The sequence below is a fragment of the Reichenbachiella sp. genome (assembly GCF_965233835.1).
Lineage (GTDB): Bacteria > Bacteroidota > Bacteroidia > Cytophagales > Cyclobacteriaceae > Reichenbachiella.
Map to the genome: position 1 here is coordinate 776887 of NZ_OZ247585.1, position 57671 is coordinate 834557.

47 protein-coding genes (2 of these 47 only partly in view) are annotated in these 57671 nt (G+C 41.2%); 22 read left to right on the forward strand and 25 right to left on the reverse strand.

Features of this window, described 5'->3' with window-relative positions; all coding sequences use genetic code 11:
* Nucleotides 1-417: the start of a metallophosphoesterase gene (locus ACO6S2_RS03290; RefSeq protein ID WP_422361096.1), read on the reverse strand. The gene continues 3243 nt to the left of window position 1, outside the view; the window shows 417 of its 3660 coding nt (coding positions 1-417); the start codon lies at nt 415-417; its stop codon lies off the left edge, out of view.
* Nucleotides 417-1313, reverse strand: a complete 897-nt coding sequence (locus ACO6S2_RS03295; RefSeq protein ID WP_422361097.1) for an SdiA-regulated domain-containing protein — start codon at nt 1311-1313, stop codon at nt 417-419. The genes ACO6S2_RS03290 and ACO6S2_RS03295 overlap by 1 nt, the downstream gene beginning before the upstream one ends.
* 132 nt (nt 1314-1445) lie before the next feature.
* Here ACO6S2_RS03295 and ACO6S2_RS03300 point away from each other — a divergent pair, with 132 nt between their 5' ends.
* Nucleotides 1446-2669 (forward strand): Pycsar system effector family protein, encoded by a 1224-nt coding sequence (locus ACO6S2_RS03300; protein ID WP_422361098.1) that lies wholly within the window; start codon nt 1446-1448, stop codon nt 2667-2669.
* 4 nt (nt 2670-2673) lie between these two features.
* Here the strand turns inward: ACO6S2_RS03300 and ppk1 are convergent, their stop codons facing one another.
* Nucleotides 2674-4770 (reverse strand): polyphosphate kinase 1, encoded by a 2097-nt coding sequence (ppk1, locus tag ACO6S2_RS03305; protein WP_422361099.1) that lies wholly within the window; start codon nt 4768-4770, stop codon nt 2674-2676.
* A gap of 160 nt (nt 4771-4930) precedes the next feature.
* Here ppk1 and ACO6S2_RS03310 point away from each other — a divergent pair, with 160 nt between their 5' ends.
* Nucleotides 4931-7306: a GAF domain-containing protein gene (locus tag ACO6S2_RS03310; RefSeq protein ID WP_422361100.1), complete on the forward strand. Its 2376-nt coding sequence runs from the start codon at nt 4931-4933 to the stop codon at nt 7304-7306.
* A gap of 74 nt (nt 7307-7380) precedes the next feature.
* Here the strand turns inward: ACO6S2_RS03310 and ACO6S2_RS03315 are convergent, their stop codons facing one another.
* The gene (locus ACO6S2_RS03315; RefSeq protein ID WP_318169605.1) at nt 7381-7515 is read right to left on the reverse strand and encodes a hypothetical protein; all 135 of its coding nucleotides are present in this window, start codon (nt 7513-7515) and stop codon (nt 7381-7383) included.
* Nucleotides 7516-7563: 48 nt separating this feature from the next.
* Nucleotides 7564-8136 carry a DNA-3-methyladenine glycosylase I gene (locus ACO6S2_RS03320; protein ID WP_422361101.1) on the reverse strand — a complete coding sequence of 191 codons (573 nt, stop codon included), beginning with the start codon at nt 8134-8136 and terminating at the stop codon, nt 7564-7566.
* A gap of 202 nt (nt 8137-8338) precedes the next feature.
* Between ACO6S2_RS03320 and ACO6S2_RS03325 the strand changes: the two genes are divergently transcribed.
* The 3 genes from ACO6S2_RS03325 (at nt 8339) to ACO6S2_RS03335 (ending at nt 10607) form a co-directional block, all read left to right on the forward strand.
* On the forward strand, nt 8339-9358 hold the full coding sequence (locus tag ACO6S2_RS03325) for a hypothetical protein (RefSeq protein ID WP_422361102.1): 1020 nt from the start codon (nt 8339-8341) through the stop codon (nt 9356-9358).
* Between the two features lie 82 nt (nt 9359-9440).
* Nucleotides 9441-10037 carry a peroxiredoxin-like family protein gene (locus tag ACO6S2_RS03330; RefSeq protein WP_422361103.1) on the forward strand — a complete coding sequence of 199 codons (597 nt, stop codon included), beginning with the start codon at nt 9441-9443 and terminating at the stop codon, nt 10035-10037.
* A 12-nt stretch (nt 10038-10049) separates the two neighbouring features.
* Nucleotides 10050-10607 carry an EF-hand domain-containing protein gene (locus tag ACO6S2_RS03335; RefSeq protein ID WP_422361104.1) on the forward strand — a complete coding sequence of 186 codons (558 nt, stop codon included), beginning with the start codon at nt 10050-10052 and terminating at the stop codon, nt 10605-10607.
* Nucleotide 10608: 1 nt separating this feature from the next.
* Here ACO6S2_RS03335 and ACO6S2_RS03340 read toward each other — a convergent pair whose 3' ends face one another.
* The 4 genes from ACO6S2_RS03340 to tpiA all read right to left on the reverse strand — a co-directional run bounded on the left by ACO6S2_RS03340 (nt 10609) and on the right by tpiA (nt 17598).
* A complete protein-coding gene (locus ACO6S2_RS03340; RefSeq protein WP_422361105.1) occupies nt 10609-15579 on the reverse strand; it encodes a hypothetical protein in 4971 nt (1656 codons plus the stop codon).
* Between the two features lie 63 nt (nt 15580-15642).
* Entirely contained in the window at nt 15643-16476 is an 834-nt protein-coding gene (prmA, locus tag ACO6S2_RS03345; RefSeq protein ID WP_422361106.1) for a 50S ribosomal protein L11 methyltransferase, read from the reverse strand.
* On the reverse strand, nt 16477-16815 hold the full coding sequence (locus ACO6S2_RS03350) for a DUF6150 family protein (protein ID WP_422361107.1): 339 nt from the start codon (nt 16813-16815) through the stop codon (nt 16477-16479).
* 27 nt (nt 16816-16842) lie between these two features.
* Nucleotides 16843-17598 carry a triose-phosphate isomerase gene (gene tpiA, locus ACO6S2_RS03355; RefSeq protein WP_422361108.1) on the reverse strand — a complete coding sequence of 252 codons (756 nt, stop codon included), beginning with the start codon at nt 17596-17598 and terminating at the stop codon, nt 16843-16845.
* 171 nt (nt 17599-17769) lie between these two features.
* On the opposite strand from tpiA, the gene ACO6S2_RS03360 reads away from it, so the two are divergent.
* On the forward strand, nt 17770-19554 hold the full coding sequence (locus ACO6S2_RS03360) for a glycoside hydrolase family 15 protein (protein WP_422361109.1): 1785 nt from the start codon (nt 17770-17772) through the stop codon (nt 19552-19554).
* Nucleotides 19555-19601: 47 nt separating this feature from the next.
* Here ACO6S2_RS03360 and ACO6S2_RS03365 read toward each other — a convergent pair whose 3' ends face one another.
* The 5 genes from ACO6S2_RS03365 to ACO6S2_RS03385 all read right to left on the reverse strand — a co-directional run bounded on the left by ACO6S2_RS03365 (nt 19602) and on the right by ACO6S2_RS03385 (nt 26543).
* On the reverse strand, nt 19602-21425 hold the full coding sequence (locus ACO6S2_RS03365; RefSeq protein ID WP_422361110.1) for a tetratricopeptide repeat-containing sensor histidine kinase: 1824 nt from the start codon (nt 21423-21425) through the stop codon (nt 19602-19604).
* Nucleotides 21426-21532: 107 nt separating this feature from the next.
* Entirely contained in the window at nt 21533-21919 is a 387-nt protein-coding gene (locus ACO6S2_RS03370; protein WP_422361111.1) for a hypothetical protein, read from the reverse strand.
* Nucleotides 21920-22086: 167 nt separating this feature from the next.
* Entirely contained in the window at nt 22087-24870 is a 2784-nt protein-coding gene (locus tag ACO6S2_RS03375) for a response regulator (RefSeq protein WP_422361112.1), read from the reverse strand.
* Complete coding sequence (locus ACO6S2_RS03380; protein ID WP_422361113.1) at nt 24867-25259, reverse strand: hypothetical protein; 393 nt, start codon at nt 25257-25259, stop codon at nt 24867-24869. The genes ACO6S2_RS03375 and ACO6S2_RS03380 overlap by 4 nt, the downstream gene beginning before the upstream one ends.
* A 114-nt stretch (nt 25260-25373) precedes the next feature.
* Nucleotides 25374-26543 carry an AIR synthase related protein gene (locus tag ACO6S2_RS03385; RefSeq protein ID WP_422361114.1) on the reverse strand — a complete coding sequence of 390 codons (1170 nt, stop codon included), beginning with the start codon at nt 26541-26543 and terminating at the stop codon, nt 25374-25376.
* Nucleotides 26544-26742: 199 nt separating this feature from the next.
* Here ACO6S2_RS03385 and acs point away from each other — a divergent pair, with 199 nt between their 5' ends.
* Nucleotides 26743-28638: an acetate--CoA ligase gene (gene acs / locus ACO6S2_RS03390; RefSeq protein ID WP_422361115.1), complete on the forward strand. Its 1896-nt coding sequence runs from the start codon at nt 26743-26745 to the stop codon at nt 28636-28638.
* Nucleotides 28639-28779: 141 nt separating this feature from the next.
* Here acs and ACO6S2_RS03395 read toward each other — a convergent pair whose 3' ends face one another.
* Nucleotides 28780-30186, reverse strand: coding sequence for an MATE family efflux transporter (locus ACO6S2_RS03395; protein ID WP_422361116.1), 1407 nt, complete (start codon nt 30184-30186; stop codon nt 28780-28782).
* 210 nt (nt 30187-30396) lie between these two features.
* Between ACO6S2_RS03395 and ACO6S2_RS03400 the strand changes: the two genes are divergently transcribed.
* Nucleotides 30397-30813 carry a hypothetical protein gene (locus ACO6S2_RS03400; protein ID WP_422361117.1) on the forward strand — a complete coding sequence of 139 codons (417 nt, stop codon included), beginning with the start codon at nt 30397-30399 and terminating at the stop codon, nt 30811-30813.
* On the opposite strand, the gene ACO6S2_RS03405 is transcribed toward ACO6S2_RS03400, so the two are convergent.
* Nucleotides 30810-32858, reverse strand: coding sequence for a M3 family metallopeptidase (locus ACO6S2_RS03405; protein ID WP_422361118.1), 2049 nt, complete (start codon nt 32856-32858; stop codon nt 30810-30812). The genes ACO6S2_RS03400 and ACO6S2_RS03405 overlap by 4 nt on opposite strands.
* A 134-nt stretch (nt 32859-32992) precedes the next feature.
* Here ACO6S2_RS03405 and ACO6S2_RS03410 point away from each other — a divergent pair, with 134 nt between their 5' ends.
* A complete protein-coding gene (locus ACO6S2_RS03410) occupies nt 32993-33577 on the forward strand; it encodes an outer membrane beta-barrel protein (protein ID WP_422361119.1) in 585 nt (194 codons plus the stop codon).
* Between the two features lie 36 nt (nt 33578-33613).
* On the opposite strand, the gene queG is transcribed toward ACO6S2_RS03410, so the two are convergent.
* The gene (gene queG / locus ACO6S2_RS03415; protein WP_422361120.1) at nt 33614-34540 is read right to left on the reverse strand and encodes a tRNA epoxyqueuosine(34) reductase QueG; all 927 of its coding nucleotides are present in this window, start codon (nt 34538-34540) and stop codon (nt 33614-33616) included.
* 2 nt (nt 34541-34542) lie between these two features.
* A complete protein-coding gene (gene ruvB, locus ACO6S2_RS03420) occupies nt 34543-35571 on the reverse strand; it encodes a Holliday junction branch migration DNA helicase RuvB (protein ID WP_422361121.1) in 1029 nt (342 codons plus the stop codon).
* A 130-nt stretch (nt 35572-35701) separates the two neighbouring features.
* On the opposite strand from ruvB, the gene ACO6S2_RS03425 reads away from it, so the two are divergent.
* From ACO6S2_RS03425 to ACO6S2_RS03485, 13 genes are all read left to right on the forward strand, one after another.
* On the forward strand, nt 35702-36718 hold the full coding sequence (locus ACO6S2_RS03425) for an FAD:protein FMN transferase (RefSeq protein WP_422361122.1): 1017 nt from the start codon (nt 35702-35704) through the stop codon (nt 36716-36718).
* A gap of 44 nt (nt 36719-36762) precedes the next feature.
* Entirely contained in the window at nt 36763-37497 is a 735-nt protein-coding gene (locus ACO6S2_RS03430) for an SAM-dependent methyltransferase (protein ID WP_422361123.1), read from the forward strand.
* 1 nt (nt 37498) lies between these two features.
* Nucleotides 37499-38242 carry a ZIP family metal transporter gene (locus ACO6S2_RS03435; protein WP_422361124.1) on the forward strand — a complete coding sequence of 248 codons (744 nt, stop codon included), beginning with the start codon at nt 37499-37501 and terminating at the stop codon, nt 38240-38242.
* A gap of 310 nt (nt 38243-38552) precedes the next feature.
* The gene (hisG, locus tag ACO6S2_RS03440; protein WP_422361125.1) at nt 38553-39410 is read left to right on the forward strand and encodes an ATP phosphoribosyltransferase; all 858 of its coding nucleotides are present in this window, start codon (nt 38553-38555) and stop codon (nt 39408-39410) included.
* Nucleotides 39407-40687 (forward strand): histidinol dehydrogenase, encoded by a 1281-nt coding sequence (gene hisD, locus ACO6S2_RS03445; RefSeq protein ID WP_422361126.1) that lies wholly within the window; start codon nt 39407-39409, stop codon nt 40685-40687. The genes hisG and hisD overlap by 4 nt, the downstream gene beginning before the upstream one ends.
* A gap of 3 nt (nt 40688-40690) precedes the next feature.
* Nucleotides 40691-41725: a histidinol-phosphate transaminase gene (hisC, locus tag ACO6S2_RS03450; protein ID WP_422361127.1), complete on the forward strand. Its 1035-nt coding sequence runs from the start codon at nt 40691-40693 to the stop codon at nt 41723-41725.
* Between the two features lie 132 nt (nt 41726-41857).
* Nucleotides 41858-42991: a bifunctional histidinol-phosphatase/imidazoleglycerol-phosphate dehydratase HisB gene (gene hisB, locus ACO6S2_RS03455; protein ID WP_422361128.1), complete on the forward strand. Its 1134-nt coding sequence runs from the start codon at nt 41858-41860 to the stop codon at nt 42989-42991.
* Entirely contained in the window at nt 42988-43575 is a 588-nt protein-coding gene (gene hisH, locus ACO6S2_RS03460; protein ID WP_422361129.1) for an imidazole glycerol phosphate synthase subunit HisH, read from the forward strand. Before hisB ends, hisH begins: the two co-directional genes overlap by 4 nt.
* Before the next feature lie 69 nt (nt 43576-43644).
* A complete protein-coding gene (gene hisA / locus ACO6S2_RS03465; protein WP_422361130.1) occupies nt 43645-44364 on the forward strand; it encodes a 1-(5-phosphoribosyl)-5-[(5-phosphoribosylamino)methylideneamino]imidazole-4-carboxamide isomerase in 720 nt (239 codons plus the stop codon).
* The gene (gene hisF, locus ACO6S2_RS03470) at nt 44354-45109 is read left to right on the forward strand and encodes an imidazole glycerol phosphate synthase subunit HisF (protein WP_422361131.1); all 756 of its coding nucleotides are present in this window, start codon (nt 44354-44356) and stop codon (nt 45107-45109) included. Before hisA ends, hisF begins: the two co-directional genes overlap by 11 nt.
* A 1-nt stretch (nt 45110) precedes the next feature.
* Nucleotides 45111-45704 (forward strand): bifunctional phosphoribosyl-AMP cyclohydrolase/phosphoribosyl-ATP diphosphatase HisIE, encoded by a 594-nt coding sequence (hisIE, locus tag ACO6S2_RS03475; protein WP_422361132.1) that lies wholly within the window; start codon nt 45111-45113, stop codon nt 45702-45704.
* A 148-nt stretch (nt 45705-45852) separates the two neighbouring features.
* A complete protein-coding gene (locus tag ACO6S2_RS03480) occupies nt 45853-46851 on the forward strand; it encodes a VWA domain-containing protein (protein ID WP_422361133.1) in 999 nt (332 codons plus the stop codon).
* A gap of 390 nt (nt 46852-47241) precedes the next feature.
* Nucleotides 47242-47721: a nuclear transport factor 2 family protein gene (locus tag ACO6S2_RS03485; RefSeq protein WP_422361134.1), complete on the forward strand. Its 480-nt coding sequence runs from the start codon at nt 47242-47244 to the stop codon at nt 47719-47721.
* A gap of 3 nt (nt 47722-47724) precedes the next feature.
* Here ACO6S2_RS03485 and ACO6S2_RS03490 read toward each other — a convergent pair whose 3' ends face one another.
* The 7 genes from ACO6S2_RS03490 to ACO6S2_RS03520 form a co-directional block, all read right to left on the reverse strand.
* Nucleotides 47725-48174, reverse strand: coding sequence for a GreA/GreB family elongation factor (locus ACO6S2_RS03490; RefSeq protein ID WP_422361135.1), 450 nt, complete (start codon nt 48172-48174; stop codon nt 47725-47727).
* Complete coding sequence (locus ACO6S2_RS03495; RefSeq protein ID WP_422361136.1) at nt 48171-49196, reverse strand: WD40/YVTN/BNR-like repeat-containing protein; 1026 nt, start codon at nt 49194-49196, stop codon at nt 48171-48173. The genes ACO6S2_RS03490 and ACO6S2_RS03495 overlap by 4 nt, the downstream gene beginning before the upstream one ends.
* Nucleotides 49193-50593 (reverse strand): aminopeptidase P family protein, encoded by a 1401-nt coding sequence (locus ACO6S2_RS03500; RefSeq protein ID WP_422361137.1) that lies wholly within the window; start codon nt 50591-50593, stop codon nt 49193-49195. Before ACO6S2_RS03500 ends, ACO6S2_RS03495 begins: the two co-directional genes overlap by 4 nt.
* A 133-nt stretch (nt 50594-50726) precedes the next feature.
* On the reverse strand, nt 50727-52169 hold the full coding sequence (locus tag ACO6S2_RS03505; protein WP_422361138.1) for a SusD/RagB family nutrient-binding outer membrane lipoprotein: 1443 nt from the start codon (nt 52167-52169) through the stop codon (nt 50727-50729).
* A 21-nt stretch (nt 52170-52190) separates the two neighbouring features.
* Nucleotides 52191-55397 carry a SusC/RagA family TonB-linked outer membrane protein gene (locus ACO6S2_RS03510; protein ID WP_422361139.1) on the reverse strand — a complete coding sequence of 1069 codons (3207 nt, stop codon included), beginning with the start codon at nt 55395-55397 and terminating at the stop codon, nt 52191-52193.
* Nucleotides 55398-55739: 342 nt separating this feature from the next.
* Nucleotides 55740-56795 carry a proline racemase family protein gene (locus ACO6S2_RS03515; RefSeq protein ID WP_422361140.1) on the reverse strand — a complete coding sequence of 352 codons (1056 nt, stop codon included), beginning with the start codon at nt 56793-56795 and terminating at the stop codon, nt 55740-55742.
* Nucleotides 56796-56874: 79 nt separating this feature from the next.
* A protein-coding gene (locus tag ACO6S2_RS03520; protein ID WP_422361141.1) for an NAD(P)/FAD-dependent oxidoreductase crosses the window boundary here: on the reverse strand, nt 56875-57671 show its 3' portion. The gene runs 448 nt beyond the window's last position; only the last 797 of its 1245 coding nucleotides appear in the window; its start codon lies beyond the right edge, outside the window — the gene reads right to left on this strand; its stop codon occupies nt 56875-56877.

Below are 57671 nucleotides of genomic sequence, written 5' to 3' on the forward strand. Positions count from 1 at the left end.
AAACACTTTTTTGCTATCGAAGTATTTCTTTACAAACTTTTCCTGTTGGTTCACATGATTCCAACCCTCTTTTTGCCCTTTAGCCCAGTCATGGTTGCCTGGGATCACAATCGTTTTACCTTCAAAATTTTTTGTGATATCGAATTGTAACCTGAGTTTTTCTTCTGCTTCTTTTCTATGCGGGTGGTCTTTCGGTGGTAATCCTTTGGGATAGATATTGTCTCCTAAGAATACAAGGGTAGCTTCTTTTCCTGCGGAAGTAAGTTGATCTCTTAAAAGCGAGAGATTTGCTTTGGCTAAGGAGGGTTCTCCGGCATCTCCAATTAAAAAAACCCGATGATTGGTATGTGGAGATTGAGCTTTGGCAAAATGAAGGACAAGACCTAGGATTACAAATAATGTGATTGATCTAAGCATCAGTTCATGTTAAACTTTAAAATATAACCTTTGTCTCCCTGTCCTTCGCTGGAGATAAACAAGTCTCCATTTGGAGCGAAACAAATGCCTTCCGGTTGACCCAGCAATCGGGGATCCAATGGAACGGTGGCTTTAATTTTTCCTTTGCGATCCGTAATGATCATTAGTTTTCCGATCGAAGCGATCAAGTAAATGTGCCCATTGATAGGATGCACAGCAATTCCTGAAGGCTTGAAGTTGATTCTCTTTACCTCATATTCGAAGTCTTTGTATTTCTCCAGAAATTCTTTGACATCATTTTTAGAAATATTGAAAGCCGCGTTTTTCTTGATTTCCTTTTTGTCCAAATCAAAATAATAGACGGATTTTCCTTTTTTCTTTTTGTCCTTAAGACCAGCATCACCTTTACACGCCACAAGCAACTTGTTAGTATTGGGATCATAGGCTATTCCTTCTACATCATTGTTTTTCTTTAGGTCAGTTTTATATTTCTTTAGTTTCTTGACTTTTCCATCCGTTTTGGGTTCAAACTTGTAAATGTGTCCGTTGCTTTCTGCGACATAGATCTTCTCTCCGTCATTAGCGATACCCTCATAGTCGCCTGAGTCAGCGAATCTGACTGTATTTTCTACTTTCCTTGTTTTGTGATTGTAGAAAAAAACTTTGCCATCTTCGTCCTGAACGCACGCTATTACACCAGGCTTGTAATAGGTCATACCAGAAATCTCTTCCAAAACATACGGGAGAAAGTATTTGGCATCCGGTTTTTTTAAATTGTAATTGTCAAAGCCGTTGGGTGTTTGATGAAAAAGTGCTTCTGCTGTAGGGCGAGAGTTGTATTGACAGCCGAAAGTAAAGGTCCAGCAAACCAATAGGAAGAATTTTGCTTTTGGCATGAGTTCTCGATTATATTGAGTGCTTTTTTAGCTTAACACTAAAATTATGAAATGCGTTTGGTATGTTACACCATATGTAAGGAATTTGTTTCATCTCATTTTTGTTAATTTGTGGTTAAACCAAAAAAATTAATGGCAACTAGTACCTCAGTCTTATCACAGGTGGAAGCTTATGTCAGTTCTTCTTTGAAGAAAGACTTGCCTGAACACTTCGTATATCATGACCTGGTTCACACTAAGGAAGTGGTTAGAGCAGTGGGGTTAATTGCCAAAGGGGAAGGGTTAAGCACAGAAGAAAAAGAGACAGCAGAGATTGCGGCATGGTTTCATGACTTGGGCCATGTAGATGATTGTGATTGTCACGAAAAAAGAAGTGCTGAAATTGCTAGAGAATTTTTAGAAAAGCACGATTTCCCTTCCGATCGAATTGCTCAAGTAGAAGGCTGTATCATGGCTACGATGATGCCCCAGCGACCGTTGAATCATGTGGAGGCTGTATTGTGCGATGCAGATTTATATCACCTCTCCACAGATCAGTTTGAACCAAGGGCTAAGTTACTTCGAAAGGAGTGGGAGGACCTTAAGGAAGAGGAGTTTAAGAACTCATCTTGGAGAAAGATTAATGCTGATTTCTTGAGTGGACATAGCTACTTCACTGAGTATGCCCAAAAGAACTTTGAAGAAGGGAAGCAAAAGAATCTGGCGAGTCTAAAGGAGCAAATTGCAGCAGGGAAAAGGGAGCGTAATGCCGACCTAAAGAAAAAAATTGCCAGCCTCGAAAAGAAACTAGAAAAGGCCACCGCCAAAGACAACAAGCCGACTCGTGGAATAGAAACGATGTTTCGAACTACATCCAAAAACCATTTGGATCTGAGTGCTATGGCTGATAATAAGGCCAACATTATGATCTCAATCAATTCGATCATTTTGTCTATTATTATTTCAGTGCTGATCAGAAAGCTGGAAGAGTACCCTCACTTTATTATCCCAACATTGATCATGACGGTCATCTGTTTGGTGACCATTGTCCTGAGCATTTTAGCGACCAGACCAAACATTTCTAAAGGCAAGTTCACACAAAGTGATATTATGAATCAAAAGACAAATCTCCTGTTTTTTGGCAATTTTCATAACATGAGCCTAGAGGAGTATGAATGGGGCATGAATGAGCTGATGAAGGATAGTAAATATTTGTATGGTAGTTTGATTAAGGATATCTACTATCTGGGAGCTGTGCTTGGGAAAAAATACAAAAGACTACGAGTAGCCTATACCGTATTCATGTTTGGCTTTGTCGTTGCCGTACTCTCCTTTATTATCGCCGAGGTCTTCTTTAAGAATCAGTATATGTATTAAGGAATCAAGAAATCTGCTCCCATTTCTTCACCATGGCATAGGTATCTACCTGGGCGTTGTAAAGCTTCTCTCCCTTACTACGCTCGATTTTTATGTTTTTTAGATTTTCATCGAGCATGACAGCCTTGGTATTGTCTTGAAGCTGAAGGTTCAATATTTCCTTTACTTCTTGTTTCACATGTTCATCATAAATAGGGAAGGTTACTTCCACCCTGCTTTTTAGATTTCTTTTCATCCAGTCTGCAGAGCCCATAAACAACTCATCTTTACCTCCATTGTTGAACCAAAAAACTCGTGCGTGTTCCAGATATCGGCCAACTATTCTGCGAATGGTAATGTTTTCGCTCATGTCTTCAACTCCAGGAATCAAACAACAGATACTTCTCACAATCATTTCAACTTTGACACCGGCGCGACTGGCTTCATACAATTTATCAATCATACCGCGCTCTTCGATGTTGTTCAGCTTGATAATGATCTTTCCTTCCTTCCCTTTTTTGACATAATCCACTTCCCGTTGAATCAGTTTGTTAAATTCATCCACAATGTTGAATTGTGAAACCAGCAAATGTTTGAATGGCTTGGGTTGTTTTCTTTTGTAAAGGTATTTGAATAGCTCATCCAGTTCTTGACCCATTTTGCCATGGCAAGTAAGTAAACCATGGTCGCAGTAGATACTTGCAGTTTTTTCATTGAGGTTGCCAGTACCAAAGAAGCAATAGATTTTATTCGACCCGTCATCTGTTTTCTTTTTTACCAAAGCCACTTTGGCGTGTACCTTCAATCCTGGAATACTGTATATTATCCGTATACCTTCTTTTTGCATTTTTTCCGCCCAGAGCAAGTTATTTTCTTCATCGAAACGCGCTTTGAGTTCAATGAAAACAGTCACTTTTTTACCATTCTTGGCAGCCGATATCAGCGCATTCCCAATGAGCGAATCGGAAGCCATTCTGTAGAAGGCAACTTTGATTTCAGCGACATGAGGGTCTATAGCCGCCTGATTAAAAAACTGAAGAATATAATTGTAGCTGTGGTATGGAAAATGCAGCATTTGATCCGACTCGTCTATGGCCGTGAATATGGATCTGTGACGGTCGATTTTATGGTTTCTTAAAGGTTCCTGAGTTTCAAACTCCAAGGAGTGGCCCACAGGGTTTGGAAAATCCATAAAATCGAAAAGACTGTGATACCTGCCACCTGATACCAAGTCATCTTCAGACAGATGAAAAACATCCTGAAAATTCTCCAATAGTTCGGGAGACATGGTTCTGTCGTATAGAAAACGAGAAGGAACACCCAAATTTCTCTTCTGAATCTGCTTCTGAATTTTTTCTACCAGATCACCACTGAATTCATCCTCTATATTTAGATCTGCATCTTTATTCATTTTGATACTCTTGCATTCCAACACCTCATAGTCTGGGAAAACAAAGTCTAAATGCATGGCAACTATATCGTCTAGGAAGATGTAGTGAAATTGAAAGTTTGGAGAGGGCACCTTAAAGAACCGAGGTAATCTGTTCGATGGAATATTGAGAAATGCGAACTTAATTCCCTGTGAGTATTTGCTTCTCAACTTGAGCGCAAAATACAATTCCCTATTGTTTAAAAAAGGCTCTCTAATTGCTAATTCAAAAAGGTAGGGCTGCAAGAAAGAAAGCACTTTGGTTTTAAAATAATAGAGACAGGTCGCACGCTGATCTTCATTCAGTTGTTCTGGAGATAAAATGAATATACCGTTTTTTTCTAGCTCCTTCAGCACATGATTTCGAAGTGTGTTGCCATATTCATCCAGCTGAACTTGAATACGGTCATGTATCTTGTCTAGCAAAACAGTTGGGTGGATGTCCAGTGCTTTATTGATTTTCTTTTTATCAATTTCTACCAACCGACGAATATTGGCTACTCGCACTCTGAAAAACTCATCTTGATTTGAAGAATAGATGGCCAGAAAACGAAGTCTTTCAAAGAGAGGCACTTCACTACTCTGTGCTTCTTGTAGGACACGATAATTGAAAGTCAGCCAACTTAGATCCCTATTGAAATAGGTGTTTACTACTTCCTGTTTTTCTTGTTCGGTATTCTGATTTGCTTTCAATGCCTTTTTCCAATTGAGAAAGAAATATAAGTCATACGGGCTTCAATTCCCTTGAGATGCCTGTGATATCTCTGTTAAATATTTTTGAAATGTATTTTCATACAAATGAAACTAAAAAATAGGCGTCCACGTTCGCAAATAAAGGCTTTTAACAATAACTATGGACGCAGAACTTGACCAGTGTGATATGGGACTCGAATTCCCATTTGAATGTAAATTGAGTCTAGCCAATTTGATTGGCTATTGGGGGATGCGAATCAATGACTCGAATTCTCACTTGGCATCTACGGCCAAGGAGGTAATGGACCGAGTAAGTCAGGTGCCGGAGTTACTTGCCCCTATTGAAGATCTAGAGGTTCTTGATACCCATAGAGAAACAGTTGACCTCTTGATGACTGCTATTTTCTCTCCATTTACAGAAGAGGAGGAAATGGTGTCGGCCATGGCCCCGTTCAAAAAGCAAGATGTCCATTCAACCAAGGGCTATAAGGACTTGATGGCTCAAGCCGGCTCGTATGAGGCTTTATTGGATCCTGAGGAAATGGCGCAGATTATGCTGCACAAAACCATGGCTGCCTACTTTGCCATTATGCAGACATACTATGGGTTGACGATTGAACTAAATAAAGACATTATATATACCCTATCCGATCAGCGTACTGGGTTAAAACGATATTTTAAAATTGAAATCAATCCGAAATTCTGCGAGATTGTTCTGAATGGTGATTTGCCTGAGCTGACAGAAGAAGACCTGAAATACCTTACAGATCACATAGAAGATGTCGATGTATGGATGGAAAAACTGCCAACCGATCTTTTTGAATTTCAAGGATTGATCATATTCAAATTGACAGAGGTGACCAAGGATCAGGTACTTTCTAGAATGAAAGAAAATCTGCTTGAAAAAAATAGTATTACCGAGGAAAACAGCTTTGATGATTTAGAACAGAAGTTTAGATCCTTGCTTCAGCTCTCAGATCTGCGATTAGGTATATCAGCATATCAAAAAAGCAAAAACAGGTTTTTCAATTTTGGTAGGAATACGAGAAGAAGCATTTTAATTGGAAATCATGACAAGTTAGAATGCCCACATGCCACAGCAAATTTGCTTGATAGATTTGCTAATCAAGCAGAGCCAATGGTAGTAGAAGACATGTCGGAGTGTTGTATGCCATTGAAACCACAATCCGAAGCACTTCAGGACTGCGGAGTTCAAAACCTGATTCTCAATCCGTTGTTCTATAATGATGAATTTGTCGGGCTGTTGGAGTTGGCTTCGCCTAATAAAGGAGATTTGAATGCCTTGACATTGACCAAAATGAAAGAGGTGTTGCCACTATTTGCGATTGCGGTAAAACGAAGCTCGGAAGAGCTGGAGAACACGATTCAGAACCTGATCAAAGAAAAATATACTTCGATTCATCCTACAGTTGAATGGAAGTTTAACGATGCGGCTCATCAGATGCTGGATCAAATGGCCGAGAAGAAAAGCACAGTCGCGCCACAAATTGTTTTTAATGATGTGTACCCTCTATATGCAGCCTCAGACATTAGAAACTCTTCTGTCGAAAGACATCAGTGCATTTATAAAGACCTCAATCGTCAACTTCAGTTGGCGAGAGAAGTCCTTGGAAGAGCGATGGAGATGACCAATCTGCCAATTTTGGACGAGACGATTTTCCGTTTGGATAATTTCAGAAAAAAAATCAAGAGCAAACTAGTAACAGGGGATGAGTCTGTAATCTTGGAATTTTTACAGAAAGAGGTCGAGCCAATAATCAAAAATATGGAAGCCAATCATGTGGGTGATGGCGAGTTTTCTAAGGCTTATTGGGAGGCATTAGACCCTACTCTTGGTGTGGTTTACGAGCATAGAAAGCATTTTGAAGATAGTTTGACGGCCATCAATGATACCATTGGAAGTATTTTGGATGAGGAAGAGAAGTCAGCTCAGAAGATGTTTCCACATTACTTTGAAAAATATAAGACTGATGGCGTCGAGCACAATATTTACATAGGAGCCTCTATGGTTGAACACTTAAAGTTTGATGAGGTTTATCTTAGAAATTTAAGACTATGGCAGTTGGTAGTTACAGCAGAAATTGCCAATCGAACGGCAACTATGGTTAATGACTTATCCATGCCATTAGAAACTACACATCTCATTTTAGTACATTCCAATCCATTGTCTATTCGATTTAGACAAGAGGAAAAGAAGTTTGATGTGGATGGTGCTTACAACATTCGATATGAGATAACCAAGAAACGAATAGATAAAGCCTTAGTAAAAGATACAGAAGAGAGAATTACACAACCGGGTAAGATTGCTATCATTTATTCTCAAGACAAGGATGCCGAAGAATACTTGAAGTATATCGAATACTTGAAAAGTAAGGAGCTGCTCACTGAAAAGGTCGAGCAATTGGAATTGGAAGAACTGCAGGGTGTGAGTGGTTTGAAAGCACTCAGGATAGCAGTGAATACGGGTTCTGCGTCTATAATGGATGAGGTCAGGAAATTACTAGAAGTAGCATAAAAAATCCCACGCTTCGATCCAGATGAGCATCGGGAGCGAAGCGTGGGAAAATATCTTCTAGTAGGCCTCTTCTATTATTTGGCCTCTTTCTCTTCTTTCTTGTTTGTGTTTCTGAAGTCGATGAAAGAAACCGCTGCGGCAAAACTTGCCAACACGATCACAATATTTACAAACAAATCAACTCCTGAAGTAACTGCTGGATTAAACATAATCTTGGTTCTTTTTAATTAACATGGCGAAGTTAAGTAAGAATACAATCAACTCAAAAGTTCCTTGTATCTATAGCAGTCAGTTGTGTGGTCGTTGATGAGACCAGTTGCTTGCATGTGTGCATACATGATCGTACTACCTACAAATTTGAATCCTCTTTTTTTCAGATCTTTGCTCAGTGCATCAGACTCCGGGCTGGTAGCTGGTACTTGATCCTTGTTTGGCCAGTGGCCTACAATGGTCTTGTCGTTAACAAAAGACCAGATGTATTTTGAGAAGGAACCAAATTCTTTTTGAACTTCAAGAAACTTGACGGCATTATTTACTGCAGCTCGGATTTTCTGTTGGTTTCGGATAATGGCTGGATTGGATATAAGCGACTGAATATTTTCTTCATTGAATTTTGCTACTTTGTTGGCATCAAAATTCCCGAAAGCGGCTCGATATCCTTCTCTTTTTTTAAGAACGGTACTCCAGCTCAGCCCAGCTTGAGCACTTTCTAATATCATAAATTCGAAATGCACTTGGTCGTCATGGGTAGGGACTCCCCATTCTTCATCATGGTACTGTTCATAGGCTTCAAAATGCCCAAGAGCCCACTCACATTTGGTTTTGCTCATATCGTACGGATTAATTCAAATAAAAATACGGGGTTGTGCACCAATTTGGCTAATTTTCAACGTTGATTTTTCATTAGAAAAGTAAAATTGTCCATTGCAAACGCACGCCAAACCTCTGATTGTTTATCTTTTTTTTATGCTTATCCTGTTCACATTTGGCAGTGGTCTATGCGCGCAGCCTAGTGGCGAACAATGGCTAGATATGAAAAGCCTCGATATCCAGCCTCATTTGCCCAAATATTTACTTTCAAGAAAGTCTGTTGTATTGGTTTCTGTCCCCAGATCAAAAAAGAATCCAAATCTAAGAGCTGATTGGAAGGGGCTTTCTGAAAAAGTGCACCGGGCCTTTAAGAGAATGAAAATAGATGCGGTGGCTTACTATTATTTGGATGACATGTTTGCGAGTCCAGACGCCAATGAGTCTTTTGCTAAGGAAATGGAGCGTCGCGAGATAAAATACATCATCGTGCTCGAACAATCACCTTCCAATGATGCAGGTGTGGAGTCCTATCGTATATCCATTAGTGGTTTTAATGACAAGCCTTCATTTATATCCGAAAGACAAAAGGCCTGGCAGACTGAAGGCCCTGATTTGGATGTGCTTCTGACTGAAATGAGAAAGGACGTCATCAGAGCTGAAATGGAAAGAGAAAATTATTTGATTCCGGACATCCCAGAGTTTTTCACGGATGCAAAAATTCTCAAAGGTAAGAGAATACCTACTTATGCAATGGATCTAAAGGTTGACAAATTGGTTGTTCCCAAATTCCAAAAATATGAAATGGAGGATAGTACTTCACTTAATGCTGATGCACTGAGCAAAATATCAGCTTATAACACAGAAGTCGACCGCAAGAACAAAAGGTTGGAAGAAATCATGTTGGATTACCCGTTGAGTTATGAATTTTCGGAGACCTCTTCGGATGTGGATATTTACAATCAAGGGCATCAGTTTGTACTATTGACTGTGCATGGCTCAGGCAAAACCTTAAAAGAGATGCTGAACTATGAGATTGATCCTTATGAAACGGACTATGTAACTATTCGCGCTGGAAGTACGCTTAACACTTTGCCCGTGGATGCTGTGGTTTACAAATACTATGTCAAGCACGTATACACGCAGGATGCCTACTTGGGCTCTCGGTGGGATGCGGATCTGACCTGGGAACAGGCTTTGCAAAACTTCATCTTCCATATGAAAGATATTTTAAAGGTTCAGTAATCAGCCTCAAGCGTTCAATTCATCCTGAAATTTGCTAATGAAACGTATTAAAGGCTATATTAGCCTAAACAAATAAGTGTAGATGATTGGAAAGATATTTAGTTGGGCTGTATTGATATTTGCTTGTTGGCTTTCGCCGCAGGTGATGGCTCAAGAGGCACCGTTTCAACTCAATGAGGGTGAAGAAGCGCTCAACTTTAAGGGTGTTGATCAAAACGGAAAATCATTTGAACTTTATGAGGCTTTAGAAAAAGGACCAGTGGTTCTTATGTTCTACAGGGGTTTTTGGTGCCCTCATTGCAATAAGCAACTTTCTCAAATGGAAGACTCTCTCAACTTTATTGTTGAAAAAGGGGGGATAGTGGTAGCTGTTACACCAGAAAAACCTGAGAGCATTGCCAAGACAGTAGATAAAACCGGAGCTTCCTTCAAAATCATTCATGACAAGGATTTATCTATCATGAATACCTATCACGTGGCTTTCAAGATGGAAGAGGCGTTGCTGAAAAAGTATAAAAAATGGGGAATTGACTTGGATGCAGCTAACGGAGATAATGGCCCCAATTTACCTGTGCCTGCTACATACATCATAGGTCAAGACAAAAAAATATTATATGCTTTCTTCGATCCTGATTATAAGAAGAGAGCAACCGTAGGTAAAATCTTACAGAATCTATAAGTTTGAGGTATTATGCTAACACCACTACAAATAAAAAAACTAAGTCATTTTTTCAATATCCTTGATTTTGACAAAAATGGATCAATCGAAGCTGATGATTTTGAAGCCATTGGCGAAAACCTAGCTATCATTCGAGATATTGATCTGGATACTCCCGAATATGAAGTTGTTATGGCTATGACAAATGGTATCTGGGAAAAGTTAGTTCCCTATGTAGAAAATGGTCAGGGTACTGAACAGCAGTGGTTGCAGTTTATGACTGTGTTGCTAGACCCTAAGAATCTAGACACCTACAAACAGTACTTGAATAATTTTGTGACTACTATATTCAAGATGTTCGACATCAATGATGATGGTTACATATCTCAAACGGAATACATAGACCTTTTTATTGGCATGCGAATAGAGGTACGTTTCGCGCCAAAGGCCTTTAGAAACTTGGACACCAATCAAGATGGCCGCTTGTCAAAAGAAGAAATGATCCGATCTGTGGATCAATTTATGCGAAGCGATAATCCTAATGCTGCGGGCAACTGGTTGTTCGGAGGATGGGAGGAAAGCAGAGTTTAAATTAGAACCCGTCGTCTTCGTCCTCGTCTAATTCCTCAAACGTATTGTAATCCTCCTCGACAGGCTCTTCCTGTAGAGGATCTGTACCTTCTTCAATGGTTTCGTAGCTGTCTTCTTCCAGATGAGTTTCTTCTGGATATTCTAAGCTATAAGCTTCGTTGATGCCGTAATATCTATTTCTAAAGTCATTAACGAACTTTAGTACTTCAAATTCATCACCTAGTACTGTGGTGTATTCTCCCAATCCCGTACTAGCAACTGTTGAGTTTTCACTGACGAAGTTGTTGAAATCGGTGTTTGAAGAAAACATCATGAGACGACCGTGTTCATAGCTAAAGAAATACCAAGTTGATGGAGCTATTTGTAGAAATAGGTGTACAATATTGTCACCATCATCCGATTTTTTAATTTCCAAAAATCCATCAGATAGCGCATTGATGTCTGTTTGTAAAATATGAGACAGACCAAGTTTCGATGTGTTGTAAAAAGCACGATGTCTGTGAGACCAGGAAAGATTAACATTAGAAATGAAAAGTGTTTTGGTGACTCTTGGCGAACTTTCTGACAAGGCCGTATACTCGTTCATGGAATTGTTTTCGTAGTTTTTGGTTGCTGGGTCACCAATCATATCCGCCAATTTGTACATGACTTCGATGCTATTGCCATGTGCTGCTTCCGGGCCTACCTGAGCGACTACATCTGTAATGTCGGCTGTCATGGCTGTGATCACTGTAGGGTGCAATTTCATGTCGAAGGCCAACATAGCATCCATAAAATAAGTGTTGGAATCAGGCTTGGCAAAGCCTAAAGCAGTGGCTTCCAAGGCAAATTCGGGAATATTTTTGATCAGATTGACTGATCCTTCAAAAAGGAGTTCTTGTGTCTTGTCATTATATATAAAACTTCTACCAGCATAGGACTCGTTAGAGGTCTTGGCAGGGTCTTCAATCCTGAACTCAGACAGAGAGTCCGTATAAGTCAAAAGCCCACCTGCTTTAAAAATATATTCATCAGCCGGTCGAATCTTATCATGGACATAGGCCATGTAAACATCATAGGTAACGCTGTTATACAGAAGACCAGCTACTATAGGCTGTCCAGTGGTCGTGGTCGCTGTATCCACATCAATGATAACCTCATCTTGACCTTCAGGTACGTTGTAGTTGATCCAATAATCAAACTCACCTAAGCTGGTAATATTGGGTCGGACCTCACCTTCCATTTCTAAGTTTTTTCTGTCGGCATACATGGTGACATCACCTGTAAAGAAAAAACCAGGGGAGGGTTGTAGTTTTTGAGATTCTAAAACCGTTCCACCAGAAACGGTCATGCTATCATATTCATTTCTTCCTACCTGAAAGCCTTTGAGCTCGAAGCTGTCGAATTTGATAGCAAAAGTATCTTGCGCAGCATTAACCAATTCGTAAGTGGCATGACCTTCAAATTTTTTACTTGATATAATTGTGATATTGCCATCAAACAAATTGTGATAGCCATTGAGTGTATCGATCTTCAACTTGGCGTTTTCAAAAGTTCTAAGGACGGCATTTTCATAAATGGTCGTTTCATTGTTGTCCGGAGTAATTTCTGCGTCGGCTACTTTGATGTATGGAATGCCTTGAACGTTGAGCTCGTAAGTGTTGATGTCATAGATAGCGTTGGTAGCATTGAAGGCCAGAGAATCTAGCTCCTCACGTGTAGTGTAAAAGTAGGAGGACATGATATCTACTTCCTCCGGCTTTACCATCGCAATCCGGTCTGAATCCAAATACCAGGTAGCTTCTGTAATAGAGGTCTTCATTTGTGCATATGGGAAACTAATGGCAGCTACACCTTCCTGCTCGGGCCGAACGGTGGCTATGTTTTCGAACAAGTCGAAATTAAGGGCAATGTCATCACCTTTCATCGCAGGTTTTTCTGGGTTGTCTGTTAGAATTTCAAACTCTGCATGCCTTCCAGAATATTCGGTTTGACTAAAATGGAATTCATCAGAAATCGATTTTGATCCTCTAGACAGCATTGTACCAGAACCATAGACTCCTCCCGCTGTGATATTCGCCTTTCCATCCAATGAGGCAGTAGAGTTATAAAATTGGAAAGGCTCGTTTCTGTTGGCAATATACATGCTGTCCTTAAGCGGTTTCCATAGCATTTTATAATCCGTCAATACAGCCTCTGGGTAAGATGCTTGGTCCATTTTGCCTTCACGAATGACTCCTTCCTGGCCAACAGCAGATACAGAATCCATATAGAATATAAAATCATCGGAATTCACAGTAGTGGTTCGATAGTCAATACGTCCATCTGCTCGCAATCCATCTGCACTTAGAGTCAAGCTATCGTATAAAACACCTTCCCCTTTGTATAGTGGATACCCTTCTGCAGGAATGATGTGTTCAAAGCCTAAAGATCTATCGGGCATGATCACCAGATTTTCTTCGATAGGAGGTATAATTCCTCCTGTCATGAAAGTCCCTTTAAAAGCAATGCCATCCGGGTCATCTCTATTGATACTATCCATTTCAAATGGAGGAACCACAAAGTAGATGGACTTATCATAAGCTCCATCCAGAATATCCGGACCATCAAAGTACACAATAGCCTCAGAGTCTGACACAAAGAAAGGATACTGGGCAAAATTTCTTACCCCCGCTTTGTTCTTTGGGTGGTTGATGTACAGGGTGCCTGAAGTTTGGGTCAGGTGATTGCTCAATGAAGTTTTTTCTTGATCTTCCCCATCATGAAAATCCACCTGTATTCTCATAGAGTCGATCACTGGCATTTCAATGAGATACTCATCATAATTAAAGAAAAACTCTTTGCCCTGATAGCTAAAGTCACCAGCATTCACGCCTCCGCTAAATTTCATGTTTTTGTCTTGAAGCAACGTGATCCTGCTGGAGTCTGGTGTAATACGCACATCTTCATCGGGCGTGACTACAATTTTACTCACTCCCTGAACTTCCATTTCGCCCGTTTCAAAGTTCAATGTTGCATTTGCACCTGGAGGGTTAAGTGAAGAAATCAGAATGTTATCAAAGTCTTTCTGACGTGTATAGGCCATAACATAATGGAAAGCCTTTCTAAGCACTTGAATTTGTTGGTTTTCCTCATCAAATAAGATGTAATTGTTTTGCTTTAAGAAGATCATGGCTGATCTGGCAAGTTCTGGCTTAAGGCCAAAGTGTTCCTGCATTTCGAGCAAGTTATATTCGGAGCTCTGAACTAATCGGGCAAATTCCACAACTGCACGCAAAGGATGGAACTCATACATGCCGGTCATTTTTTTGTACCTGAGCGGGTTGAAATACTCCTCCGATTCGAATAAAGCAGGCACTCGATTTTTGGCATTTAAGATTGAAATGTTAATACTGTCCGACTCGAGCATCCATTGAAGCATGTCAGCTTTAAATTCTAACTTGAAGAATGAAGAGTAATAGTAGGTGTTTTTGTATGCACCCCGATCCTTGAGCAAAGTGAGTTTGGATATGGCTTGATCATAATCGAAACGAACCACATGGTGGTAAATGGAATCTTCACCGTGATGCAACACAAATGAGGCTTTGTTTGATAGAATGAGGGAGTCTTTAAAAGTGTATTCTTCGGCTTCTACCTTGAAGGACCTTCCTTTGCCTGTTCCTTCTACTACAGAAGGGTTTTTTGAAACCGAAGTACCGAACTTTCTCGCTCCCTTCATAGCAAAGCCACCTTTGTACTTTAAGTGTTTGTCTGGTAGGGTCAATTCTAAATCTGAGTAATGAGAAATGAATTGAGGGAATAGCTTTTCTTCATGCGCCAGTCGCTTTCCGCTTTTGAAAGAGAAGGCTCCTGGTGCTTCTCCACTGAACAATTCTGGGTACTTCAATTTTGCTCTGGATGTTCTGAGTCTTGGTATTCTGACATTGAAAGAATACCCCTCCAAACTCACCACAGCTCCATCAGTGCCTCGGAGATCATTTGGCCAATCTATCTCTCCGGACTTGCCTACAAAAACCTGATCCTTAATAAGGAAAGTACCTGATGCATTGGTGATGGATAAAGTATCGTAAGGTGTTGAGATTTTAAAATCAATCCCAGTTAACTCTAAAGCAGGGCCGGCCAGTATGGGGTCCACATCATTGTTCTGCATTTCGGCTACATGATCTACTTTTTCGAGGGAAAAAGTCTGACGCTCCAGCACTAGTGGTTTTTTTTCTTCTTCAAAGGATTCTTCTGCTACTTCTTCGCTCCCAAAACTATCATCACTTCCGAAACTGTCATCGCTGCCGAAACTATCATCACTTCCCCATCCATCATCAGAGCCCCAGCTGTCATCGCTTCCCCATCCGTCGTCTGAGCCCCAATCATCTGAACCTGTGTCTTCCTCCGCATATTCTTCTTCTTGAGTTTCTTCAATCTCTTCCTCAGAGATAAATTCCTCTTCAACTATTTCTTCTGACTCTTCAGGTTCCGGCTCTGGCAATGTTTCCTCGAGTAGGACCACTTTGTATGAGCCACCCGTAGTAGATAACTTGTTGTAATGAGAATGGTAAAGTGCACCTCGTGCGAAAAAGAAAGTGAGGGATTTGAAGAATTCTGAAACCTCGTCCTTGCCAAAGTGATCCACAGCGTAATGACAGATGTTTAAAATTTCAGACATCTGATCCGTACTGGTGCTTTCTTGCGTCAAAGCATAAGTGATCAGGCTGAAGAAGTATTCGTGATAAGGGCGAGTGCCAAATCTACGGTCTTCCATTTTACGACAGAGCTCAATGATTGAGGCTTTTTGATCGTCTGTCAGTTGTGAGGTCCAGACATTACGAAAGTCGTAAGACACTTTTTCTGCGGGCTCCGTACCGATGCCTGAAATATTACTCACTACATCTTCCACAAACTGGTCTGGCTCAGATGAAAATCTGAAGTATTGTGCTTGCGCTAATCCTGTAAAAAGGGTAAAAAAAAGTAGAAAATATATACGCCTATGCCAGACCATTCAATGCTATTCTGAATCAACGGCTAAAGATAGTAAACCGATGGCGATATGCTAAGGGCTTTATCAGTATTTACTGAACATCAGCGCCGTCCAGTTATCCTTAATAACTGATTTTTCTAGCAAAAGATTATAAGAATCTGTGCTATTTTTTACATCAGGGATGTCTTCTTCATAAAACCCACTGAGAAACAATTGGCCTCCCTTGTCAAGTAGACCAGCATAATAAGACATTTCTTCTAAAAGCACATTTTTGTTGATGTTGGCAATGACCACATCATATTTCGGCTTGTTGAGTTGGAGTGTGCTGATTGCACCTTTATGATAATCAATATTTTGAAGGCCGTTGAGCTGAAAATTTTCCAAGCCATTCTCTACACACCACTGGTCGATGTCTGTTGCCTCAACATAGTTGGCGCCGAGTTTAGCAGCCATGATGGCTAAAATGCCCGTACCAGAACCCACGTCGAGTACGGACTTATTTGCAAAGTCACTATCGAGTTGAAGCTCTAATATGCCCTGTGTAGTCGCATGGTGACCTGTACCAAAGGACATTTTGGGAGTGATTACAATTTCATGATCGTAAGAATCATCAGGTTCATGAAATGTTGCCCTTACTCTACACCTGGTATCTACAGCAATTGGATCGTAGTTTTTTTCCCACTCTTCATTCCAGTTTTCCTTTTCAATGGTTTCTACTTTGTACTCGATAGAGGCCAAAGATTTATACTTGTCAACCATTTCACTAATCGCTCGACTAGAGTATCGTTCGGTAAGAATATAGGCGTCAATCCCTTTTTCAGTTTCTTCAAAAGTATCAAAGCCCATTTCGGCTAATTCTGCAGTAAGGATTTCTGAGAATTCTTGGTTAGTTTGGAATATTATTTTGGTAAAGGTCATTTATCTATTGCAGCCGGCAAAGGAAGCATATTCGGTATAGTACACCGAAAAGTCCGCCATGTTTCGGTCTTTTTCAAAGTATATGTAAACATCAGCAAAATCTCGGTCTTCCACAAAAGACCAGTGACCTACCTCATCGGCAAACAAAGAATTTTCTTCTTCGAAGACGATGATGTCTGCAAAAGCTTCGGATTCATCCTCATAAACCCGAAAGTGTGCGAATCGGGGATTAGTTTCGATATAAACCTTACCGTAAATTTCACAAGGGTCAATTTGAGCTGTGGTAATAGGGATATCACTCCAGCTCCATATCAACAGCGAAACAATAAATGAAATCATAACGGGAAAATGTTGCTTAATTCACTTTTAGAATGAGTTGACGATGGCTAAGAAGTCATCTGCATTAAGAGATGCTCCACCGATTAGTCCACCATCTACATCTGCGCCTTCAAAGATTTCCTGAGCATTTGAAGGTTTACAGCTACCACCATAAAGGATAGGACAGGCATCTGCAGCTTCTTGTCCAAATTTACTGGCCAGGTGACTCCTTAGTTCTGCATGCATTTTTTGTGCTTGTGCTGATGTTGCGGTTTTACCGGTGCCAATCGCCCAAATTGGTTCGTAAGCGATTACAATTTTAGCAAAGTCTTCTGCTGACAAGTGAAACAAGCTTTCAGTTAGCTGCTGTTTTACGTAGTCATATTGTGTGTCAGCTTCTCTGATTTCCAAAGGCTCTCCACAGCAGAAGATGGGCGTCAATCCATTGGCCAAAGCCAAATCCAATTTTGCCGCTAGTTGTGCGTTGGTTTCATTGAAATATTCTCTTCTTTCGCTATGCCCTAGGATCACATAGTTGACGCCGGTAGATTTGATCATCTCGGCTGAAGTTTCTCCTGTATAGGCACCTGATGCTTTGTCACTACAGTTTTGTGCAGCTACTTCAATTCCTTTCTTTCCAACTACAGATTCCGCCAAGCTGGTCAAATGAATAAATGGAGTACCCAGAACGATTTGAGCTTCTTCGTTTCCTGTGGCTTTGTCGAGCACTTCCTGTGCTAATTTTTTGCCGGCCGCCAGGTCATTGTTCATCTTCCAGTTTCCCGCTACTATTTTCTTTCTCATTGTGTGTTTATTAATAAATGTGAATTTTCGCTGAACAAAGTTGCAATAATTATGGCATTAATTGATAATATTTCATCATTTTAGCGTATTGATTGAATTGGCCAGAATAATATTCAATCTTTACAACGCACGATCCAAAACAACTTTCTTGAATCCTTAATTTCTGATCCAATGGAAAAAAGACATACCTATGACTATGGTGTAATTGGTAATTGTGCATATACCGCCCACATCAAAACAGATACCAACATCGCTTGGATGTGTTGGCCTAGATTCGACAGCAGTTTCATTTTTGGCAATATGCTTGATGATGAAAAGGGTGGGGAGTTTTCTGCGCTGCCTGCCGAAGGCAATTATGATTCGAGACAGTACTATTTAGAAAACACCAATGTGCTTTGTACGGAAATTACCAGTGCTAGTGGTAAATATAGAGTTACAGACTTTGCACCTAGATATTTACAGTTTGAGCGGAGCTACAAGCCATTGATGCTCATCAGAAAAATTGAACCTATTTCGGAACATCCAAATATCAAAGTAGTATGTGATCCTGTGGGTGACTATGGCAATATTCGTCCGGAACGAAGTATGGGTAGCAACCACATCCGGTACATTGGGCTGGAGTCGCAGGTACGTCTGACTACCAATATCTCTTTGAGTTATTTGATGAATGATCAGGAGTTTGTGCTGAATGAAACCAAATATTTGGTTCTTACATTCGGGCCACCATTGGAGGCGGATGTAAAAGAAACCTCGGAACTATTTTTGAACCGAACGGTGAACTACTGGCACAAGTGGGTGAAAACCGCCAGCATTGCCAATTTTTATCAGAAGGAAGCGATACGTTCGGCACTTACGCTAAAGATCCATCAGTTTGAAGATACGGGTGCCATCGTTGCCGCTACTACTACAAGTTTGCCGGAGTCTCCAGGGTCCACTCGAAATTGGGATTATCGTTTTTGTTGGATGCGTGACACGTTTTATACGCTCAATGCTTTCAACAACATTGGCCATTTTGAGGAGCTAGAAAAGTACTTTCACTATATCATGAACATCACCAGTGCGGAGAACGATCGTTACCAACCGCTGTTCGGTATTGGTGGAGAGAAGGATTTGGTAGAAATAGAAACCAAACTGAAAGGTTATCGAGGAAACCAACCAGTGCGAGTAGGAAACCAGGCGTATGAGCATATTCAAAATGATGTTTATGGTCAGGTGTTGTTGTCTTTGTTGCCGCTTTACTATGATCAGCGAATCATTTTTACTGAACGCTACGACTCTGGGGATTTGATTCACAAGACACTTGGTCTGATAGAAAAGACGATGGAGCAAACTGATGCGGGTCTTTGGGAGTTCAGAAACCTGAGCCAGCACCACTGCTATACCTATTTATTTCATTGGGCGGGTAGTATGGCTGCGGAGAAAATCGCCGTAGTATTGAAAGACGAAAAAATGGGCAAGTTGGCTCAGAAGCTAGGCAAAATAGCAAAAGGTAAAGTAGAAGAGTGCTACAGTGCCAGCAAAAAAGGATACAGTCAGGCGATTGGTACAGACCGGATGGATGCCAGCTGCTTGCAGCTGATCAACATGGGCTATCTGGACAATAATTCTGAAAGAGCCAAAGAACACCTCAAAGCCATGGAGAAGGATTTGAAAGCTGCCAATGGACTATTCTATCGATACAAGCACCAGGACGACTTTGGCGAGCCGGAGACTACTTTCTTGATTTGTGCTTTCTGGTATGTGGAGGCATTGGCTTGTGTAGGCCGAGTAGATGAGGCTGTAGAGTACTTTGATAATTTGGTTGGATACTCCAATCATGTGGGCTTACTCAGCGAGGATGTTAACGAAAAGGACGGAAGTATGTGGGGTAATTTCCCCCAGGCCTATAGCCATGTAGGATTGCTTAATGCTGCACATAGAATTGCCAAAAAATTGGATAAGCCTGATTTTAGGTAATGCAGAGTCTACTCCTTCTTGGAGAAGAGGGCTGGGGAGATTGAAGGCTACTCCGGCAGTATCGGAAGATATACTCTAAAAGTTGTCCCTTTACCTTCCTCGCTATCTACCTCGATCTTGCCTTTGTTGAGCTCTACAAACTCGTGAATGAGCGTAAGGCCAAGGCCTACCCCTTTTTCACCACCGGTACCCCATCGGCTGCGCTCACCTTGGAAGTCGAACAGATGTGCCATCTTCTCTTTAGGGATACCTATACCCGAATCCTGAACGGTGATGACTGCCATGTTTAGATCATAGTTGAGCTGTAGGTCTACTGTTCCTCCTTCAGGGGTGAACTTGATGGCATTGCTCAATAGGTTTCTGATGATGGTGGAGACGCTGTTTTTGTCGGCGGTGATTTTGACTTTTTCTTTTACTTTTTTGGTCAGTGTAATTTGTTTGGCTGTAGCCAAATTTTCCATGATGCTCAAGTTAGAATTGCAGAGTTCATGGAGTTTGATTTCTTCAGGTTTGTAGGGCATGCGACCTTGCTGACTCATGGCCCATTCCAGCAAGTTGTCGAGCAGCGAAGACACTTCTTTGGTAGAAGTATCCAGCATATTACCCAACTTGAGTAGCGCATCGTAATCCTTACTTTCTACCAGTAAATGAATCAGTTGTGACACACCTTGAAAATTGCTGATTGGTCCTCGGATGTCATGAGAGATGATAGAAAAGAATTTGTCTTTTGTACGGTTAACATCTTCTAGCTGATCTCTTTGTGCAGCGATGATTCGCCGTCTTTGCCTTACTATTCTTACGGCGCGAACTTTTACCCTATAAACTTTGAGTAGTGCATAGGTCAAGCAAAGCACCAGTACCAAAATCACGATCACACTCCAAAGAACAATTTGATTGTTTCTGGCTTGCTCATTGAGCAGGTCTACTTCGGTTTGTTTCAGGTCTATTTCAGCTTGCTTTTGGCCTACTTCGTATTCAGTTCTCAGATCAGCCATCTTGCGGATCACCTCTTCATTGTTGATACTGTCACGATAAGTGATGTATTGACTCTGGTAATCGTAGGCTTTTCGATAGTCACCTTGGGCCTGGTAGATCTCAGAGAGCTTGAGACTGGCGTCTCTTATTTGTTCTTTTAGGCCTTCTTCTTCCCCGATTCTCAGGGCACTATGGGCATATTTAAGAGCTCTTTTTAGGTCGTTACGTTCTGCATATATTTCAGCAAGAGAGGTTTGGTAAACGGCGATGGGATACCTGTCACCTAGCTCCTGAAGTATAGAGATCGCCTCATAAATGTTTTTTTCGGCAATAGTATGATTTCCGGTTGCAGCATTGACCAAACCAATATTACCAAGTGCATAAGCAATCCTTGATTTATAGTTAGCCTTTTGAAAAATTACTTTAGCCTCTTCAAAGTAAAGATTGGCGCTATCAAATTTATTATTGACTCTGTAAAGTTCACCTGTATTTAATAAAGCACTTGCTAGCCTAATAGAGTCATTTTCATCTCTTAAAATATCAATGGCTTTGAAATAATATTCTATAGAGTTACTAAAGTTATTTTGCCTAGAATAGAGTCCTCCTAAGTCTAGGAATACTACGGCAGTCCCTAACCTTAAACTTATTTTCCGATATATTTTTTCAGCTAATAAGTAGTATTCAATGGCCTTTACCCAATTACCCTTTCTCTTATGAGCAGCTCCAATATGTCTATAGCTAAGAGCTGATTGCCTATCATCTTTTATTTTTTGAGAATACTCCAATGATTTTTGGGCAAAAAGAATTTTGTTGTCGGAGTTCGAAGAATAAAAGGCAATCTTGTTATTTAGAAAAGCTTTTGCCGAATCTGTGAATTCTTGTTTGCTGTTTAGCAAAAGAACTAAACTATCAACAATCTGCTGATTTTGACATTCAGCCCGATTTGAAAAATAGCCTACTGTAAAGCAGGCTATTAATATTATATAAGTTTTTCTAAAATATATCAAGGCCCATCCACTTCAACTTCAGGATCTAACTTATAAGTGTTCCCATTAGCATTAAAGTTAATATAAAACGCCTCAGAATCCCCCTTAGATCCTCCTACTACGCCGACCCAGTTGTTAGATGAAGCTGGAAGTGTACTTAGAACGCCTGAATTCCCACTCTCGTAGGCAAAACTGCTAAAAGAGACAGGTGTAGTATTGTTTTTTGCTACAATATGAAAAATGATATTGTCACCTACAATTCCTCCAATGGTAAAACCTGTGCTAGGCCCGCTATCAGGATCTAGAGCCGAGTCGTAAAGTAAACAAGCTGAAGCTGGAGAGTCGGTTGGGTTGGCCGGTAGATTATCCGTGTCTACCACCAAGGTTACATCAATGTCTGCCATAAGTAATATGGTTAAGTGTTAATAAAGTTAAAAATAAAATTAATTGAGAACGGGTGGAACTCTAATATTAATCAAAGTGGATGAAAAACGCACGACTCAGCCGAGATGAAATTGTGAATAAACACAAGTCTTGGCTCAGTGCAATTTTAGCCTAGTTATATTATATTTTAGAAGAGATCCTTCGGGCTCTTCCCAAATCTCTTTTTGAACTGGGCATTGAAGTGGGTGACGTTGTTGATGCCGATTTGTTTGGCAACCTCTGAGCTGGTACTTACTGTTTTTTCCTTTAGAATTTTATGGGCGAGTTGTAGTCTCAATTCTTTGACGAGTTCAAGTGGAGTGGAATCTGTCAACCTTTTGATCATACGATAGAAGTTTCTTTCGCTCATCGCGATCTGATCAGCCAAATAGCCAATGCTTAAATGAGGGTCGTCAATTTTATCATAGATCAGTTGTTCCACCTTTTTGAGTAATGCTCTTTCAACATCAGCCAGAGTCTCCGTATTATTGATCAATAGTGCGTTCGGGCTTGTGTTGTTCCATGTGGCTTTCATAGTAAGTAGGTTCTCTACTCGAAGCAGTAGTTCCTGTGGTTTAAACGGTTTGCATAAGAAGTCATTTACTCCTTGAGAAAGCACTTTGGTTTTGTCTTCTTCAGAGGTACGGGCAGATAACACTAATACCGGTATTTTTCTGAATTTTTCGTCTTCTTTTAACCTTTCTAGCAATTCGAAACCATCAAGCCATGGCATCATCAGGTCAGTAATGATCAAATCAATAGTTTCATTTTCGAGCACGCGCAAGGCTTTTAGCCCGTTAGGTGCCAGAAGAACTTTGTAATTGACTTCTATCACATCGGTAATGTAGGCTCGAACCTCAGGATGATCTTCCACCACAAGAATGGTGGCCTTTTCTTGATCTTCTTTTTTTGGTGAAGATCCTAAAGGCAGCATCGATCTTGAACCGGCAAGTTGGTTGTCTATATCTCGGTATAAGGCCTGCTTTTCGTCGCTATAGCTCAGGTCGGTCAGTTGATAAAGCTCTTCGGCGTTTGATGTTTGGTAAGGAATAGTTACCAAGAATGTGGAGCCTCTACCAAACTTGCTTTCTACTTCAATAGAAGCGTCGTGCTGATGAACGATCTCCTGTACCAGTGCTAAGCCGATTCCAAATCCTTCCTGTACTTTGTAGTCTTTATCTGGAGCCTGGAAGTATCTTTCGAAAATGTGAGGAAGTTTTTCAGGAGGAATGCCCTCCCCAGTGTCTTTGATAGATAGTTGAAGGTTTTGTCCATTACCACTCAAGTGCATTGAGATTTTATCTCCTTGTTTTGTATGCTTCAAAGCATTTGTGATGAGGTTGAAAAGTACTTTCTCAAACTGATGGGGGTCGATATGTACAATGGCTTGATCTAAATCAGGAGATTTAGTGTAACTCCATTCGATACCTTGATGGTCGGCCGTGACTCTAAACATCTGTTCAAAGAGAGCCAGCATCTGATCCATATCAACATGAGCCTTGTGCAAGGTGAGCTTTCCTTCTTCCAACTGGATCAATTCATTGATTTCTCCTGTCATATGAATGATCCGCTCACTATTGATATGGGCAGTTTTGAGTTGTTGCTCAGCTTTTCTTGTGAGAAAAACTTCTTTGTTTTCAAGCACCTGATTGATGCCACCAGTAATGAGAGTCAATGGGCTCCTCAAATCATGAGAAATGTTGGCAAAGAATCTGGACTTGGCGGCATCTAGCTGTTGTAATCGTTCTGCTTGCTGGCGATTGATTTCTGAAAGTTTTTTATTAGCCACTAAGGCACGATATATAACGAATGCAACACCTATTACCAGTAACAATCCGATAAGCGCCCCATAAAGCATCAGGTTGGCATTTCTATTTTTTTCACTGAGTAAGTCTACTTCTATTTGTTTATTAGACACTTCAAAGTCCGTGCGTAGGTCTGCCATTTTCCGAATGGTTTCTTCGTTGTTGATACTATCGCGATAGGCGATGTATTGGCTTTGGTACTGGAAAGCATTTTCGAAATCAGCCTGTTTTACATAAAGGTCAGATAGTATTAGACTTGCATCTCTTATGATACCTTTTAGTCCGAAGGCTGTTGAAATGGCAAGTGCACTATCGGCCCATTGACGTGCTATTTTGTAGTTGTACTTTTTGGAATAAATCTCAGCAAGTGTCAATTGATACTCCGCAACAGGGGCTAAATTTTTAAACTCATTCAATATCGCAATGGCAGATAGTATTTTTGATTCCGCAAGCTCAAGTTGGTTGAGCTTGCTTAGCACCATCCCTGTATTTCCTTTGGCAATGGCTTGTCCAGTTTTATGTCCAGCCTGATTAAACATGGCCTCAGATTCGACATAATAAATCGTGGCTGAGTCATAAAGGTTATTCTCTCGATACAGTTCTCCAAGATTGAGAAGGGCGCTGGCCATTCTCACCAGATCGTTTTCAGCTTTAAGTATGGCTATACTTTTTTTGTGATAGTATTTTGAAAGATCAAAATTGCCCTGCATGTCATAGACGCCTCCCAAATCAAGGTATACCACACCTACACCTAATTCGAGCCCTATATTACTGTAGTGATGAGTTGCTTCGATGTAACATTCGATGGCCTTGGTCAAATTGCCCAGGTTTTTGTAAGCACCTCCCATATATCTATTGGCGAGAGCTAGCATGTGTTCATCCCCAATCTTTTTGGCTAGTTCAGCCGTTTTTTCGGCATAGAAAATCTTGTCTTTAGGCTGTGCAGAATTAAATGCAATATCGTTCTGGATGCGGCAAATGGCCGAGTCACTGAAATTATTATCACTGGATAAAAGCTGAATGAGGCTATCCGCTTCATATTGATTTTGACCCCAAGCTGGTAGGTAAAAAAAGCCTACGATGGTGTAGGCTATTAAGTAGGTGATATATCTATTAGGAAAGTTCAAGGCCCTTTGATTTCAACTTCTGGATCTAAAGTAAACTCACCTTTGCCATCAACCATGACCGTGAATTGATAGTTTTCTGTATCTTTTTGATTTCCCGAAACTGTGGTTGTCCAATGTGGCGCTTCAGGCATGGGATTCATTATATCAGGCCCTGAGCTTGTCTTGTTGAATGATATGAAAGTCACTGGTGTTGTACCATTTTTTGCGTGACACTTGAAAGTGGCCTGCGCTTCGTTGTTTATTTTTGAAAGGAAGGTGCAGCTGTCTCCAGGTGTTTGGTCAGTTCCTCCATTGTCGTCGCTTAACACAATGGTCCGTGTTACATTTTCTCTTGTGATTTGATCAGTGTCTACCGTTACGGTAACAATGACATTTTTAGGTTTAGGCATAGCAAATAGTGTTTTATTTCTATGAAATATAACCTGAATCTATTGAAGTGGAAAGCTAATGGTTCAATTAATACCAGTTGAAAACTTGCAAACTGTTATCTAATTATGTTGGATTTACTTCAAATACTCAAACGTACCATGCTCTGCAGAAATGGTAGCTTTGGTGGTCTCAGAAGATTCTACCCGACCAATGACCTGTGCAGCAACGCCAAAAGATTCTGAAATTTGAATCAAATCTTGCGCGATATTTTCGGGCACATAAAGCTCCATTCGATGTCCCATATTAAATACCTTGTACATTTCTTTCCAGTCGGTGCCACTTTCCTGATGAATCAATTTGAATAGTGGCGGAATTTCAAATAGGTTGTCTTTGATTACGTGTACATCGTTCACGAAGTGCAGTACTTTTGTTTGAGCACCACCACTACAGTGGATCATACCGTGAATTTGGCTACGATAACTTTCTAACATTTTTTTGATGATCGGCGCATAAGTACGTGTTGGAGAAAGCACCAACTTCCCAGCATCCAGAGGAGATCCTTCTACAGTGTCTAACAAATCCTTAGAGCCAGAATAAATCAAATCTGCAGGCACTGATGGGTCAAAACACTCAGAGTATTTCTCCATGTATTTCTTGGCAAACACATCATGACGAGCTGAGGTCAGTCCATTACTGCCCATCCCGCCATTGTATTCGTTTTCATAATTGGCTTGACCATAAGAGGCCAAACCGACAATCACTTCGCCACCTTGGATATTTTCATTAGTAATTACGTCGGCTCTTTTCATTCGTCCGATGACCGTACTGTCTACTACAACCGTCCGAACTAAATCACCAAGGTCAGCAGTTTCGCCTCCGGTAGATCGAATGTCTACGCCGTTTTCTCGAAGCATTTGCAGTACTTCTTCTGTTCCTTCAATGAGTGCGGTCAAAACCTCACCGGGGATGAGGTTTTTGTTTCGGCCAATGGTAGATGAAAGTAGAATGTTATCAACAGCCCCAACACATAGCAAGTCATCAGTATTCATGATGACGGCATCCTGAGCGATTCCTTTCCAGACGGATAAATCACCAGTTTCTTTCCAATACATATACGCTAGTGAAGACTTGGTGCCAGCCCCATCTGCATGCATGATGTTGCAATAGGCTTCATCACCTGCCAGCATATCTGGTACGATCTTACAAAAGGCATTTGGAAAAACGCCTTTGTCGATGTTTTTGATGGCATTGTGTACGTCTTCTTTGGAGGCTGATACTCCGCGCTGCATGTATCTTTCGTTCATCACGAATGGTATTTAATATTTGACCGCAAAGCTAATAAACTCTATTAGGAAACCTTACAGGTTTTTAAAACCAGTAGGGTTTGGTTTTTTTAAACATTAAGCAGTAGAATAATGCTTTTCAGCTAAAAAGTGAAGGTCAGTTCTCAAAAGAATATAAATTTAAGATGCATAAAATGAATAGATACAAAAGCAAATAAGTATGCTAGCGAAAATAGAAAACCTGAGTGAATACTTTTTGGCCTATGAAAAGAGTGTAGCCAATCCCGAAACCTTTTGGGAAAGAGTGGCAAACCAATTCTTTTGGCGAAAAAAGTGGGATAAAGTTGTTGATTTCAATTTTGAAAACGCAGATGTAAAGTGGTTCGAAAATGCCAAGCTTAACATTACTGAAAATATACTGGAGCGTCATCTTTATACGCTGGGAGATAAGCCGGCAATTATCTGGGAACCCAATGACCCTAAAGAAGAAGGCATCACACTGACCTACAAACAACTCTTTGAGAAAGTATGTGAGTTTTCGAATGTCTTAAAAAGCAACGGCATAGAAAAAGGAGATCGGGTGATCATTTATATGCCTATGATTCCTGAAGCGGCTATTGCAATGTTGGCTTGTGCCAGAGTAGGGGCCGTGCATTCGGTGGTCTTTGCCGGATTTTCATCTTCTGCATTGGCTGATCGAATCAACGACTGCGAAGCAAAAATGGTATTGACTTCGGACGGAAACTTCCGTGGTGCCAAGACTATTCCAGTGAAGGCAGTTGTAGATGAAGCTATTGAAAAATGTACCACTATTGAAAAGGTGATTGTAGCACAGCGCACTAAAACAGAAGTGACCATGCAATCAGACAGAGACCTATGGTGGCATGAAGAAACGGCAAAAGCTAGCAAAGAGCACAAGGCGGAGGAAATGGATAGCGAGGACATGTTGTTTATCCTTTACACTTCTGGTTCTACGGGCAAACCGAAAGGAGTGGTACATACCACTGGAGGCTATATGGTGTACACGCAGTTTTCTTTCCAGAATGTATTTCAATACAATAGTGACGATGTGTATTGGTGTACTGCTGATGTGGGCTGGATTACCGGACATTCATATATAGTATATGGGCCATTATTGTCAGGCGCTACAACGATCATGTTTGAAGGTGTGCCTACGTATCCGGATGCTGGACGTTTCTGGGAAATTTGCGATAAGTATAAAGTCAATCAATTCTATACCGCACCTACTGCGATCAGAGCTCTGCAAGCGTTTGGCCTTGATCCTGTAACTCCACACAAATTAGATTCATTAAAAGTATTGGGGACAGTAGGCGAACCGATTAACGAAGAAGCCTGGCACTGGTATCATGATCATATCGGAAAGGGCAAGTGCCCAATTGTTGATACCTGGTGGCAAACGGAGACTGGCGGAATTATGATCTCTCCTTTGGCAGGACTTACACCAACTAAGCCTGCTTATGCAACCTTGCCACTTCCTGGCATTCGGCCCGTCATAGTGGATGCGGACGGCAATGAGCTGAAAGGCAATGGTGTAGAAGGAAATTTATGCATCAACTTTCCATGGCCTTCAATGATTCGAACGACTTATGGAGATCATCAACGGTGCATCGATACTTACTTCTCCACTTACAAAGGCATGTATTTTACAGGTGATGGGGTAAAAAGAGATGAAGACGGATACTATAGAATTCTAGGAAGAGTGGATGATGTGATCAACGTATCCGGCCACAGAATGGGAACCGCTGAAGTAGAAAATGCGATCAATGAACATCCGTTGGTTGTAGAATCAGCAGTAGTTGGATATCCACATGATATCAAAGGGCAGGGCATCTATGCTTATGTCATCTGCGATGCCGAAGGCAGAACCGAAGCGAGTCTAAAAGATGAGATCAAGGCAACTGTGAATAAAATCATTGGGCCAATTGCTAAGCCAGACAAAATTCAAATTGTACCTGGCTTGCCAAAAACGCGTTCCGGTAAAATCATGAGGAGAATCCTGAGAAAAGTAGCTGAAAATGATACCTCAAGCCTTGGTGATACTTCAACGCTTCTTAATCCAGAAGTGGTAGATCAAATCATCAAAGGGGCGCAGTAAAGTTTTATAGAGTCAGTCTCAATACTTTCGTCATGCGAGCGAAAGCGTGGCAATCTTGAAGCTTATTTCATGAACAAGCTTGAGATCACTTCGCTAAGCTCGTGATGACGTTTTTGTTGTTTTGAGACTGACTTTAATTGCTTAAACCTTCACCAATTTCCATTTGCCCAACCTGAACCAATAGATACAGGCTGCAGCATGTAGCGCAAATGCGACGGCCACAGAAATCATGGCACCCAAGAACCCGTAATCCAGATGAATCGCTAGCGTATAAGCTAAAGGGATTTGAATAAACCAGAAGAAAATGATGTTCATCACTACTGGTGTTTTCGTGTCACCGGCGCCATTGAACCCCTGACTGATCACCATGCCATAGGCAAAGGTGATGTAGCCTACACAAATGACACGAAGTGCCAATGCTCCGTATTCCTGAACGCTGGTCTCATCCGAGAATATTGATACGAACTCAGGAGCGAACCAAAAGAAAATGATAGAAACAAAGAACAAAAATCCAGTGTTCAAATGAGCGGTTTTCCATACAGAGCTTTCTGCCCTTCCTGGTTCTCCTGCACCCAAATTTTGACCTACTAAAGTAGCGGCTGCATTGGCCATTCCCCACGAGGGAAGAATGGTGAAGACAATAATTCTAAAGGCAATCGTATAGCCAGCCAGCGCAGCACTTCCAAATTCAGAAATGATTCTGACCAAGAATATCCAGCTAGCGGATTCAATCAAGAACTGCCCCATGCCACCTAAGGCGATATCAAATATTCTTCGGATAGTTTCTAACCGAACTTTAACGTTGTCAATGGTTAATTTGATGATTCGTTTTCCGCCGAATAATCCTACCAATTGATAAAAGACCCCCATAGATCTACCGATGGTAGTAGCAATGGCAGCTCCTTCCACTCCAAATCCCGGAATCGGTCCCAATCCAAAAATGAAAATAGGGTCTAATACGATATTCAACCCATTGGCAATCCAAAGTGAGCGCATGGCCATGGATGCATCTCCCGCTCCGCGATAGATACCATTGATAAGGAATAGCAACATGATGCTCGCATTACCACCTAGCATCACTCTGGTATATCCAGAGCCAGCTGCAATGAGCTCTTCAGATCCTCCCATGATTCGTAGAATGTCCTCGGCATATATGATACCAAATATGCTGACCACGATCGACATAGATACTGCGATAAGTATGGACTGAAAAGCGGCATCACCGGCACGTTTAGGGTCTTTTTCCCCAATTCGACGTGCCACTACGGCAGTAGCGGCCATACTCAGTCCTATGGCAATGGAGTAGACGATCATCACCACAGACTCCGTAAGTCCAACGGTAGCCACGGCATCTACGCTCACCTTACCAACAAAAAATACGTCCACCACGGCAAACAAAGATTCCATTATCATTTCTAATACCATCGGTACTGAAAGTAGAAAAATGGCTTTATTGATACTGCCTGAAGTGAATTCTGTTTCTTCGCCCTTTAGAGCAATAAGAAAATATTTATAACCTTTCCTAAGGTTGTTAATCAAACTTGTCATTATTAAAGAAGTAAATGTTGTAAAAAAAGAAAAATAGCTGGGGTCTAAAAGGCTTTAGACAGTGGTGGACGGTGTGTCCTTATGCGCTATGGTTTTCTCTAGGAACTTCATGATGGCTGCTAAGGTAGCTCTATTTTTGTTTATTCCAACTATTTGAATTTATTTTTGTTGAGAAACCAACCAATTGACAACAGGAAGGGTCTAATGATTATGAAAAGAAATTTAAGTACCGCAGTTGGATTAATACTAATCTTGTTAAGCTGCCAAAGTCCCAATGAGGAATGTTGTGATGGACCCAAAGAGGTAACGTTGGGCGAGTCATTTTCAATAAAGGCGGGGGAAACAGTAACGATTTTTCAATCAGCCGTGGTTTTGACTTTTGAATCACTTGTGAGTGACTCTTTGTGTCCTGAGGACGTGGAATGTGTGACTCAAGGTAGTTTGTCAATTACTATTAATGTTAGTGGTACAGAAAAGACGTTATCCATTGGCGATAATGCCAAACCAATGACTGATTATAAAGACTATAGTATAGAATTGGAAAGACTCGTATATCCAACAAAGCAAAATGAGAAAGACAGTAACAATTCTACCTACGCGGTGCAGATGAAAATAACCAGGTCTTAACTGGCTTTCAACCCACTTCTCTCTAACAAAGCTTCAACCGAAGGCTCTTGCCCTCTAAATCTTTTATACAGTTCCATCGGGTGCTCACTACCTCCTTTGGATAGAATATTCTCTTTAAAAGATTTGGCCGTTTCGGCATCAAAAATACCTCTCTCTTTAAATACTGAAAAGGCATCGGCATCCAAAACCTCGGCCCATTTGTAGCTATAGTAGCCTGCTGCATAACCGCCTTGGAAAATGTGACTGAATTGCGTACTCATACAAACTCCAGGTATTGGATTAAACAGTTCAGTTTGTTTCATGGCTTCCTGTTCAAAGGCAGCTACATCTTTCACCTCGACGTTTTCACCGGTAAGTGAATGCCAAGCCATATCCATGAGTCCAAAACTTAATTGGCGTACGGTCTGGTAGGCCTCATGGTAATTGGACGAAGCTTTGATTTTTTTGATCAAATCTTCTGGAATAGATTCGCCCGTTTCGTAATGGCTGGCAAATAGATCCAGACATTCTTTTTCCATCAGCCAGTTTTCCAATATCTGAGAAGGCAATTCTACAAAATCCCAATACACGCTGGTACCGCTCAGAGAATTGTATTTACCATTGGCTAGCATGCCATGTAAGGCGTGTCCAAACTCATGAAACAATGTTTCCACTTCATTGAATGTGAGTAAAGAAGGTTTGGAATCGGTAGGCGGTGTGAAATTGCAAACAATAGAAACCACAGGCCTGTGGTCAGTCTCTGTTTTCCACTGACCCCTGTAGGAGGTCATCCAGGCGCCACCTCTTTTTCCTGCTCGAGGGAAAAAATCAGCATAAAATACGGAGATGTGTTTGCCTGATTCGTCCAGCACCTCATAGGCTTGCACATCTTTATGATAGACTGGGATATCGTCGTTTTTCTTAAAAGTTAGACCGTACAGTTTCTTCGCCACTTGAAAAATACCATCAACAGCTTTTTCCATCCGGAAATAGGGGCGAAGCATTTCGTCATCGAGTTGATATTTTTCGTTCTTTAGTTTCTGAGAATAGTAGGCCCAATCCCATCTTTCCAATTCAATTTCATCTCCCAATTTTTTGATGTAGGCTTTAAGTTCTTCTACTTCTTCTTTGGCTTTTGGAAGGGCTTTTTCTAGCAGATCATTAAGAAAATCTTTGACCTTGTCGGGCTTTTCGGCCATGCGCTCCTCAAGGATATAATCTGCATAGGTATTGTATCCGAGCAATTGAGCCATTTCATACCTAAGCCTAACAATCTCTTTTACCTTTTCTTGATTGTCTAAATCATCACCTTTGAAAGCCTTGGACATGTAAGCTTTGTACATCTTCTCTCGGAGTTCACGGTTTTCTGCATACTCCATGAAGGGCAAGAAACTTGGAGCTTGTAGCGTAAATAGCCACATACCTTTATGCCCTTTTTCTTCAGCTGCAAGTGCTGCAGCATCAATGGCTCCATCAGGCAATCCTTTCAGATCTTCTTCATTTTCAAGGATAAGTTCGTAGGCATTGGTTTCAGCCAAAACGTTTTCACCAAATTTGAGCGAAGCCATGGCCAGTGCATTGGATAACTCGCGGTATTTCTTCTTGTCTGTGTCATTGAGATTGGCACCGCTTCTTACAAAACCTAAATAGGTTTTACGAAGGAGCATCTGTTCTTCCTTACCCAGCTGTAAGTTAGAGCGATTTTCATATACCGCTTTTACTCTTTCGAACAATGCCTCATTCTGCATGATTTCATTGCTAAACTCTGTGAGCATAGGGGAGAGCTCATTGGCCAAAGCCTGCATTTTATCTGAAGTTTCAGCTGAGTTGAGGTTGAAGAAGATCTCGGCCGCCTGATCCAAATCACGTCCTCCTCTTTCCAACGCTTCAATGGTATTTTCAAAGGATGGTTCAACTGCTTGGTTGGCGATTGTCTCAATCTCACTTCTCGATTTTTCAATCAGCTTTTCTATACCCGGTTTGTAGTGTTCCAGTTTGATTTTTTCAAAAGGAGGAACGCCAAAAGGCGTGTTGAATGATTCTAAAAGTGGATTGCTATCAGCCATATTTCTTCAATTTTGAGTTCGCAAAAATAGAAGAAAGTATTCAATGGGGGTAATCAAAAGAACATTTTAAAAATCCAGTATTACATGAAATGAATAGATATCATTGCGAAGAAAGCAAATAATTAATTCTAACTATGAAAAGAATATTTACAACCTTGACGATGACCATTTTTTGTTTATCCATGTATGCGCAGGAAGGGAGCTGGTATATAGGTGGAATGGCTGGGTTTACGCACTTGAAGAGTACTTCTTCTTCTGGAGAGGAAACAACAAGTTTCAGTTGGGACCTTTCTCCCGAAATTGGCACATGGTTGTCAGAAGACCTCCAATTAGGGTTTTCACCAGGATTATCTCATAGAGATTTAGGAGACCTTGATGAAACAATTATTAAATCATATTCTCCTGGAATCTATGCAAGAAAATGGCATTCTTTTGGCGAAAAAGTATCTGTTTTTGGAGGAGCTAATCTTGCTTACAACTCAATTGAATTTGAAAATTTACGTAGTGATTCTAAATTCATCGGGTTCAATATCTACCTGGATTTTGGCTTAGGATATGCCATAAATGAGCGGCTGAGTCTTTTGGGAAGATATGCTACTTTTGGATATGTTTTTCAGAAGGATACGGATGATGATTCAAAAACATCACAATTTGGATTGAATGCAAACACATTGAGCAATCCTTTCAATATTGGCATCTATTATACCTTCAAGCGGTAAAAAAATATCGTAATAGGCCTTCCATTGTTGGAAGCTCTAGTTTCTTTTCAAGAAATCTATATTCCTTTTCAGCCCCGAATACTTCGTACGCTTCACCGCAGATCCTTTGAAGATTTCTCTGAAAAGTTCTTCAGTCATTTCATTCCAGTCGGACGATTTCATATCTCCCAGCTGGTCGTGAGGGGTAAAATTTGGCTCTTTATGAGGCTGAGAAAATCGATTCCAGGGGCATACATCCTGACAGATATCGCAGCCAAAAGTCCAGCCTTCCATTTGTCCAGCAAAGGAGGAAGGGATTTCGTTTTTGAGTTCTATGGTTAAGTACGAAATACATTTGCTGCCATCCACAACGTAGGGATCTGGAATTGCGTCTGTCGGGCAGGCGTCCATGCAAGCAGTGCAAGTGCCGCAGTAGTCTTTCACTGGACCATCGTAGTCCAATTCTATATCTACTATAATCTCAGCTAAAAAGAAAAAGGAGCCCATGGACTTGTTGAGAAGTAGGGAGTTCTTACCAACCCAGCCGAGTCCTGCCTTGGCAGCCCAAGCACGTTCATGTACGGGTGCGGAGTCTACAAAAACACGGGCGCTTAACTCACCGACTTCCTGGGTAATAGCTTGTAGTACTGTTTTGAGTTTGGGCTTGATGATATAGTGATAATCCTTGCCGAAAGCATATTTCGCTATTTTGACTTCCTTGCTTTCATTCAGGTCTTTTTTAGGGTAGTAATTGTAGAGTAAGGAAATCACAGATTTTGCCCCATCTACTAATTTTCTGGGATCCAGCCGCTTGTCAAAGTGATTAGCCATGTAGGCCATCTCACCATGCATATTTTGATTCAGCCATTTTTCCAATCGAGGAGCTTCATCCTCCAGAAATTCAGCCTTGGCTACGCCACAAAACTGAAACCCTTCTTCTGCGGATTTTTGTTTGATGAGCTGAGTGAGTTTGGAGCGATCCACGCTTAATCAAATAAAGTTCCCATTCTTGATGGAGGCACGATTTTCAAATGCTTGTAGGCCAACTCTGTAGCTTCTCGCCCGCGGCTGGTTCTTTTGAGGAATCCTTCTTGAATTAGGAATGGCTCATACACTTCTTCGATGGTATCAGCTTCTTCTCCACAGGCCGTGGCGATGGTAGAGATGCCTACGGGTCCACCCTTGAACTTTTCGATGATAGTCGTGAGTATTCGGTTGTCCATTTCGTCCAAACCGTGTGCGTCCACATCTAATGCCTCAAGGGCAAATTGTGTGATTTCTTTAGTGATCGTACCGTCGCCTTTGATTTGGGCAAAGTCTCGAGTTCTTCTCAGTAGATTATTGGCAATACGTGGCGTACCTCTACTTCTTCTGGCCAGTTCCAAAGCCGCATTTTCTTCTATCGGCGTATCGAGAATACCTGATGATCTTTTTACAATGCTCGAAAGCAATTGAGAATCGTAATATTCCAGTCGAGCATTGATGCCAAATCGAGCACGTAGTGGAGAAGTCAATAATCCCGAACGCGTAGTGGCACCAATGAGTGTAAAAGGGTTTAATCCAATTTGAACAGATCGAGCGTTCGGACCCGAGTCGAGCATGATATCAATTTTGTAATCCTCCATGGCAGAATACAGGTATTCTTCGACGACCGCATTCAATCGATGAATTTCATCTATGAATAGGACGTCGTTGGATTCGAGGTTAGTCAATAGTCCTGCTAGATCTCCTGGCTTGTCCAATACTGGCCCTGAGGTCACTTTGATGCTGGAATCCAGTTCATTAGAAATGATGTGAGAGAGTGTGGTTTTACCCAGACCTGGAGGGCCGTGGAGTAGGACATGATCCAAAGGCTCAGCCCTTTGTTTGGCGGCCTGCACGAATACCTTGATATTTTCGACCACCTTGGCTTGGCCTGTAAAATCTTCGAATGACAGTGGGCGCAGCGCTTTCTCAAACTCGATTTCATCCGAGTTCAACTCTTCACCATCTGGATTCAAATAATCTTCCCTCATTGTCTTTGAAAAATTTCATCAAAAATAGGATATTCGGAGCAGTCTCACAGAACGAGCATTCCTAAAGTTTAAGAGATGGCTGCTGCTTTGCAGTATTTATTCTTTCTTTGCATCCGCAAAAAGAGAAAAGATGCAAAAACGTAGAATTTTAATTATTGTTTTGGCGGTTGGGATATTGATCCTATACAGACAACTCAATCCGGTAGAGACTCAGGTACAGCAGCATGTGACGGGTACTACCATGGGAACCATTCCCTACTCAATCAAGTATCTGGCTCCGGAAGAAGATTATTTTAAAATGGAAGTAGATTCTATATTGGTGGCTTTCAATGAGTCCCTTTCTACCTATATACCGGAATCTGAAATATCTAATTTCAACCGAGAAGATTCAGTCATCTACCAATCTAGTTTTATGTATCCTGTATTGAAAATGAGTCAGGAAATGTATGTTAATAGCAAGGGAGCCTATGATCCTACGGTTGGGCCATTGGTCAATGCCTGGGGCTTTGGCCCAAAGAAGAAGGCCATGTTGGATAGTACTGTAGTGGATTCTTTATTACAGATTGTGGGATTTGAACAGATTCACTTCGATGAGGTCGGTGCCTCAAAACCAAAAGGAACTTATTTAGACTTTAGCGCTTCGGCAAAAGGTTATGCTTTAGATGTGATTGCTCACTTTTTGCATGCTAGGAAGATAGAAAACTATATGATTGAAATTGGTGGTGAAGTGCGTTGTCAGGGGCAGAACCAAAACCAAACCGTTTGGAAAATAGGGATAGAAAAACCAGAGATGAATCAAGGTCTTGGCAATGCTTTTGCCACAGTTTTTGTGAATAACCGGTCATTGGCTACTTCGGGAAATTATAGAAATTACTACGAAGAAAATGGCAGAATCATTTCACATACCATTAGCCCATTTACAGGTTACAATGTATCTCACAATCTCTTGAGTGCGTCTATTTTCGCTCCAAACTGCACATTGGCGGATGGCTACGCCACGGCTTGTATGGTGATGGGCTTGGAAGAATCCATTGAAATGATTGAAAAACTGAATGGTATCGATGCTTTTTTTATCTTTTCTGATGAAAATGGTGATTTGAAGTCTTATGCTACTGCTGGCATTGAGTCGCAGATTGATATACTTTAACTGGTCGGTAGAATCAATTATTTTAGCATCCAAATCCAATAATCATGTCTAAGAAAGAATGGTTTGACGAATGGTTCAACACCATTTACTATCATGTTTTGTATAAGCACCGGGATTACGAGGAGGCAGCAGCTTTTTTGGATCACTTGATTGATTATTTCAAAATTAAACCTCATGCCAAGATATTAGATTTGGCTTGTGGAAAGGGCCGACATTCGATTTACCTGAACAAGAAGGGCTTCGATGTTACCGGTGTAGATCTGTCAGAAGAGAATATCAAATTCGCCAGTACAAAACAGAACGATACACTTCACTTTGCCGTTCATGACATGCGTGATGTGTTTGCGAGAGAAGAATTTGATTACGTATTCAATCTTTTTACCAGCTTTGGTTATTTCGATTCGAAGGAGGAAAATTTGAATGTTATTGATGCCACGATTCAATCCTTGAAGCTAGGTGGCAAATTTTTATTGGACTTTTTAAATCCTTATGTGGTGGTGAACAATTTGGTGCATGAGGAGGATAAGACCATTGAAAACATTCATTTTAATATCCAGAGGAAGTACACGGATGATCAATTTATAATTAAGGATATCGTTGTGGATGATCACGGTCAACACTACGAATTTCAAGAAAAAGTAAAGGCCATCCGTCGAACAGATTTTTTAGCTTATTTTGATAAAATCAATTTAAAAGTAATAGATATATTTGGAGACTATGAGCTGTCTGAGTACAAGGCAGAAGAATCCCATCGCCTCATTTTTGTGTTAGAAAAGTAATATGATTGTCAACTCTATTGTCCTGTTTGTTTCAGCTCTATTAGGAGGACTCTATGCGCTCAGAGTAACTAAAACTAAAGAGTCACAAGTGAAAAGTGTACTCGTTTTTGCAGGATCATTCCTTTTCTCTATTACTGTAGTACATATACTTCCAGAACTTTTTGAAACGCATAAGAATCAGTTTCATATAGGTTTGTTTATTCTCCTGGGCTTCTTTTTTCAGCAGATACTAGAGTATTTCACTAGCGGAGTTGAGCACGGTCATATGCATGTGCATAAGCATGGCAATGAGCACTCGGCCTGGTCAGGTGTTTCTCTAATGGCAGCACTTTGTATACATGCTTTTTTGGAGGGTACAATCCTGGCACACCCAGGGGTAATTCATGACGGACATAGTCAGGGTACCTTACTGACTGGCGTAGTACTGCATAAAGTCCCGGCAGCATTGGCGTTGATGACTGTGTTGTCTTGCCATTATCAGAAAAGAAGAACTCAGCTGATTTTGCTTTTAATTTTCGCTTTAGCATCACCACTCGGTGTAGTGGCGGGCCATGGTTTTGGCCCATTAGGCTTGTTTAGTGAAGTTGGCATGGTGATGCTGTTTGCTTTTGTTGCCGGTAATTTTCTTCACATCTCTACCACGATCTTTATCGAATCGAGTCCGGAACATCATTGGAATTCTAAAAAACTGATTATCAGTTTGCTGGGTGCAGGGTTGGCTGTGGTTTCTGAAATGCTCTATTAGAAGAGGTAGGCTGTCTTGATCATATTCTCACATTACCTTGTCCGAATTTCAGAGACACCATTAATGCTTTTTAGGCATCAAAGTAAAATTTTCAGGCATTAAACTTTTAATATACATTGATCATTCAGTATGTTTGCATCTGAACACAAGAAAATTATGAATATCAGGGCACAACATCATCACCATCATATGATCGCACAGGCGAGGTGAGATAGTTGTATCTATAAAAATATCGAATCCCGTCTGAGTAATCTGGACGGGATTTTTTTATACCCATCTTTCGTTTACTCAGACACTAACAAGACAAAACATGAGTAAACTTAAAATTGCAGTTCAGAAATCAGGAAGGTTAAACGAAGACTCCATCAGTCTACTCAAAAACTGTGGCATCCACATTGATAATGGCAAAGATCAGCTCAAAGCCAGCGCATCGAATTTCCCAATGGAAGTGCTATATCTACGAAATGGGGACATCCCTCAGTACGTGGAAGATGGAGTAGCCGACTTAGCTATTGTAGGAGAAAACCTCTTGGTGGAAAGTCAAAATGATATTGAGATAGTCAGGAAATTAGGGTTTTCCAAATGCAAACTTTCATTAGCAGTACCGAAGGATGCGGACTACCAGGGAGTTCAATTTTTTGAAGGGAAAAAGGTAGCCACTTCTTATCCCAACACTTTGAAACAGTACCTCAAGGAAAATAACGTAAATGCCGAAATTCACTTAATTAAGGGTTCGGTAGAGATTGCGCCTAACATTGGATTGGCCGAGGGAATTTGTGATTTAGTAAGCTCTGGTAGTACACTCTTCAAAAATGGATTGAAAGAAACAGATACCATTCTAACTTCCGAGGCCTGCTTAGTGAAGAGCAAAAAACTAAACGCAGAGCAAAACGCGTTGTTAGATACCCTGCTTTTTAGATTAGATGCTGTCCAAAAAGGAAAAAAGTCTAAGTATGTATTGATGAATGTGCCGAATGATAAATTGGATCAGGTAGTCAGTATTTTACCAGGCATGCGAAGCCCTACAGTTTTGCCTTTGGCAGAAGAAGGGTGGAGCTCGGTACATTCAGTGATAGAAGAAGGTAAATTTTGGGAGGTCATAGACCAGCTCAAATCAGCTGGGGCGGAAGGCCTTCTGATTGTTCCAATAGAAAAAATGGTATTATGATTTTAGCCAAAAATCCAGATCGTAGCGATTGGGACAAATTGACCAAACGTCCTGCTTTGAAGCAGCAAAACCTCCAACAATTGGTGAATGAGGTGTTTCAGGCCATCCAAGAAGAAGGGGATCGTGCGGTGCTGTCTTACACAAAAATTTTCGATAAGGCCGAAGTAGAGTCTTTGAAAGCCACTCCAGAGGAATTGGTCGGAGCCGGCAATAGAATATCCGATGATCTGAAAGCAGCTATTCGTTTGGCTGGCGCGAATATTGAAAAATTTCACAGAGCCCAAACTCCTCATCCTGTAGAGGTGGAAACTGTGCCTGGAGTCAAGTGTTGGCAGGAAACTCGTCCGATTGAAAGAGTTGGGATTTATATTCCTGGTGGAACAGCACCTTTGTTTTCAACTGTATTGATGTTGGCCATTCCAGCTCAAATTGCGGGCTGTAGGGATATTGTATTGTGTACTCCTCCTGATAAAAGTGGCCAGATCAATCCTGCGATCTTGTTTGCCGCACAGTTTGCTGGAGTCACCCAAGTATTCAAAGTTGGAGGTATCCAAGCCATTGGGTCTATGACTTTTGGTACTGAAAGTATACCCAAAGTGAATAAAATATTTGGTCCAGGCAACCAGTATGTGACGGCGGCTAAGCAACGTGCTACTCAACTTGGAGTAGCTATCGATATGCCCGCCGGGCCTTCAGAGTTGCTGGTATTGGCAGACGAAACGGCTAGTCCAGAGTTCGTAGTGTCTGACCTGCTTTCGCAAGCTGAACACGGTACGGATAGTCAGGTCATCTGTGTAGTTAAATCCTCTAGCCTGATTCCAAAAATTCAGGAGCAACTTTTGAACCAGTTGCCTTCTTTACCAAGGAAGGAAATTGCACGCAAAGCGATTGAAAACTCGAAACTGATTCTCATTGAAGATGACCAGGAGTGTTTAGATTTTATCAATGATTATGCGCCCGAGCACTTTATCCTATGCGTAGAAAATGAAAGTTTCTACTTAAATGGGTTAATGAATGCTGGTTCGGTTTTCATTGGAAATTATACACCTGAAAGCGCAGGTGACTATGCTTCGGGAACGAATCACACTTTACCAACTAATGGCTTTGCCAAATCTTTTAGTGGGGTGAATATTGACGCTTTCTGCAAAAAGATCACTTTTCAGAAAATTTCTGAAGAAGGGATTCGACGCATTGGACCTGCTATTGAATTTATGGCTGACGCAGAGCAATTGAAAGCACACAAATTAGCGGTTTCTAAAAGATTGTTGTCGTTGTAAGTCATGGATATTTCAAAACTCATACGAAAGAACATTCTCAGCATGACACCTTATAGCTCGGCCAGAGATGAGTTTGATCATGTAGCTGAGGTGTACCTGGATGCAAATGAGAACCCATTTGAAAATGGCTACAACCGCTATCCTGATCCGTATCAAAAGGAGGTCAAAGAAAGATTGAGCGAAATCAAGGATGTTCCTACAAAGAACATCCTGCTGGGTAATGGCAGCGATGAAGTGCTTGATTTGATTTATCGGGCATTTTGCGAACCTGGCGTAGATAATGTCGTTTCTCACAATCCGAGCTACGGCATGTATCCTGTGCTATCAGAGATAAACAACGTGTCCTTGAGAAAAGTCTATTTGGACGAGGGTTTTCAGCTGAATGCACAGACGATGGTAGATGCTTCTGACGAAAAAACGAAGCTCTTTTTCATCTGTTCACCCAACAACCCTTCAGGAAACCTATTGGATCAGCAAGAGATCAAAAAACTATTGGATTTGCGAAAAGCACTAGTGGTGATTGACGAGGCCTATATCGATTTTGCAGATTCAGATTCTTGGCTTTCGGAATTGGAGAATTACCCCAATCTGATTGTTTGTCAGACGCTGTCAAAGGCATGGGGATTAGCTGGGCTACGGGTTGGGATGTGCTTTGCTTCACAAGAAATTATCCAGATTTTAAACGCTATCAAGCCACCGTACAATGTGAACGAGTTGTCACAGCAAGCGGCTTTGAAAGCATTGAACGAAGAAGAAAATTTTAAGTCCAATTTGAAAGTGATATTGGATGAGAAAAGTAAAATGGAACGGGCACTAGACGAGTTGCCATGTATTTTGGAGCGTTTCCCATCGGATGCCAATTTTATTTTGGTGAGGGTAAAAGATGCTAGGTCAATGTATGATTATTTGATGGAACGACAGATCATAGTAAGAAATAGATCAAAAGAATATTTGTGCGACAACTGCCTGAGATTGACGATTGGAACGCCTGAAGAGAATGAGCGATTGTTGAATGGGCTAAAGAGCTCTCAACTTTAAATTACTCCCTCTTGGAAAAGAGGGCTGGGGAGGTTGAAAGCAGAAGAAGGCCGTGAGCGACGCAGCAATGACGAATGAAAAAAAACTGCCTTTGTTGGTCTTGTGACCAACCAATTAAAAAGAAAAGCAAAAATGAAAAAAGTATTATTTATAGATCGTGATGGAACTCTGGTACTAGAACCACCAGTGGATTACCAACTGGATTCTCTGGAAAAATTAGAGTTCTATCCAGGTGTATTTCAGTGGATGTCTAAGATTGCCAAACTGGGTTATGAGTTGATCATGGTGACCAATCAGGATGGCCTGGGCACAGATTCTTTTCCGGAAGACACTTTTTGGCCAGCACAGGACAAATGCATAAAAGCTTTTGAAAACGAAGGTGTTGTTTTTGATGCGGTAAAGATCGATCGGAGCTTTCCAGCCGACAACGCTCCAACACGAAAGCCAAGAACTGGTCTGCTGACAGAATATATGAACGGCGACTATGATTTGGCCAATTCTTTCGTGATTGGTGACCGTATCACGGATGTAGAGTTAGCCAAAAACTTAGGGGCCAAAGCGATTTTCATAGCTAATGAAGAAGGATTGGGTGCTGAAGAGATTTCCACGAAAGTGGAGGAACTACAGTCATGTATTGCCTTGACTACTATCGACTGGCAGGACATCTACGAACTAGTGGTACGAGGCTCTAGAAAGGCCGGAGTGAAGCGAACTACGAAGGAAACGGATATAGACATAGAGGTAGAATTGGATGGTACGGGTCAATCGCAGGTCGATACTGGCATCAAGTTTTTCGACCATATGCTGGATCAAATAGCCAAGCACGGTTTGCTGGATTTGAAAGTGATAGTGAAGGGTGATTTAGAAGTAGATGAACATCATACGATTGAAGATACAGGTATAGCTTTGGGAGAGGCTATAGCTGAAGCTCTAGGAAATAAAAAAGGTATTGAAAGATATGGATTTTGTTTACCAATGGACGACTGTCTATGTCAGGTGGCCTTGGATTTTGGTGGACGAAACTGGATTGTTTGGGAAGCAGAATTCAAAAGAGAAATGGTGGGTAAAATGCCAACTGAAATGTTCTTTCATTTCTTTAAGTCATTCTCTGATGCGGCCAAATGTAATTTGAATATTAAAGCGGAAGGAGACAACGAGCACCACAAAATCGAAGGCATATTTAAGGCTTTCGCTAAAGCCATCAAAATGGCCGTAAAGCAAGATAAGGACAAGATGATTTTACCTTCCACCAAAGGCATGTTATGAGTAAAGTGATCATCATAGACTATGGAGCAGGAAACGTGAAGTCTGTCAAATTTGCTTGTGAACGATTGGGACTCGAAACCATCCTGAGCAATGATGCCGAAGAAATTTCTGGTGCTGACAAACTGATTTTTCCCGGACAAGGAGAAGCAAGCAGTTCGATGCGATCACTTGAAAAGTATGGATTGGTAGAAGTGATCAAAAATGCCAGGCAGCCTTTCTTGGGAATTTGTTTAGGTATGCAAATGATGTGTGAATACTCAGAAGAAAATGACACCAAAGGCTTGGGCTTGTTTCCTCTTCCAGTGAAACTTTTCCCCGACAAGGGCTTGAAGATACCACATATGGGATGGAATGAAATTGAAGGATTGAAGACACCATTGATGAATGGTCTCAAGGAAAAGGAGCACATGTACTTTGTACATTCGTACTACGTGCCAGACTCGGAGTGGACGATAGCAAAAGCGAACTATCCGGAGCCATTCAGTGCCGCGCTGCACAAGGACAATTTTTATGGTTGCCAGTTTCACCCGGAGAAGAGTGGGGAGTTTGGTCAGCAGATTTTGAAGAATTTTATTGAACTATAGTCGATAGTTTTCAGTCGATTGTCTACAGAAGGCCATTGACTATTTGCTATTGACCATCGACTAAAAAACATGAGAATAATACCAGCAATAGATATTATAGACGGCAAGTGCGTCAGGTTGACCAAGGGGGACTATGATCAAAAAAAGATTTACAACGAAAACCCGTTGGAAGTGGCAAAGATGTTCGAAGGAGCAGGGATTAGATATTTGCACCTAGTTGACCTAGATGGGTCTAAAGCCAAAGAGATAAAAAATGCTAAGGTGCTGGATCAAATCGCTTCAAAAACTAGCTTGAACATAGATTTTGGAGGAGGGATTCGCACGGATCAGGATATCAATATTGCATTCAACGCAGGGGCAAAACAGGTAAATCTAGGCAGTGTAGCATTGGAGAATAAAAAGATTTATGGCGAGTGGCTCAAAAAATTTGGTGCAGAAAAAATAATCTTGAGTGCCGACTCAACAAATCGAAAAATTGCCATCAATGGTTGGCAGGAAGAGTCGGAGGTGGAGTTGTTTGATCTCATCATGGAGTACCAGGACTTAGGAAACAAGTACATCGTCTGTACAGATATAGCTAAAGATGGTATGTTGCAAGGTATTGCAGTGGATCTGTATAAGGATTTGATGAATGATTTTCCAGACCAAAAAATTATAGCGAGCGGAGGAGTAAAAGACATCAAGGATGTGGAGGCTGCTGCAGCTTTGAAAATGGATGGCATTATCATCGGAAAGGCCATTTATGAAAACAAAATTTCACTAGAACAACTGATGAAATATGTTGACTAAAAGAATAATTCCCTGTTTGGACATCAAGAATGGTCGAACGGTCAAAGGGGTGAATTTTGTGAATCTTCGTGATGCAGGCGACCCAGTAGAGTTGGCTGCAGCATATTCGGAGCAGGGTGCAGATGAGTTGGTATTTTTGGACATTACTGCTACCGGCGATGGACGAAAGACTACGGCTGAATTGGTGGAAAAAGTAGCGGAGAAAGTAAACATTCCATTTACAGTAGGTGGCGGGATCAAGTCAGTGGATGATGTGTATAACTTGCTTCACAGAGGGGCCGACAAAATTTCTATCAACTCCTGGGCAGTAAAAGAACCAACAGTATTGGATGAACTAGCGGCGCAGTTTGGAAGCCAGTGTGTAGTATTAGCTGTAGATGCCAAGCAGATCGAAGGCCAGTGGAAAGTGCATTTGGTAGGAGGAAAGGTGCCTACAGAAATTGATTTATTCGATTGGGTGCAAGAGGCCGAATCTAGAGGCGCAGGTGAAATATTGTTTACCTCTATGGACCATGATGGCTCGAAGAATGGGTTTGCCAATGAGGCATTAGCCAAGATATCTGATCTGGTCAATATACCAGTAATAGCCTCGGGCGGTGCTGGAAATATCCAGGATTTTGCGGAGACATTTACCGCAGGAAAAGCAGACGCAGCTTTGGCTGCTAGTGTTTTCCACTTTAAAGAAATTGAAATCCCTGTATTGAAACAAGAATTGAAAAATCAGGGAATAGCTATAAGAATTTGACATGAAAATAGACTTCGAAAAAACCAATGGCTTAGTACCTGCGATCATTCAAGATAAAAAAACAAAGAATGTTCTGATGCTTGGCTACATGAATGAAGAGGCGCTTGCGAAAACAGAGGAAACGGGAAAAGTGACTTTTTACAGTCGCACAAAAGAAAGACTCTGGACCAAGGGTGAAGAGAGTGGCAACTTTCTAGAACTGAAAGACATTAAGCTGGATTGCGATAATGACACCTTACTAATTCAAGTCAATCCCACTGGGCCGACTTGTCACAAAGGAGCGGATACTTGCTGGGCTGAAGAGAACACATCAAATTTCGGGTTTTTATCTACGCTTGAGGCTGTGATCAAGGACCGTCATGATCACCCAGATGAAAAATCATATACCTCTTCCTTGTTTAAAAAAGGAATTAATAAGGTAGCACAAAAGGTGGGTGAAGAAGCTGTGGAGGTAGTTATCGAAGCGAAAGACGACAATGAAGAATTGTTTCTCAATGAATCTGCAGACTTGTTGTATCACTATATGATTTTGCTCAGAGCCAAAGGGTATAATCTTGAAGACGTGGTAAAAGTACTGGAGAGTAGGACTAAGTAATTTTCATATCTTAAAATAATACAATCAGTTCGGGTAAACATTAATTAAAACACGTTATTCACTTAAGAAATACCAATTTTTGAGTATTGACAGGCCTTCGTTGACATTCTATTTTTGATCTTTTAATTGGATTAATAAAGACAGAATAATGAAGAATTGGTATTTATTTTTAGTATTCGGGTTTGCAATGGGCTGTACAGAAGAGGATTCAGGGCCCACGATCCTGTCAGGGCCTGAAGATTTGGAAGCAACGGACGACTCAGCACTGAGTATTACACTAGAGTGGGATGAAATAGATGAGGCAGACGAGTATATCGTCTATAGAGCAGAGGAAGATGATTTTCTGGATTACTTAGATGATGAAAACATTGATGATCTGGATGAATTTAATGACGAGCTTGAAGACGGTGAATTGGATGAAGATGATTTGGAAGATGCCGGCTTTGAAAAGTTGGACGATACAGATGACAATGAATATGAGGATATTGATCTCGAATCTGGTAGCACCTACTATTATTATGTTACTGCGGACAATGGTGAGGAAGGGTCACCATCAGAAGTAGTTGTAGGAATTACCATTTCTATTACGACGGCCGAAGCTTTTGACTTTCTTGCCGAACAAACCGAAGGAGAGAGCTATTCAGCTAGCAATGCTTCACAAGTTAGCACAACTATTTTGGAGATTTTAACCGATCATATAGAGTCAGGAGCTGATTTGGTTTTTCTAATCGACAATACGGGAAGTATGTCAGATGACATTGCTAACATCAGAACTAACATTTCAGATATACTAGAAACTTTGCCGAGTGGAGTAAATGTAGGCGTAGCGGAATATGGCGACCTAAATGTGGATCCTTCAGTATGGTTTGATTATACAGACCTCACCAGTGACTATTCGTCTATTGAATTGTATTTGGATGAATTGACTACAACAGGTGGAGGAGATACTCCTGAGTCAGTGTACGACGGAATTTGGGAAACTATTGATATAATGAGCTGGAGTTCATCACAAAAAATGGTAATAGTGATCGGGGACGCACCTCCCTTGGAAGGTTCACTTACTATCAAGTCATTAAAGGACGTAATTGATAAGTGTACAGAAGAAGACGTAACGGCTAACCTCTATCCTATTTTGGTAGGCTTTTAACCTAAGAGCGTAAAGACATATATTAGAATAAAAAGCTGTCATTTAGGACGGCTTTTTATATTTATCAACCAATCAAAATCATTTGAAATATACTTATTAATAGGTATTGCGGCTGTTGATAAAATGGTGGAATTTTAAGACAAGTTTCATCATAGCCCTTCGCTGCATCCTGAATGCGTGCTGGTTTTAATAGCATTTGGGTAGAAGGGATTTTTGAAAGACAAACTTTTCTCTAATGCGTTGCGGCATCTTCTAACGTGAGGATGCCGCAATCTTTTTGCCCGCTTAAAACAAGCTTGAGCCTTTGTAAAGCTATTTTCTCCCACCAGTCAAATATGGGTCGTTCTCGAAACTTCGTCAGGCTATTTTTATGAGTAAAATCAAAAACTCATGAAAAAGCTGTTAATCATTCCGTTGATTGTATTCTCTATGACTGTATTTGCCCAGTCTCCTGAAGAAACACAAGTAATGAAGGTGGTAGAACGTGTATTTAAAGCGATGAGTACGAGCGATAGTACCATGCTCAAGTCGTGCTTTTCGCCAGATGCAGCGACTTATACGCTATTTACCGATAAGGACGGAAAACCCCAGATAAGACAAGGATCTCTTCAGCGTTTCATTGATGCAGTGGGTCAGCCAAAGGAAGATATCTGGAATGAGCCAATTTGGAATGAAAAAGTAGAAATTGATGGCCCACTGGCTGCTGTATGGGTAGACTATGCTTTTTATCTAAATAATCAATTTTTGCACTGTGGGGTCGATGCTTTTCAATTAGTAAAAACGGAAGATGGCTGGAAAATTTTTCATTTGGCTGATACCAGGAGGAAGGAAAATTGTGTGGTGCCTGAGGAGATAAAATCCAGGTATTAAAGGTTAATTAATCTGAAGGATTTTTGTTTCCTTCTTCATCCACTCAAAGGTGTCTCCAACTTTTTTATCCAACATGGCCTGTGCAATTGGGGAAATGGCAGATATAACCATGATCTGCCCACTTTCAATCTCTAAAGCACCCAAGCTTGCTGAAATATAAAATGAAGAATTTTCTGTTTCTACCAGAGCGCCCAACACAACCTTAGAACATGTTTTGTCAGGGTCAATGGTGGCCAAAGTTTTCTTCATATTCACTAGCTCTGCCAGCTGACGTGCATGTAGGTCGCGTTCACGCTGACTCATGGCACGGCTGGTTTCGTACTTATCTCCTGCTGATGATTTGGTTTCGTTGTTGGCACTGGCTTGCGCCTCTTCCATGCCCTTTCGGGCAATGTTTATTTTCTTTTCAAGCACGTCCAGACAAGCGGCGTGAATCTTTTGCTTTTTTATCATTTGGAAACAAGCTGAGCTATTCTTCCTTCTTTACCAGCCGCCCAGATAGTGCCGTCTTGCGCAACGTCAAGTGTATGAAACCCAGAGTTGCCAAAAGCTGTCCAGGTCAAACCTCCGTCCGTGGATTGGCAACAACCTGCAGGACCTACAGATACTAGTTCGCTTTCAGAAAGATATCTGACTGACGATTGATAGACAGGAAAGTTTTGACTCAAGGTCCAGGTTTCGCTACCGTCGTTAGTCAGAATAATATTGTTATTACCCTCTTCTTCTTTTTTATAATCTCCGCCTACAGCCACACCGGTATTTTCATCAAAGAAATCTATTGAAAAAATACCTTGTGATGGTTCGCCTTGAATGATTGGAGTATATACGACTTCCCAGTGTTCTCCTTTATCTCTGGAATAAAACACTCTGGAAGTAGCTGCTCCAGACCCAACCCAAATCGAATTTCCCTTAAGCGTCAAGTGGCTACCACTCGCCGCAAAACCTCCGAATTCTCCTTCATTCATTTCAGGAAGGTTGTCTGGGTGGATTCTTTGCCACGTATCTCCACCATCTGTGGTTTTCATCAAAAATAGTTTGCCATCAATCGGGTCGCCACCTAGTATTCCATCTGTTTTGTTCCAGAATGCCATGCCATCGAAAAAGCCAAGACTGTCTTCATTGGCAAGTGTTTTTTCCCAATGTCTTCCTCCGTCTTTTGATTTGAATATGTTCGACAGAGAATCAGGGCCAGCACTCATTAGCACAATCTCATCTTTAGACAAAACCTCTACATCTCTAAAGTCCAAAGAATCGGTATCCGGAATATAAACCTCTTCCCAATCCAACCCACCATTTTCAGTCTTGAGAACCAACCCATTGGTACCTGATACCCAGATCACTTTTTCATTAAGCACTGAAATTCCTCGAAATGAAGTATGATCATCTACCGCAAATTCTTCCCAAGTGTATGATTTTTTGGAAGGCTGACAAGCTACTAGTAGTACACAAGCAAAAAGGATCAGATGGTTTTTCATGATTGTAAGGCTTCTTTTCTAATTTCTTCAACGTCTTTCACTGTTTTCGCCACAGGTTTACCCAAAAGGTCTGCGCCATTTTCTGTGATTACAAAATCTTCTTCGATACGAATACCACCAAAAGCTTTGTAGGACTCTAATTTATCATAATTCAGGAATTCAGCATATTTATTTTCAGCTTTCCAGCGATCAATGAGTTCTGGAATGATGTAAATACCCGGTTCTACAGTGATCACAAATCCGGCTTCGAGCTCCTTGCCCAGGCGCAAAGACTTCAACCCAAACTCGGTACTTTTCTTCAATGTATCCGAGTAGCCTACAAATGGTTCACCTAAATTCTCCATGTCATGAACGTCCATTCCCATCATGTGACCAAGGCCACATTGGAAGAACATGGTATGTGCACCAGCCGCTACGGCTTCTCCCGGGTTCCCTTTCATCAAGCCTACTTCGGTCAGTCCTTTTGCTAGTTCAGTACATGCCAGTAGATGTATGTCTTTGTATTTAACTCCTGGCTTCAGAGCAGCTATGGCTGCTTCGTGAGCATTGAGTACCGTTTGATACAATTCGCGCTGTGTGTTAGAGAATTGAGCGGCCACAGGGAAAGTACGGGTCATGTCACCAGCATAGCCAGAAGATATTTCTGCACCGGTGTCACACAGAATCATATCGCCTTCCTGGATGACATTGCCGTGATAATGATTGTGCAGTACCTGACCATTTTTGGTCATAATGATGGGGAAAGAGAGCTGGCCTTCACCTGCCAATGCCACCTGATTTACCTTGGCGGCAATTTCAGCTTCTTTCATCCCGGGTTTGGCATGTTTCATGGCAGCCAAGTGCATGTCTGCAGTAAGGTCTACTGCCTTGTGCAGCTCCACAATTTCCTCAGCAGTTTTGATATTTCTCTGTGCAATGATCGCTTTGATCAAAGCCACCGACTCTCCCGATCTAACTTCGGCTACAGATTTTCCGATCCAGGCGGATAGTTTGGTGACATGTTCTTCTCTATAGGGAGGAATGAAGTGTACTGTACGGCCAGCAGCAATCGCTCGTTTTATGGTGGTTTCAATCTGACTAGCGGGTGCAGTTTCGTTAATTCCACTCTTTTCTGCCAAAGACGCTATACTAGGCTGAGGACCAGTCCAAACAATATCGTCAATGGTCAACTCGTCTCCGAGAACCATATCTTCTCCACTATCACAATCAAAGATGGCGGTTAGACTAGGGAGCGCCACGGCACAGAAATAGAGGAAGGTGCTGTCTTGTCTAAAGTGGTACCAATTGTCTTTGAAATTGATGCTACTTTCTTCGTTTCCAAGTAAGACAATGAGTCCGTTGCCTACTTCTTTTTTGAGTCTATTTCTTCTTTGAATGTATGTGTCTTTGCTGAACATGGGTATCAGTTGTAATGAGTTTCAAATATAATAAAAGGCTATGGGTCGGTGACTGTATGTGCATTGAAAAAGGGCTGCCGAAATTTCGGCAGCCCTATAGCAACACAATAGCTATTATGAGAAAACTAATTGATTAGTTTACATCCCACCAGACAGGAGTGTCCAAATTGTCGACACCCTGCCGGCCGCTGCTAATCACAGCTTCATAATTGGAGGCATTGTTCAAGCTTTCTGACAATGGATATGCTTGTCTTCTTGGAATTTGCCCTGAAGAGTTGGCGGCGTCAATGGCGGGATTCAACGCAGGATATCCTGTTCTTCTCCATTCTGCCCATCCTTCATAACCATCCATGAAAAGTGCCACCCATTTTTGTTCACCAATTAATTGAAGTGCATTAGCTGCATTAAATGCAACACCTGCTTGCGCCAAATAGGTAGATGCATCCCCTGCACCCCATTCATCAAAACTTGCCTGAATGGCGTCTTCATAGAATTCCTGTGCTGTACCAGCGGTGATCCATCCTCTTTGTCTGGCTTCTGCTATGGCAAACAAAATTTGCGAATAAGAAAACAGGGTAATTGGAGAATCAACAGCTCTGACATTGGTTGAGCTGGGTAAAGAAACTGAAGTAACAGGATAGTCCGTAGTAGAGGCCAATCCATAAGGAGTACCAGCGTAGGTGCCACTTTCATTCTGATCAGCAAAGGCAGGTAGTCTAGGGTCATTTTGAGCGAGCATAAAATCTACCAGCGTTGCACTCATTACATAGTCAGTTCTGTTTTGGAATTCAGACCACCACCTGTTGTCATAGACTCCATCGCCAATATATTGATATACGGCATTGTCATCGACGGACTCAAATCCACCCGCAGCATAGGCGGAGTTAAATTCTGAGGAAGCAAGTGACTCTTCAACATTAGAAAGCCTTAAGGCCATTCTCATTCTTAACGAGTTTGCAAATTTTGTCCATTTCGACATATCTCCTCCATATAAAATGTCTCCATCAACAACATCACCATTGTCCATCATGGCAACGGCATCTTTTAGTAACTGAAACATGGAAACATAAATATCGCGTTGGCTGTCGTAAGCAGGCGCTATATTTTCTGTGCCCTGAAAAGCTTCAGATACAGGCAGATCTCCCCATCTATCTGTACAGTGTATGATGTAGTAAGCTTTCAAAATACTGGCAACAGCAATTTGGTTTGCATTAGACCCGCTCCTAGCTGCAAAGCCCATGGTTTCTTCATTCGAGTTTAACCTGATCACTTCAGCCAAATCGTTTAACCCTTTAGCATAGATGGTCGTGAAATCGAATTGTGAAACACTGTATCTCGACTCAGTTGTATATTGATTCTGAGAGAAGTACTGAGCATATAATAAGCCTGTTGGTGTCTCGTCATTATCAACATCGGCATCGTCTAATCCTGGCATCTTATGGATTGCATTAGTCAGCAACCCTGATACAGGTACTTGAATTGGATTGTTTGGACTTTCATTTAAGTCATCAAAATCATCACAGCCCCAAGTACTTAACAAAGTACTCAAGACAAGTATATATTTAAGATTTTTCATTTTTCTAAAGTTTTTAATTGATTAAAGGCCAAATCTTAGATTGAACCCGAAAGTTCTGAAACTCGGCAATCCACCTCCTTCATGATAGGTCAAGCCAGACGCATCTGGTGTAATTTCAGATGGGTCTATACCATCCACATTTGAATGAATGAGCCATGCATTTTTGATCGTGAAGGCAAAATTGACGTAAGAGAATGGCAGCTTCGAAAGTGTAGATTTTGGAATACTATATCCTAGTCTTACTTCTCTCAATTTGAAATAGCTGGCATCATAAATCCATGCTCCTCTTACTCCTGTGAGGTTCCAGGTGTGTGTAGCTCCTGAAGCATAACCTTCTGCTGGCGTGGCACTCGAAATATTTCCATCAGCATCTTCGGTAACCGTAACCCCTGAAACGTTAAATCCTCCGCCTTCATTAATTGGGTTTCTAACGCTATTTCCTTGATCATTTAACCCCACGGTCTCTATTGACTGTCCTGCGCCAAAACCATACATTTTAGTTACAGAATGAAACTTTCCTCCTTTTTGAAAATCAAAGTTTAAAGAGAGATCAATGTTTTTATAGGTAAAGGTGTTAGACCATCCCCCAGTAAAGTCAGGAAGCACATTGCCTAATGCTACATCGTCTTCTGTATCGTAGTATAGCGCCGCTTCATCCCCACTATGATACCAGTTGCTACCTTCATAAACTACAGGCTGACCTTCGTGCATTCTATAGCTTGTTCCAATGAGTTGTCCCCATTCCTGACCTTTTACGGCTGCTAGTGTAATGCCTCTTCTTGTGCTAATCTCATAAGATTCCATGTCTCCAATTAGCTCATTAACCATAGTTGATGATTTAGCATAATTGAATGACATGTCCCAGCTAAATGAATTGGTCTTAACAGGAGTGGCAAAAACAGCAAGTTCTACACCAGTGGTTGTCATTTTCCCTCCATTCGTCGTCATCTGAGTAAACCCTGATCCTCCAGATATGTTAAGCTTCAAGATATCATCTTCATTTATCTGCTTATAATAGGTTGCATCGAATCCTACTCTATCATTAAAGAACCTCATTTCAAGTCCTGCTTCATACGCATTGGAAAGAGAAGGCTTGATATTAGGGTCGACTACAGAATTTGGCACATAGAAGGCAGGGCTTCCACCATATACTCCACCTATTCCATAGGTTTGATTGATGACATAAGGATCCACGTCATTACCCGCCTGAGCAGCACTTACTCTTAATTTACCAAATGAAATTGCATCGATTCCAGCAACTTCAGAGAATAGGAAGCTTAATCCGGCAGATGGGTATAAATAGGAATTGTTAGCTTTTGGTAATGTAGAAGACCAGTCATTTCTTGCTGTAATATCTAAGAAAAGTAGATTTTTGTATCCAAAATTGGCTGTTCCATAGATACTTCTAATTTCTCTGTTTATTTCCCAGTTATCAACATCAGGACGCCCAACAGAGGCTTGGATATTAAATAAGTTAGCTGCGGTCAAACCATTTGTGGTGGCTACGTCTACACCGATTTTTGATTGTTTCATCAAATTGGTAGCGACATAGATAGAGGTAGAAAAGTCTTCGAAGTTTTTGTCATAAGAAACTCCAAGTTCAAAATTGTTTTCAATTCCTCTTCTCATTTCCTCGCCAAAGAAATCATTGGCTTTTGCTTCACTTGGAATTCTTCTGTTGATCCGTTGAGCGTAAAAATCATTTTTTGCAGAAGCTTTCAATGACAGCCCTTCAGTTAATTCATACTGCATGCTAATGTTTCCGACCACTCTATTTCTAGAATCTTCAGGGTAAGCATTTTCCAACATGTAATAGATGTTGTCCCAATAGTTAGGGGTGGGGTCAGTGGGGCTATTTATGTTCCACGTTTTCACGCTTCCGTCAGGCATTCTATAATCTTTCACGCGATCATAATCCAATTGTCTTTGCGTCCACATATTGATAGCCGGACCTACACTTATCAATGTCCATGAATCAAAACTTCCGGAGTACCCAAACCCTGGTCGACCTTTATAATAGTTGTTAGTGACGCCAACATTTGCACTTACTTTGAATTTTTCAGTGATGTTTGCAGAAACGTTCAAACTGACATTATTTTTTTTGCCTTCGCTGAAAGGTACCGCTCCTTTCATGGTTGTATTTCCGACAGACAATCTGAAATTAGCTTTTTCTCCACCGCCTGATATGGCAATATTGTGCGATTGATTGATACCTGTATTGAAAAAATCCTTCTGATTGTCTGGATTAGGGTTCAAAGGCCTCAATTCCCCGTATTCTGGAGTGCCTTCAAACCATGAATCCCAGTGTCTGGTCATTTGACCTTCCATTTTTGGACCCCAGCTTTCATCTGCATAGTAGTCAAGAATGTTTTGACCATTATAAGTAGGCTGCTCAAGTGTGTACCCACCTGCATATTCATTCTGCAATTCTGGTAGGATAGAAACTTTATCAAAAGAAACCTGACCGCTGTACTCAACACCTACTCCTTTTCTTTTTGTGCCAGACTTTGTGGTGATTTGAATCACTCCTCCTTTTCCTCTAATTCCGTATAAGGCGGAAGCTGCAGGACCTTTCAATACTGAAATGCTTTCAATATCTTCTGGATTGATGTCTTGAGCCAAGTTTCCATAATCACGGCCATTAAAAGTGTTGGAAAAATTGTCATTAGAAAAAGGAACTCCATCGACCACGTACAATGGCTGTTGATTTCCACCTATTGAATTGGCTCCCCTTAGTCTTACATTTACCGTACCACCCAAACTACCTGCAGATGGGTTTACCACCTGGACTCCGGCAACTTTTCCTGACAATGCACCTAAATAATTGGTCTCGCCAGTCTTGGTTAGGGCTTGCCCACCAACTTCCTGAACTGCGTATCCAAGAGAAGCCTTCTCGCGCTCAATACCCATTGCGGTAACGACCACTTCGGTTAATTCTGTGGCATCCTGAGTCATGGTTACATCAATTACTGATCGACCACCCACTTCTACTCTTTCTGTTGCCATTCCAATGAATGTAAAAATCAGTGTGCTGTTCTCTGATGGGACTTCTACTGAATAATTACCGTCGATGTCCGTGACGGTTCCGGAGGCAGATCCCTCTACCAATACCGATACCCCGGGGAGATTTTCTCCTTCCGATGATACCGTTCCTTTGATCGTGCTTTGTGCCCACACGCTCGACACCATCGTACATACGACGGATGTCAATAGTAAAAACTTTTTCATACTTATTGGTTTTGAATAATACAAAGCAGTCCCGTCTGATCGTCATCAGGGAGGGCATGCTGTTTAATGGTAGGGCTGAAGAAAGTCAGCTAATTGGATGCGCAAAAAATTAATACCTACATGGTGCGAATGGCTTCTTTTAAGTCTTTCGCAATGTAAAGGAGAAGATATTTTTTGGGAGGGTTACATACTATTTTGACGCATGGAAGTACATATTTGGTAAATATGCGCTAATGCAAACTATATACAATGTCGTCTATATTACATACAAAATAATGTATCGAATTTCTAAACATAAACCGTATAAATGCCTGTATGATAATGTTTTAGACCAATGAAATATTATCGCAAAATAAACCCATTATGAAAAGGGTCTTTAGGGTCTAGAAGGAATTCATGTTGTCCTGTGATATGTGCTGTACCCTCTACTTGAGGAATTACTGCTTCAAATTCACCATAATCTTCTTTTCTGTATACTGTACCTACAAAGGGTGAACCTATAATACTTTCAATGGACATCGAGGAGCCTACTTTGAGATCACCTCTTTGGTGATGAATAGCCATTCTGCCGGACACCCCTGAACCGGTAGGAGAGCGGTCGACTTCTCCATCGGCAAAAATGCAAACATTTCTAGAGTCAATATTTTCGGTGTGAGCTTTTCCGGTGAATATGGTTCCATACAACTCACTCATCTCAGGTTCGAATGGGTGGATGATTTGATTGTTTGTTTCAATCACTGCCTGCTTGATGGCCATGCCTTTTTCTATCAGTTGACGATAGTTGTTTTCGGTCATTTCAATGCCGAACTTGTCTGCGTCCACATAGGCATAAAAGGCACCTCCATAGGCGAGATCATATTTGATTTTGCCCAAACCCGTCACCTCTACTTCATAATCCAAACCAACTACAAATGAGGGCACGCAGTGGAAGTAGACTGATTCCACTTCACCATTTTTGATGCGAGCATAGCTTTCTAACCTACCACAGGGCGCGTCAATAACCACTTTTGTGATAGGTTCAATCTTTTCTACCCATTCTAATTCCACGGCCAATTTGGTAATGGCTATCGTGGCGTGGCCACACATGGTACTATAGCCTTCGTTGTGAGTAAATAAGATGCCAAAATCGGCTCCTGCATCATTAGGCGGAACAAGAATGCAACCATACATATCTGCATGTCCTCGAGGTTCGAACATTAGTGCGGTACGCAGGTGGTCATGATTTTCTTTCATATAGCGTCGGTATTCAAGAACGCTATTTCCTTTCAATTCTGGTAAGCCACTCAAGATTACCCTAAGTGGTTCACCTCCAGTATGCATGTCGATGGTTTTTATTTTTAACCAATCGGAAGGAGCGGTGAAGGTTTGGTTGGATTGGATGCGTTGGAAGGTGTTCATGGTTAATTTCTTATTATCAATCTGTCATTTATGGTTATCCCAATGGAGGATATCTGCTTACGTCGATATGACAATAAAACTAACTATATCGATCTACGGCTAGTAAAGTATCATCAAAATGCGGCGTGTTCTCCTGAGCAATTTCACAAACTAGTTGCCCTGTAATAGGGCCCAAGGAAATACCTAGCATCGCATGCCCGGTAGCCACGATCAGATTGTTGAATTTTTTGGTTTTGCCAATGTACGGCATGCCGTCTGGAGAACACGGCCTGAGTCCTGCCCAAGGTTTGATACCCTTGAATGATTCTTGATTGAACTGAGGGAAGTAATCAGGGATGGACTTTTGAATCCCCAAAACTCTGCGCGGATTGATCGACAAATCCAAGCCATTCACTTCCATGGTGCCGGCAAATCTAAGGCCATGTTGCATGGGGGTAACAGCTACACGAGCCTCAGTCAGGATGGATGCTGTCTTCGGCATGACTGGAGGGTTTTTTACTTCAAAGCTATATCCCTTACCACCTTGCAATAATATTTTTATACCTAATTGTCTCAGAAATTTAGCTGTCCAGGACCCTGTGGCAATGACAAACTGATCAGCTTCAATTTTACCTTTTTCGGTAACTAATGCTTTGAGGTGCCTGTGATTTTTTTCAGCACCAAGTACCTTGGTGTTGAGCTGAAATTTAACCCCTTGTTCTTTCAAATATTTTTGAAAGCCCATCATAAAGGAATTAGGGGTAAACCAGGCATCATTCTTAAAATGTACTGCTCCAACGGTATCAATTTCAAATCCTGGGTTGATTTTTTCAGCTTGAACAGAAGATAAGACGTCCACATCCTGTCCGCATTTTCTGCCTAGTTCAGCCATTTCGG

Bases quoted from the DNA above. Each gene is read 5' to 3' on its own strand.
- ACO6S2_RS03340 (WP_422361105.1), bottom strand. From the start codon at position 15,579: ATGGTCTGGCATAGGCGTATATATTTTCTACTTTTTTTTACCCTTTTT.
- ACO6S2_RS03495 (WP_422361136.1), bottom strand. From the start codon at position 49,196: ATGAAAAACCATCTGATCCTTTTTGCTTGTGTACTACTAGTAGCTTGT.
- ruvB (WP_422361121.1), bottom strand. From the start codon at position 35,571: ATGAGGGAAGATTATTTGAATCCAGATGGTGAAGAGTTGAACTCGGAT.
- ACO6S2_RS03295 (WP_422361097.1), bottom strand. From the start codon at position 1,313: ATGCCAAAAGCAAAATTCTTCCTATTGGTTTGCTGGACCTTTACTTTC.
- ACO6S2_RS03435 (WP_422361124.1), top strand. From the start codon at position 37,499: ATGATTGTCAACTCTATTGTCCTGTTTGTTTCAGCTCTATTAGGAGGA.
- hisF (WP_422361131.1), top strand. From the start codon at position 44,354: ATGTTGACTAAAAGAATAATTCCCTGTTTGGACATCAAGAATGGTCGA.
- prmA (WP_422361106.1), bottom strand. From the start codon at position 16,476: ATGACCTTTACCAAAATAATATTCCAAACTAACCAAGAATTCTCAGAA.
- ACO6S2_RS03360 (WP_422361109.1), top strand. From the start codon at position 17,770: ATGGAAAAAAGACATACCTATGACTATGGTGTAATTGGTAATTGTGCA.
- ACO6S2_RS03425 (WP_422361122.1), top strand. From the start codon at position 35,702: ATGCAAAAACGTAGAATTTTAATTATTGTTTTGGCGGTTGGGATATTG.
- hisH (WP_422361129.1), top strand. From the start codon at position 42,988: ATGAGTAAAGTGATCATCATAGACTATGGAGCAGGAAACGTGAAGTCT.
- ACO6S2_RS03330 (WP_422361103.1), top strand. From the start codon at position 9,441: ATGATTGGAAAGATATTTAGTTGGGCTGTATTGATATTTGCTTGTTGG.
- ACO6S2_RS03480 (WP_422361133.1), top strand. From the start codon at position 45,853: ATGAAGAATTGGTATTTATTTTTAGTATTCGGGTTTGCAATGGGCTGT.
- ACO6S2_RS03490 (WP_422361135.1), bottom strand. From the start codon at position 48,174: ATGATAAAAAAGCAAAAGATTCACGCCGCTTGTCTGGACGTGCTTGAA.
- hisIE (WP_422361132.1), top strand. From the start codon at position 45,111: ATGAAAATAGACTTCGAAAAAACCAATGGCTTAGTACCTGCGATCATT.
- ACO6S2_RS03485 (WP_422361134.1), top strand. From the start codon at position 47,242: ATGAAAAAGCTGTTAATCATTCCGTTGATTGTATTCTCTATGACTGTA.
- ACO6S2_RS03500 (WP_422361137.1), bottom strand. From the start codon at position 50,593: ATGTTCAGCAAAGACACATACATTCAAAGAAGAAATAGACTCAAAAAA.
- ACO6S2_RS03310 (WP_422361100.1), top strand. From the start codon at position 4,931: ATGGACGCAGAACTTGACCAGTGTGATATGGGACTCGAATTCCCATTT.
- ACO6S2_RS03430 (WP_422361123.1), top strand. From the start codon at position 36,763: ATGTCTAAGAAAGAATGGTTTGACGAATGGTTCAACACCATTTACTAT.
- ACO6S2_RS03510 (WP_422361139.1), bottom strand. From the start codon at position 55,397: ATGAAAAAGTTTTTACTATTGACATCCGTCGTATGTACGATGGTGTCG.
- ACO6S2_RS03380 (WP_422361113.1), bottom strand. From the start codon at position 25,259: ATGCCTAAACCTAAAAATGTCATTGTTACCGTAACGGTAGACACTGAT.
- ACO6S2_RS03395 (WP_422361116.1), bottom strand. From the start codon at position 30,186: ATGACAAGTTTGATTAACAACCTTAGGAAAGGTTATAAATATTTTCTT.
- ACO6S2_RS03350 (WP_422361107.1), bottom strand. From the start codon at position 16,815: ATGATTTCATTTATTGTTTCGCTGTTGATATGGAGCTGGAGTGATATC.
- ACO6S2_RS03405 (WP_422361118.1), bottom strand. From the start codon at position 32,858: ATGGCTGATAGCAATCCACTTTTAGAATCATTCAACACGCCTTTTGGC.
- tpiA (WP_422361108.1), bottom strand. From the start codon at position 17,598: ATGAGAAAGAAAATAGTAGCGGGAAACTGGAAGATGAACAATGACCTG.
- hisG (WP_422361125.1), top strand. From the start codon at position 38,553: ATGAGTAAACTTAAAATTGCAGTTCAGAAATCAGGAAGGTTAAACGAA.
- hisB (WP_422361128.1), top strand. From the start codon at position 41,858: ATGAAAAAAGTATTATTTATAGATCGTGATGGAACTCTGGTACTAGAA.
- acs (WP_422361115.1), top strand. From the start codon at position 26,743: ATGCTAGCGAAAATAGAAAACCTGAGTGAATACTTTTTGGCCTATGAA.
- hisD (WP_422361126.1), top strand. From the start codon at position 39,407: ATGATTTTAGCCAAAAATCCAGATCGTAGCGATTGGGACAAATTGACC.
- ACO6S2_RS03370 (WP_422361111.1), bottom strand. From the start codon at position 21,919: ATGGCAGACATTGATGTAACCTTGGTGGTAGACACGGATAATCTACCG.
- ACO6S2_RS03505 (WP_422361138.1), bottom strand. From the start codon at position 52,169: ATGAAAAATCTTAAATATATACTTGTCTTGAGTACTTTGTTAAGTACT.
- ACO6S2_RS03515 (WP_422361140.1), bottom strand. From the start codon at position 56,795: ATGAACACCTTCCAACGCATCCAATCCAACCAAACCTTCACCGCTCCT.
- hisC (WP_422361127.1), top strand. From the start codon at position 40,691: ATGGATATTTCAAAACTCATACGAAAGAACATTCTCAGCATGACACCT.
- hisA (WP_422361130.1), top strand. From the start codon at position 43,645: ATGAGAATAATACCAGCAATAGATATTATAGACGGCAAGTGCGTCAGG.
- ACO6S2_RS03385 (WP_422361114.1), bottom strand. From the start codon at position 26,543: ATGAACGAAAGATACATGCAGCGCGGAGTATCAGCCTCCAAAGAAGAC.
- ACO6S2_RS03300 (WP_422361098.1), top strand. From the start codon at position 1,446: ATGGCAACTAGTACCTCAGTCTTATCACAGGTGGAAGCTTATGTCAGT.
- ACO6S2_RS03410 (WP_422361119.1), top strand. From the start codon at position 32,993: ATGAAAAGAATATTTACAACCTTGACGATGACCATTTTTTGTTTATCC.
- ACO6S2_RS03325 (WP_422361102.1), top strand. From the start codon at position 8,339: ATGAAAAGCCTCGATATCCAGCCTCATTTGCCCAAATATTTACTTTCA.
- ACO6S2_RS03400 (WP_422361117.1), top strand. From the start codon at position 30,397: ATGAAAAGAAATTTAAGTACCGCAGTTGGATTAATACTAATCTTGTTA.
- ACO6S2_RS03335 (WP_422361104.1), top strand. From the start codon at position 10,050: ATGCTAACACCACTACAAATAAAAAAACTAAGTCATTTTTTCAATATC.
- ACO6S2_RS03315 (WP_318169605.1), bottom strand. From the start codon at position 7,515: ATGTTTAATCCAGCAGTTACTTCAGGAGTTGATTTGTTTGTAAATATT.
- ACO6S2_RS03320 (WP_422361101.1), bottom strand. From the start codon at position 8,136: ATGAGCAAAACCAAATGTGAGTGGGCTCTTGGGCATTTTGAAGCCTAT.